Origin of the sequence: Actinocatenispora comari (assembly GCF_017312725.1) — a bacterium.
Classification (GTDB): domain Bacteria; phylum Actinomycetota; class Actinomycetes; order Mycobacteriales; family Micromonosporaceae; genus Actinocatenispora; species Actinocatenispora comari.
In genome coordinates, this window is sequence record NZ_BOPO01000151.1 from 1 (window position 1) to 55761 (window position 55761).

The window sequence follows — 55761 nt, forward strand, 5'->3', positions numbered from 1 at the left end:
CCCTGGTGGATCTCGGTATCGCCGGCCGGGTCGCGCTGGTCTCCGGCGCGACCAGCGGGCTCGGCCTGGCCGTCGCGACCGCACTGGCCGCCGAGGGCGCCCGGGTCGCGATCTGCGGCCGGAACGAGCAGCGCCTCGCCGCCGCCGCCGACCAGGTGGCCGCGGCCCACCCGGTCGGTGGCGACGGGTCGGTCCGGGCCGACCGGGTCGACCTGCGCGACCAGGACGCGGTACGCGGCTGGATCGACGCGGTGGCAACCGATCTCGGCGAACCGGGCATCGTGGTGAGCAACGCCGGCGGCCCACCCGCCGGCCCGGTGACCGCGTTCGGCCTGGACGCCTACCGGGACGCCGTCGAGCTGTGCCTGCTCGCCCACATCGGCTTCGTGCAGGCGACGCTGCCCCGGTTGCGAGCGGCCGGCTGGGGCCGGATCCTGCTCGTCGCCTCCGAGACGATCCGGGCGCCCCGCCCGCAATACGGCCTGTCCAACACGGTGCGGCCCGGCCTCGCCGGCTACGCGAAGTCGCTGGTACCGGAGATCGGCCCGGACGGCGTCACCATCAACGTGCTCGCCCCCGGCTACCACCGCACCCCGGCGCTGACCAGCCAGTTCGCCGACCCCGACGCGGGCCTTGCCGACATCGCCGCCACCATCCCGGTCGGCCGGCTCGGCGCCCCGGCCGACTTCGCGGCCACCGCCGCCTTCCTCGCCAGCACCCACGCAGGCTTCATCACCGGCAGCACCATCCTGGTAGACGGCGGCGCCACCCCTTCCCTCTGACCCGCCACCCGCCAACGACCCTCAACCGACCACCCGAACCGGCCCGGCGTCCACCCGAACCGGCCCCGACGCTCCGAAGCGGCCAGGCGGTGTCCGGCCCGATCACCGTTCCCCGACGTTCCGAGGCGGCCAGGGGGTGTCCGGCCCGATCACCGTTCCCCGACGTTCCGAGGCGTGCCAGGCGGTGTCAGGATCTCGTCTCTGGTCTCCCGGCGGGGGATGGTCAAGGGGGCGAAGGCCCCCTTGACGGGGAGGGGTGTGGGGAGGGGCGAAGCCCCCTCCCCACGTTCCCCCACAAGGGGTTGAAGAGCGAACAGAGGTGGCCTTCACACCACCACCCCGCAAGCACGACGTCACAGCAGAGCGGACAACTCCGCACACGTCTCACCCGGAACCGTCTTCAGCCGAGCCACCGCATCCACCAACGGCACCAGCTCGATCTGGGTACCGCGCAGCGCGGACATCGTCCCGTACTTCCCGTTGCGGATCGCCTCCACGGCCCGCCCGCCGAGCCGCGACGCCAGCACCCGGTCGTACGCGGTGGGCGTGCCGCCGCGCTGCAGGTGTCCGAGCACGGTGGTGGTGACCTCGCGGTCGAGCCGGCGGCCGATCTCGGCCTGCAGCTGCCGCGCGATGCCGGCGAACCGGCGGTGCCCGAACTGGTCGATGTACCCCTCGTCGAACGGCATGGTGCCCGGCGCCGGCGTGGCGCCCTCGGCGGCGACCACGACGGCGAAGTTGTCGCCGTCGTCGAACCGGCGGCGCAGCCCCGCGCACACCTGCTCGATGTCGAACGGCGTCTCCGGCGTGAGTACCTGGTGGGCGCCGGCGGCGAGCGCCGAGTGCAGCGCGATCCAGCCGGTGTGCCGGCCCATCACCTCGACCACCATGACCCGCTGGTGCGACTCGGCGGTGGTGTGCAGCCGGTCGATGGCGTCGGTGGCGATCTCCACCGCGGTGTCGAAGCCGAACGTGACGTCGGTGCAGTCGATGTCGTTGTCGATCGTCTTCGGTACCCCGACGACCGGGATGTCGTGCGACGACAGCCAGTGCGCGGCCTGCAGGGTGCCCTCGCCGCCGACCGGGATCAGCGCGTCGATGCCGTTCGACGCGAGTACGGAGCGGATCGTGTCGATGCTGGCCCGCAGCGTGTCCGGGTTGACCCGGGACGAGCCGAGGATGGTGCCGCCGCGGGCGAGGATGCCGCGTACCCGTGCGGGGTCGAGTTCGACCCGGTGGTCCTCCAGCACGCCGCGCCAGCCGTCCCGGAAGCCGGTGACCTGCCAGCCGTGGTCGCGCACCGCGCGCAGCACCACCGCACGGATCACCGCGTTGAGGCCGGGGCAGTCGCCACCGCCGGTCAAGATACCGATACGCACCTGGTCGTCCCTTCGTCCGTCGCGGCTGCCGGCGGTCACCGACAGATGCCAGGACGGCACGGCGCTGTACCGGTCTCGTTCGCGAACCAGGGTAAGGGCTGGCCAGCCGGTGCTCGCAGTGTGCCTGCACACGTCCCACGGCCCGTCGGACGAACGCCGAGCGGGTCCGGCGCCGACCGGACGAACCGCGCGCCGGCCGGCGTCGGCGCTCAAGATCTTCCGGTACGCACCGGCTCGGCCCGGTCCGCCGGCACCGGCCGCGGCGCGTCGTCGGTACGGCGGAGCACGGTGACCGCGAGCGCGAGTGCGGCCAGTACGAGCCCGCCGGCGACCACGAACGCCACCCGGTACCCGGCGGTCTGCGCCACCGCCGCACCAACGCCGGTGGCGGTCAGGTGCCGGGTGTGCGCCGCCGCGACCGTGGACAGTACGGCGAGGCCGAGCGCGCCGGCGACCTGCTGCACGGTGTTGAACAACCCGGACACCACGCCCGAATCGCTCGGATCGGCGCCGGACATGGCCAGCCCGGTCAGGGCCGGCATCGCGGTGGCGAACCCGGCGCCGAGCACGACCAGCGCCGGCAGCAGCGCCGGGTACCCGTCGTGGCTGGGCAGCCGGGTGAGGATCGCGAAGCCGACCGCGATGGTGACCAGGCCGGCGGCAAGCACCCGGACCGGGCCGAACCGGGCGACGAGGCGGGCCGAGACGCCCAGCGAGACCACCGCGATCGTCAGCGAGGTGGGCAGCAGCGCGAGCCCGGTGTGCAGCGGGTCGTAGCCGAGCACCTCGCGCAGGTAGAGCGCGATCAGGAACTGGAACCCGAACATCCCGGCGATCGCCAGCAGCAGCGTCGCGTTGCCGCCGGCGACGGACCGTACCGCGAAGATCCGCAGCGGCAGCAGCGGCGTCGCCGCCCGGGCCTGCCGCAGCACGAACCCGGCGAGCAGCGCCCCGGCGGCGACGCCGGTAGCCAGCGTGTACGCCCAGGGCTGGTCGGTGGACCGGACGATGGTGTACACGCCGAGCATCAGCCCGGCGGTCACCAGCGCCGCGCCGGCCGCGTCGGCGCCGGCCCGCATTCCGAGGCCGCGTTCGGCCGGCAGCACCCGGGCGGCGAGGGCCGCGGCGGCCAGCCCGATCGGCACGTTGACCAGGAAGATCCAGTGCCAGCCGACGGTCTGGGTGAGCACGCCGCCGGCGATGATGCCGATCGACGCGCCGCCGGAGCCGACGAACGTGAACGCGCCGATCGCGCGGGCCCGCTCCCGCGGCTGCTCGTACAGCGTGACCAGCATGCCGAGCACCACCGCCGAGGCGAGCGCGCCACCGGCGCCCTGCACGAACCGGGCGGCGATCAGCATCGCCTGGTCCACCGCGGCGGCGCACAGCGCGGACGCGGCGACGAACGCGACCAGCCCGGTCACGAAGACCCGCTTGCGGCCGATCAGGTCGCCGAGCCGGCCGGCCAGTGGCAGCAGCCCGCCGAACCCGATCAGGTACGCGTTCATCACCCAGGCGAGGTTGCCCGGGGCGAAGCCGAGCGCGTCCCGGATCGTGGGCAGTGCGACGTTCACGATGGTGCCGTCCAGGATGACCATCAGCTGCCCGGCGCACAGCACCACGAGCGCGAGCAGCCGGCCGCGGGATACGGATGGGGACGTGGACATCGGCTTGCCTCCCAATGGTGCACGACTTGTTACAGAGGCCATCGTGTGTGACCATCGGGTCGTGCGGAAGGAGGCACATCCATGTCACGGAGTACCAGCGATGTACCAGGCCAGGTCGTGGACTGTCCGACCTGCACGGTGCGTGAGGTACTAGACAGGGTCGGCGGCAAGTGGAGCATCGGCGTGCTGGTCGAGGCGGTCCGCGGGCCGGTGCGGTTCACCGAGCTGGAGCGCACCATCACCGGCATCAGCCGCCGGATGCTCACCCTGACGCTGCGCAACCTGGAGCGCGACGGGCTGCTCACCCGCACCGTGCACCCCACCGTGCCGCCGAAGGTCGAGTACGCGGCGACGCCGATGGCGCTGGAGCTGCACGACGCGCTGTTCACCCTGACCAGCTGGGCCGAGCGGCACCGGGACGACATCGCCACCGCCCGCAGCGCGTACGACGCCAGCCACTGAGCCGGTCGCCCGGCCCGCGCGCCGAAACGGCGCGGACCGGACGGCGCGGGCGAACCGTCCGGCGGCGGATGGGACGGTGTGGGGCAGCGGCGGCCGATCCGTCCGGCGGCGGGCGGGGCGGTGTGGGTCAGCGGCGGGCGAACCGTTCGGCGGCGGGCGGGACGGCGCCGGTCAGCGGCGGGCGAACAGGGCCGTGTGGTCGGCGGCCCACTGCCGGAACGTCCGGGCGGGGCGGCCGAGGACCGTCGCGACGTCGTCGGTGACCGGGTGCGGCGTGTGGTCGTAGCGGGCGTACCGGGCCATCAGCGCGGTGACGAACTCGGCCGGCAGGCCGCGGGCCACCATCGCGGCGTGCGCGTCCTCCGGTGACAGCGCGGCGTACTCCAGCGGGCGGTCGAGCACCTCGCCGAGCTGGTCCAGCGTCTCCTTGAGCGACAACGACTCCGGCCCGGTGAGTACCAGCCGGCGGTGGGACAGGTCGGGGTCGACGAGCGCCCGGACCGCCACCTCGGCGAGGTCGCGGTCGTCCAGGTGGGCCTCCTGGAACGTCGGGTACCCGTACCGCACCACGTCGCCGACCTGCAGCTGCGGCCCCCAGGCCAGCCGGGTGTTGTCGGCGAACGTGCAGGCCCGCAGGCTCACCCAGGGCACGCCGCTGCCGACCGCGGCGGCCTCGGCCTCCCGGTTCCGGTCGCCCTGGAACCGGGACGGCTGGTACGCGGGGTCGTCGTCGACGTTGATCGCCGACAGGGCGACGATCCGCCGCGCCCCGGCCTCGACCGCGCGGGCAACCTCCGCCGCCGCGGCGTCCCGCACCGCGCGCCCGTTGACGAACAGCGCCGTCGCCCCCTGGTACGCGGCCGGGCCGGGTGCGGCGACCTCGACGCCGGGCGGCATCGTCGCGTTCCGGTCGCGCGTCACCGCACGCACCGGGTTTCCTTGTGCGGCAAGGGCTTCGACCACCTGCCGGCCGATCAGCCCGGTCGCCCCGGTCACCACGATCATGTCAACCTCCGGCTTTCGCATGTGATACGAGAACCATAGCATCTACTTTGGTACTCGTAATATATGAGTCTCGTAGTTCACGGTCGATCGCCACCGGGCGGGCGGGTCCGTACAATCCCTGGGCCGGAGGAACACGGATGTCGAGGGGCGGATGAGCACAGCAGCAGCGGGCGGCGGTCGGCGCCGGCTCGCCGGCACCATCAGGACCCGGCTGCGCGCGCTGAGCAGCCAGCTCGGCATGCTCAGCCAGGCCGTCGGTGGCCGGCTCGAGCTGCGGGCCGTCGACCTGGAATGCCTGGACCTCATCGACCGGTACGCGCCGCTGACCCCGACGGCGCTCGCCCGGCACGCCGGGGTACACCCCGCGACGCTGACCGGCATCCTCAACCGGCTGGAGAGTGCCGGGTGGATCACCCGGGACCGCGACCCGGTCGACCGCCGCGCCGTCGTGCTGACCCCGGTACGCGAGCGCAACGCCGAGATCCTCCGGCTGTACGGGCCGATGAACCGGTCGCTCGACCAGATCCTCGCCCGGTACACGCCGGAGCAGCTGGAACTGCTGGCCGACTTCCTCGACCGCGCCACCCGGGCCGCCACCGACGCCGCCGACACCGTCGCCGAGAAGGGGTAGCCGGTACCGTCCCCCGGTCGGCGGTGGGGCGGGTCGCGGCACGGCCGCCTATCATCCGGTGGTGCCAGTACCGGTGATCTTCGACCTGTTCAACACGCTGCTGCACGGCGCCGACGAGGGCCGGGACCAGGTCGTGCGGGAGATGGCCACGGTGCTCGGGGTCGCGCCGGGCGCGCTGGTCGAGGCGTACCACGACAGCTGGCGGGACCGGCAGGTGCGGTGGAGCCTGACCGAGGCGGTGCGCGTCCTTGCTCGCGGGCTCGGCGCCGACCCGACCGACGCGCAGGTCACGGCCGCCGCCGAACTGCGCCGGTCGTTCGCCGGCCGGGTGCTGAACGCCGTCCCCGCGCCGACCCTGGCCGTGCTCGACCGGCTCCGGGCCGACGGCCGGCAGCTCGCGCTGATCAGCAACGCCACCGCCGAGACGGCCGAGGCCTGGCCGGACAGCCCGCTGGCCGAACGGTTCGACACCGCCGTGTTCTCCTGCGCGGTCCGGCTGGTCAAGCCGGACCCGGCGATCTACCGGCTCGCCGCCGAACGGCTCGGGACGGATCCGGCCGACTGCGTCTTCGTCGGCGACGGCGCGGACGGCGAACTGGCCGGCGCCGCCGGCGTCGGCATGACCGTGCTGCGCACCACCCAGTACGCCGACAGCGACCCGGCCTGGCCCGGCCCGGCGCTGGCGCACCTCGGCGAGCTACCCGACCTGCTGCGCGACGAGCGGTCGCTCGCCGGCGACCGCTGAACCACCCGTCACCGGCGGAGCGGAGTGCGGCGGGCCCAGGTCGCCCAGCGCCAGAGCCACTCCAGCGGGCCCTGCCGGTACCGGCGCAGCCACAGCGTGCCGAACACCCACTGCGCGGCGAGAATCGGGCCGGCGATCGCCAGTACCGTCCCGGACGACCAGTTCTCCGGGCGGCCGCCCAGCAGCGGCGCGACCAGCCGGACCAGCACGGTGGCGGTCAGGTAGTTGGTCAGCGCCAGCCGGCCCAGCGGGGTGAACAGCACCCGCAGCGCCGGTGCCAGCGGTGTGCCGAGCAACGCCAGCAGGCCGCAGCAGTAGGCGCCGGCGGTGAGCAGCCCGGCGAGCGCGAAGGCGCGCGGCCCGCCGTTCGTCAGCTGCACGTACAGCACCGGTGCGGTGGCCACCGCGAACGCGGGCAGCAGCAGCCACGGCGCGAGCCGGGCCCGGTCCAGCCGGTCCACCACGCCGTACCGGGTGAGCGCCGCACCGACCAGGAACAGCCCCGGGATCAGCGAGAAGAACCCGGTACCGACGACCAGCCCGGCGGCGAGCACCGGCACCGCCAGCGCCGCCGTCAGCCAGCGCGGCGCGAACGACAGCGGCAGCAGTACGGCCAGCCCGACGACCGCGTAGACGGCGAGGATGTCGCCCTGCCAGAGCAGCAGGTGGTGCGCCAGCCCGACGGCGAGCAGCACCAGCAGCCGGCGCAGCAGTACGACCCGGGGCCGGGCGACGCGCTGCCCGGCCGAGCGCAGCAGCAGCGCGAACCCGATCCCGAACAGCAGCGAGAAGATCGGGAAGAACCGCTGGTCGAACAGCAGGCCGGGCCACTGCGCCGAGGTACCGGTGTCGTCCAGCACCCGCGCGCCGGCGTTGGCGATCGGCTGCACGTTGACGACGAGGATCCCGCATAGGGCGAACCCGCGCAGCACGTCGAGCGCCGAGATCCGGCCCGGCGGCGCGGCCGGCGCGGTCGCCGTGCGTTCGGGTACGGAGCGTGATTCGGTAGCCATGCCGGCCATCGTCGGCGGGGAACCCCGCGAGCCACATCGGTCCGAAGCACGGCCGGCGCGGGCGCGCGTCGTACTTCTGACCGGTTCGGCCGGCCGGCCGGCTGCGTACCGTGATCGGCGTGGCGGAACGGACGGGGGCCGGTGCACTGCGGTGGGCGGGCCGGGTCGCGCTGGCCGGGCTGCTCGCCGCCGGGCTCGGCGTGCAGGCGGTGGCGATCGGCACCAGCTGGGGCGGCGGGTACTGGATCTTCGACGTCGCGGTCGGCGCGGTGGCCGGCGCGGCCGCGGTGTGCCGGCACCGCAACCGTACGGTCACCGCCGCGGTCGGGCTCGCCGTGGCGGCGCTGGCGGTACCGGTGGCGCTGGTGGCCGGGCTGCCCCGGGAGCCGAGCCCGACGTTGGCGCTGGCGCTCGCGGTCCTGGTCGCCGCCGCGGTACGGGCGCTGCCGCCGCGCCGCGCGACCGCCGTGGCGGCGTGCGGACTCGTCCTGGCCGCGGGCAGCTGGTCGGCCGCGCTGCTCGTCGCCCCGGGTGGTACGAACCTGGTCCTGCTGGACGCCGTCGGGGTCCTCGCCGCGGTCGCCGGCGGGCTGCTGCTGCGGCTGCTCGACCTGCGCCGCCGTGCCGCCGCCGAACAGGTACGCCGGGACGAGCGGCTGGCGCTGGCCCGCGAGCTGCACGACGTGGTCGCGCACCACGTCACCGGCATCGTCCTGCAGACCCAGGCGGCCCGCCTGCTGACCGGCCGCCCCGGGCCCGATCTGTCCAGCAGCGCCCGGCCCGGTCTGGCCAGCGGCGCCGGGTCCGGTCCGGCCAGCGGCGCTGGGCCCGGTCTTGCCAGCGGCGCCGGGGCCGGTCTGGGCGGCGGCGCCGGTACCGGTCTTGCCAGCGGCGCTGGGCCCGGGCCGGCCGGCGGAGACGGGACCGGGCTGAACAGTGCGGACGGCGTCGGGCTGGCCAGCGGCGACGGGGCGCGGCTGGACGAGGCGCTGGCCCGGATCGAGAGCGCCGGCGCCGACGCGCTCGCCGCGATGCGCCGGGTGCTCGGCCTGCTGCGCGACGGTACGGGGGAGACCGACCCGATGCCGGTCGGCGCGGCGCAACTGCGCGAGCTGGCGGACCGGTTCGCCGCGCACGGACCGCCGGTGCGGCTGGTACTGCCGGACCCCGAACCGGCCTGGCCGGTGGAGGTGGCCAGCACCGTGTACCGGCTGGTACAGGAGGCGTTGACGAACGTGGCGCGGCACGCGGCGCAGCCCACCGAGGTGGTGGCGACGGTGACCGACGCCGGGCCGTACCTGACGGTCACGGTGACCGACGATGGCGCCGCGGTGCGGGCCCGGCGCCGGCCCGGCGGGTACGGGCTGCTCGGCATGCGGGAGCGGATCGAGGCGCTGGGCGGCACCCTGCAGGCGGGCCCGCGGCCGGACGCCGGCTGGTCGGTCGTCGCCACCCTGCCGGTACCGGTGGGTGAGTCGCGGTGAGCATCCGGGTGCTGCTGGCCGACGACCAGGCGCTGGTGCGCGGCGGGCTGCGGCTGATCCTGGACGCGCAGCCGGACATCGCCGTCGTCGCGGAGGCGGCCGACGGCGTCGAGGCGATCGAGGCGGCCCGCCGGCTGCGCCCGGACGTGTGCCTGGTCGACGTGCGGATGCCGCGGCTGGACGGCATCGAGGTGACCCGCGCGCTGGCCGGCCCCGGGGTGCCGGAGCCGCTGAAGGTGGTGGTGGTGACCACGTTCGACCTGGACGAGTACGTGTACGGAGCGCTGCGCGGCGGCGCGGTCGGCTTCGTGCTCAAGGACGCCGGCCCGGTGCTGCTCGCCGAGGCGGTACGGGCGGCGCACCGCGGGGACGCGCTGGTGTCACCGTCGATCACGCTGCGGCTGCTGCAACGGCTCGCGCCGGCGACGCGTGGCACCGATCGGCCCGGCCGGCCGCTGTCCGACCGGGAGCTCGAGGTGGTCCGCGCGATCGCCCGGGGCCGGACGAACCGGGAGGTGGCGGCGGAGCTGTTCATCTCGCTGAGCACGGTGAAGAGCCACGTGTCCGGCATCCAGACCAAGCTCGGGCTGCGCAACCGGGTGGAGATCGCCGCGTGGGCCTGGGAGCACGGCCACGTCGACCCGTCCTGATCCGGCCGGGAGACACCGGCCGCGACCCGTGCCGATCCGGGACCGAGCCGGGACGTACCCCCGGCCCGGCCCCGGATCTCCCCGGTCAGCCGCAGTGCGACCAGCCGCTGGTCCAGGTCAGCAGGGCGTACGTGTCGCCGCTGACGTGGTAGGTCGCGTCGCCGCCCCACTTGATGCAGGTGCCCGCCGCCGACCGGCGGACCGGGCCGGCGTAGGAGTTGTAGTACGACTCGTCGGAGGTCTGGGTGGAGCCCTCCGGCTGCACCCACGCGCCGGTGATCGTGCCGAAGCTGGTGAGCTGGTACTTCTCGGTCACCACGCAGTCGGTGGATCCGTTGTAGGACAGGTAGATCACCGCGACGGTGCTGCCGTTGTGCGACAGCGTGTGCGAGTCGATGTTGTGGTAGTTGTCGCCGCACAACGCGCTGGCCGAGACGGCGAGCGCCGGAGACGGAGCCACCAGGGCGCCGAGGCCGACCGCTGCCACCGCCGCCGCGCCGCCGACGGCGAGCTTGCGGAGCGTCTTGTTCATGATTACCCCTCACTGTGTTCCGGTGTCGTCCGTTGAATGATTCGACACGGTGTATCGATTGGTTTCGATCCGCTCGTGTCGTCAGCACCACAGTGACTGGTTTCTCGCACAGATCACGGCGTGTCGATCCTTGGCGGGTCGGCTGACCGGTCGGAACGCCGCGAGGTCGTACCCCACGGCCGGTTGCGGGTGTTGAAAAGTGGGGCAGGATGTGCGGAGACGTTCGATCAAGGAGTGTGCATGGCTGTACGGACGACGCGAGTCGGCGATGACCGGGCTGGCGGAAACAGTGTCGGCATCGACCACGACGACGAGGCGCGGGTGTGGCTGCTGCGCACCCCCGGCACCGCCTACGCGGTGGCCTGCCCGCCCGAGGTCACGGTGCACCGCCAGCAGCTGCCCGACGTGCTGCTGCACGTGTACTGGGGTGCCCCGGTGACGCTCGCCGACGCGGTACAGATCGCCGCGGTGCAGCGGTCCCGGTGGAGCCGGCGCGGGTTCGAGTCGCCGCTGGACGGCGCCGAGGAGTACCCGGTGGCCGGCGGACTGCGGTTCGCCCGCCCGGCGCTCGCCGCCCGGTTCGCCGGCGACGTCCGGTCGGTGGAGTGGCGGCTGACCGGCAGCAGCGCCACCCACGACGCCGGGGTGCACGAGCTGACGCTGGAGTTCACCGACGCGTACTTCCCGCTCACCGTCGCGGTGCACTACCGGATCCAGGCCGGTACCGACGTGATCGAACGGTGGGTGACCGCGACCAACACCGGCAGCGCGGTGATCGAGCTGGACCGGATCGACTCGGCCGCCTGGACGCTGCCCGAGTGGGACTCCTACCGGCTGTCGCACCTGATCGGGCGGTGGAGCGCGGAAACGCAGCTGCGCCGGCAGGAGCTGACCGAGGGCACGTTCACCATCGGCAGCCGGCGCGGCATCACCAGCCACCACGCGAACCCGTGGTTCGCGCTGGACGACGGTACCGCCACCGAGCAGACCGGGTCCGTCTACAGTGGAGCGTTGGCCTGGTCCGGCTCGTGGGAGTTCGCCGCGCAGCGGCTCGGCCAGGGCGGCATGCAGGTGCTGGGTGGCCTGGGGCACACCGACTTCGGCCCGTACCGGCTCGCGGCCGGCGAGTCGCTGGACACCCCGACGTTCGCCGGACTGTACACATCGGACGGTTTCGGTGCGGCCAGCCGCGGCTGGCACGACTACACCATGCGGCACGTGCTGGCGAACGCGGACGCCAACCGACCGGTGCTGTACAACTCCTGGGAGGCAACGGGTTTCGACGTCAACGAGCAGAACCAGCTGGCACTGGCGGCGAAGGCGGCCCGGATCGGCTGCGAGCTGTTCGTGATGGACGACGGCTGGTTCGGCGCGCGCACCAGCGCCGAGGCCGGCCTCGGCGACTGGCGGGTCAACCCGGACCGGTTCCCGAACGGGCTGACGCCGCTGATCGACGAGGTGCGCCGGCTCGGCATGGACTTCGGCATCTGGGTCGAGCCGGAGATGGTCAACCCCGACTCCGACCTCTACCGCGAGCACCCGGACTGGGTCTACCACTTCCCCGAGCGAACCCGGCACCAGATGCGCAACCAGCTGGTGCTCAACCTGGCCCGGCCGGACGTCGCCGAGTGGATGTTCACCCAGCTGGACACCCTGTTGTCGGACAACGACATCCGGTTCGTCAAGTGGGACATGAACCGGGTCTTCACCGAGCCCGGCTGGCCGTCCAACGCGGACAATCCGGCCCGGCTGTGGACCGACCACGTGCACAACCTCTACCGCGTGTTCGACCGGCTGCGTGCCGCGCACCCGGACGTGGCGTTCGAGTCCTGCTCCGGTGGCGGCGGCCGGATCGACCTGGGCATCCTCGCCCGTACCGACCAGGTGTGGACCTCCGACAACACCGACGGGCCGGACCGGCTGATCATCCAGCACGGGTACAGCCAGCTCTACCCGGCCCGCGCGATGTCGTGCTGGGTGACCGACGTGCCGAACTTCCTCGACCCGCGCACCGTGCCGCTGCGGTACCGGTTCCACGTCGCGATGGCCGGCGTGCTCGGCGTCGGCGGCGACCTGTCCGAGTGGTCCGACGCCGAGCTGGACGAGGCGGCGGAGCTGATCACGCAGTACAAGAAGGTTCGCTCGATCGTCCAACATGGACGGTTGTACCGGCTGCGGCCGCCGTCCGACGGGCTGTCCGCGGTGCAGTACGTGACCGCCGACCGGGCGCAGGCGGTGGTGCTGGCGTTCCTCGGCGCGCAGCGGTTCGGCCAGCGGCCACCGGTGCTGCGGCTGGCCGGCCTGGACCCGGCGGCGCGGTACCGGGCCAACGGCTTCGACGTCGAGTTCACCGGGGCGGCGCTGCACACCTACGGGCTGCCGGTGCGGCTGCAGGGCGACTACGACTCCGTGCTGGTGCACCTGACCCGGATCGACGACTGACCGGCGGCCGTCGAGCTTGACCTGGACCGCGGTCCAGCATCCAGACTTCCTTCTCGGGCCTGGCAGTCGTCCTGCCCGGCCGTTCGTGGCGGCGCCGCGTCACCGGCGCGGCGCCGCCCGCGCATCACGACAGCGAGAGGGAACACGTGATGAAGTACCGCACCATCGGGACGGCCCCGGCCACTCGCCGCGAGGTCAGTGTGCTCAGCCTCGGCGCGATGCTGATGGGCACCCAGACCGACGAAGAGACCTCGTTCGCGATCCTCGACCGGTACGTCGAGGCCGGCGGCACGTTCATCGACACCTCGGACAACTACGCGTTCTGGATCAACGGCACGCAGGGCGGCGAGAGCGAGGCGCTGCTCGGCCGGTGGCGGCGCAGCCGCGGCATCGGCAGCGAGATCGTCATCGCCACCAAGCTCGGCGCCCGGCCGCTGGCCGCCGGCACGCACTACCTGGAGAACGGGGAAGGGCTGTCCGCGCGGGTGATCCGGGAGTCGTCCGCCGCCAGCGCCGAACGCCTCGGCGTCGACCGGATCGACCTGCTGTACGCGCACATCGAGGACCGGGCGACCCCGATCGAGGAGACCGTCGAGGGCTTCGGGGAGCTCGTGAAGAACGGCTCCGTCGGCCTGCTCGGCGCCAGCAACCACTGGTCCTGGCGGGTGGAACGGGCCCGGAACCTGGCCGCCGGCCGCGGGCTGGCCGGCTACGAGGTGCTCCAGTACCGGCACAGTTACCTGCGCCCGCGCACCGACCCACCGCACCAGCTGTCTTCGCACGGCCAGATCGGTACGGCCGGGGCGGACCTGCTCGCCTACGCCGACGAGAACCCGGAACTGGCGCTGGTGGCGTACACGCCGCTGCTGTCCGGCGGCTACACCCGCACCGACAAGCCGTTCGCGGCCGAGTTCGACCATCCCGGCACGCCGCGCCGGCTGGAGGTGCTGCGGCAGGTCGCGGCCGAGACCGGCGGCACCGTCAACCAGGTGGTACTGGCCTGGTTGATCGGCGGCCAGCCGGCGGTGATTCCGCTGGTCGGCGCGTCGTCGGTGGCCCAGCTCGACGAGAGCCTCGCCGCCGTCGATCTCGAACTCACCGACGACCAGCGCGCCCGCCTCGACACCGCGGCCTGACGGCTGGCGGTGTTCCGGCCGCGCGACCCGTCGCTGCCACGACGGGTCGCGCGGCCCGCGGCTCGGCCTCAGCCCAGGTTGGTACGGGCCTGGGCGAGGTGGGCGGCGATGCCGTGCGCGCCGGCGGCGGCGCACAGCCGGTCGCCCTCGTCGAGCAGGGCCGTCGCGTCCGCGCGCCGGCCCTCGGCGTGCGCGAGGTACGCCAGCCCGACCAGGTTGGCCGCCACCCCGGCGTCGAAGTGCAGCTCGCGGCGCAGCCGCGTGGACCGCTCCAGCAGCTCGCGCGCCTCGGTCAGGTTCCCCTCCTGGTGCGCGGCGATGCCGAGGTGACGCAGCAGGTACGACAGGGTCAGCCGGTCGCCGGCGGCCTCGGCGAGCTCGGTGCCGCGCTCGAACAGCGGTACCGCGGTCGCGTCGTCGCCGCGCACCACCTGGTGCACGCAGCCGATCCAGAACAGCGCCTCGGCCTCGCCGCGCGTGTCACCCGACGCCTGGTAGCCGGCGAGCGCCCGCTCGAACAGCGGCAGTTCCCGCGGGTCCTCGCCCGGGTCGGTGTCCCGCCGGGCCAGGTACCGCGCGTGCAGCAGCCGGCCGCGGGTCAGTGCCGCGTCCGCGTCGAGCGCGTCGAGTCCGCGCTCGGCGGCCCCCAGCCCGCCGGCGTCCCCCGCGAACACCGCCCGCTGGTACGCGTCGTCCGCCGCCGTCAACCGCTCGTCCGTCCCCATCGCCCCATCCTGCCCTCCCCGGGTCCACGACGCGCCGCCGCACCTCGCTGCCGACGGCGACTCGGCGGATCGTGGTCAGGCGCCGGGGGTGATGAAGCCCGACTCGTACGCGAAGATCACGGCCTGGGTGCGATCGCGGGCGGCGAGCTTGGCGAGCACGTTGCCGACGTGCGTCTTGACCGTCTCGACGCCGAGGTAGAGCTCGGTGGCGATCTCGGCGTTGGACAGCCCGCGCGCCATCAGCCGCAGTACCTCGCCCTCCCGCCCGGTCAGCTTCGCGGCGGCCAGCCGGTCGCCGCCGTCGGTGTGTGCCGACCGCCCCGCGAGGCTACGGATCGCGGCCGGGAACAGCAGCGAGTCGCCGCGCGCGACGGTGCGTACCGCCTGCACGATCTCGTCCGGCCGGGCCCGCTTGAGCAGGAAGCCGGCCGCGCCGGCACGCAGCGCCTCGTACACGTAGTCGTCGTTCTCGAACGTGGTGACGACCAGGATGCGGGGCGGGTCGTCGAACCGGTCGACCAGCGACCGGGTGGCCTGGATGCCGTCCACGTCGGGCATCCGGACGTCCATCAGCACCACGTCCGGACGCGTCGAGCGGACCAGCGGCAGCACCTCGGCGCCGTCGGACGCCTCGCCGACCACGGTCAGGTCCGGTTCGGCGCCGAGCACCGCGGCCAGCCCGGCCCGTACCAGCGCCTCGTCGTCGGCGAGCAGGATCCGCACCGTCATGCCGTTCTCCCGGGGTTCGTCACGAAGAGGTCTTTTCCACATCGGGTGGCCGTCCCGGGGTGCGCCCCAGCGGCAGCCGCACCGCGACCCGCCAGTTGCCGTCGGTCGGCGCCGCGGTCATCGTGCCGGACAGCAACGCGACCCGCTCGGCGATGCCGGCGAGGCCGCGACCGCCGGTCGGCCGGGTCGGAGCGTCCATCGTGGACAGCTCGTTGGTCAGCTCCAGCTCCAGCGCGTCCTCGGTCAGCCGCAGCCGCAGGTCCACCGGTACCCGGCCGGCGTGCCGCAGCGCGTTCGTCAGGCACTCCTGCACGATCCGGTACGCCTCGCGCGACACCACCGCCGGCACCCCGGTGATGCGGTCCGGCACGCTCGCCCGTACCGGCAGGCCGGTCGCCTCGGATGCGGACAGCAGCGCGGGCAGGTCGTCCAGGGTGCGCTGCGGCGCGCGCGACGCGGACTCCTCGCCCGACCCGCGCGGCGCGGACTCCTCACGCAGCAGCCCGAGCACGTGGTCCAGGTCGGCGAGCGCGGCCCGGCCGGTCTCCTCGATCGCGGCCAGCGCCTTCCGGGCGAACGCCGGGTCGGAGTCGAGTACCCGCCCGGCCGCGCCGGCCTGCAGCGTGGTCACGGTGAGCGCGTGCCCGACCGAGTCGTGCAGCTCCCGGGCCAGCCGGTTGCGCTCGGCCAGCCGGGCCGCGCTCGCCTCGACCTCGGCCAGCCGCTCCGCCGGGGACGGCCCGAGCAGCGGCGCCGCGATCCGCGCCATCGCCGCGCCCACCCCGGCCACGAGGTAGCCGAACACCAGCACCGTCGGGATCACCAGCAACAGCAGCCAGGCGGCGGGCGCGCCGGTCGGCAGCCCGGGTACCAGCGGGCGAGCGGTGAACGGCGCGGCCGCCAGGGTGATCACCCAGGACGCCGCGGCGAGCAGCGCGGCGCCGATGATCGCGCCGGCGACCAGGTGCAGCAGGAACCAGAGCGCGGCGCGCCAGCGGGCGTCGAAGTCATGCGGCGCGGGCAGCGGCTCCGGCAGCGCCACGTGCAGCAGGTTGCGGGCCGCGGCTCCCTCGACCACCCGTACCGCCGGGAGCAGTCCGAGCAGTGCCGGCGGCGCCACGGTGACGGCCAGGAACACCAGCGCGGCGAGCGGCAGCGGCAGCCGGGCCGCCGAGACGGCGCCGAGCACCGCCGCGTCCAGCGACGCGAACGCGACCGCCAGCCCGCTGCCGAGCAGCAGGAACACCAGCCGCTGCCGCGTGCTGTGCGCGGTCAGCGGCCGTACCACCGGTGACCGGGTCGCTCGCATGCCGCCATTGTGCCGGTACCGGCCGGGCGGCCACCCCGCTACGACGCGGGACCCGCCTCCCCCGCGCGGGGGAGCCCGCCGCCCGCGGGCGTGCCCGGGGCGGACGCTGATCCAGGGTTCGCCGCCGGATCCGCGGCCCGGCGGCGCACTGCGCGCCGGCGCGGCATGCTGGGGGAATGACGACAATCGCGGTACTGGGTACCGGAATCATGGGGCTGCCGATCGCGGCCAACCTGCTCGACGCGGGGTTCTCGGTCCGCGCCTGGAACCGGACGCCGGACCGGGCCCGACCGCTCGCCGACCGCGGCGCCGTCGTCGCCGCGACCCCGACCGAGGCGGTCCTCGGCGCCGGGATCGTCCTGACGATGCTGTCCGACGGGCCCGCGGTGCGGGAGGTGATGGTCGGGCTCGACGCGGAGTCGGGCGCCGACCGGCTGTGGATCCAGGCCAGCACCGTCGGCACCGCGTACGCGGACGAGTTCGCCGGCCTGGCCGCGGCGCAGGGCCTGACGTACGTGGACTCGCCGGTGCTCGGTACCCGGCAGCCCGCCGAGCAGGGCGCGCTGGTCGTCCTGGCGTCCGGTCCGGACCGGGCGCGCGAGCGGTGCGCGCCGGTGTTCGACGCGATCGGGTCACGCACCCTGTGGGTGGGTCCGGCCGGCGCCGGCAGCCGGCTCAAGCTGGTGATCAACTCGTGGCTGGAGACGCTGACCGTCGGCACCGCCGAATCGTTGTCGCTGGCCGCCGCGCTCGGGCTGGATCCGCACCTGTTCCTGGACACCATCCGCGGCGGCGGTCTGGACGCCGGGTACGTGCAGGGCAAGGGCGCGGCGATGCTGGCCGGCGAGTTCCCGCCGAGCTTCCCGCTGTCGCTCGCGGTCAAGGACGCCCGGCTGGTCGGCGAGGCGGCCGCGGCGGCCGGGCAGTCCGCGCCGCTCGCCGCCGCGGTACGCGCCCGGTACGAGCAGGCGCTCGCCGACGGCCACGGCGCCGCCGACATGGCCGCCGTCTACCGCGTGTACCAGGACTGATCGCGGCGGGCCGCGCCCGGTCGAGGTCAGTCGTTGATCAGGTAGCGGGGGCCGGGGCCGTCGGTGGCGAGCACGTCGTGCGGGTTGCTCAGCTCGCACTTCTTCAGCGACAGGCAGCCGCAGCCGATGCAGCTGGCGAGCCGGTCCCGCAGCCGCTCCATCAGCTGGATCTGGTCGTCCAGCCGGCTGCGCCAGGCGCGGGACAGTCGCGCCCAGTCGCCGCGGGTCGGGGTACGGTTCTCCGGCAGCAGCGCGAGCGCGTCGCGGATCTCGTCCAGGCTCAGGCCGACCCGCTGGGCGATCCGGATGAACGCGACCCGGCGCAGCTCGCTGCGGGAGAACCGGCGCTGGTTGCCGCCGCTGCGGTCGGACTGCAGCAGGCCGAGCTTGTCGTAGTAGCGCAGCGCGGAGGCGGCGACGCCGCTGCGGGCGGCCAGTTCGCCGATGGTGAGGGTCTCGGGTAGCTCGCTCATGGTGCCAGTCTTCACATCCGGGTTGACTTAAACCTGACTTCAGGTTGCAGGCTACCGGCATGACGACCGCAACGGAAGACCTTCTCGGGTACGAGGACCTGCCGGCGCTGTTGACCCGGATGACCGGTGACGAGAAGCACGAACCGAGCGCGACCTCCACCCTGGACGTGCTGTGGGTGCTCTACGACCGGGTACTGCGGGTCGATCCGGACAGCGTGCACGATCCGGCCCGGGACCGGTTCCTGCTGTCCAAGGGGCACGGGCCCGCCGCGTACTACGCGGTCCTGGCGGCGAAGGGGTTCTTCCCGCGCCACTACCTGGACGACTTCGGTTCGTACGACTCACCGCTCGGTTACCACCCGGACCGCACCCGGCTGCCCGGCGTGGAGATCTCGTCCGGCTCGCTCGGCCACGGCCTGCCGCTGGGCGTCGGCGTGGCGCTCGGCCTGCGCGCCCAGGGGTTCACCGACGCGCGTACCTACGTGCTGGTCGGCGACGCCGAACTCGACGAGGGCAGCAACCACGAGGCCATCGCGTACGCCGGGGCGACCGGCCTGGACGCGCTGACCGTCGTGGTGGTGGACAACCGGTCCGCGACGCACGGCTGGCCCGGCGGCATCGGTGCCCGGTTCGCCGCGCACGGCTGGTCGACCGCCACCGTGGACGGCCGCAACCATCGCGCGCTGGAGTCCGCCCTGACCACCCCGCTGCCCGGCCGCCCACACGTCGTGGTCGCCACCGTCGAGGACAAGCACTGAACCGCCGAACACCGAGAGGACAGTCCACAATGGACATGCGAGAGACGTTCGTGGCCGGGACGACGGCGATCCTGGACGACGACCCGCGTACCGCGCTGGTGCTCGCGGACATCTCGGCGGCGGCGTTCGAGCCGGCGCGCGAGCGGCACCCGGACCGGGTGCTCAACGTGGGCATCCGCGAGTCGCTGCTGGTCGGCGTCGCCGGTGGGCTGGCGCAGACGGGGCTTCGGCCGATCGCGCACACCTACGCGCCGTTCCTGGTCGAGCGCGCGTTCGAACAGATCAAGCTCGACTTCGGCAACCAGGACGGCAACGGCGTGCTGGTCAGCGTCGGCGCCTCGTACGACAACGCGCAGGCCGGCCGCAGCCACCACGCGCCCGGTGACGTCGCGCTGATCGACACGCTGCCCGGCTGGGAGATCCGGGTGCCGGGCCATCCGGACGAGGTGGGCCCGCTGTTGCGGCACGCGGTCGGCGGCGACGGCTCGGTCTACCTGCGGCTGTCCACCCGCAGCAACGACACCGCGCATGCCGGTACCGACGGCCGGCTGGTACCGCTGCGCACCGGTCACCGCGCCGTGGTGGTGGCGGTCGGGCCGATGCTGTCCGCGGTGCTCGCCGCCACCGTCGGCCTGGACGTGACGGTCGCGTACACGAACACGGTCCGGCCGTTCGACGGCGCCGGGCTGCGCGAGCTTGCCGGTGCCGTGGGCGACACGGTGATCCTGGTCGAGCCGTACCTGGCGGGCACCTCGGCCCGGGTGGTCGACGACGCGCTGCTGGACCGTCCACACCGGACGCTCAGCCTCGGGGTGCGCCGGGTCGACCTGCACCGGTTCGGCACGCCCGCCGACCACGACGTCGCGCACGGCCTCACCCCGGACGCTCTCCGGCACGCCATCGCCGGCTTCCTGCTGCCCGGCTGACGCGATCGGGCCACGGCCCGCCGGACGCGCCGTCGTGGCGGGGCGAGCGGGTGGGCCGGGCCCGCGACCGACCCGACCCACCGTCCACTGTGGACTGATGGGTTGGCCGCCGCCGGGAATCCGGCCGCGGCGACCACCGTCCACTACGGTCGGGCGGGTGGCCGCCGGCGGGCGAGGAACCCGGCCGCGAGGGCGACGCCGAGCAGCACGATCGTGACGTTCACCCCGATCGCGACCCGGACCCCGTGCAGCACCGCGGATCCGCCGGCCGCGCCGGCCATCGCCGCGGTGGCGACCGCGGACAGCACCGGCGTACCCATCGTGATGCCGACCTGCTGCGCCATGGTGGCGAGGCCGGACGCGAGGCCCTGCTCGGTGGCGGGCAGCCCGGAGGTGGCGGTGATCATGAAGCCGACGATGACGACCATGTTGCCGATCCCACCGACGAACGTGGCCGGCAGCACCAGCGCGAGCCAGCCCGGATGCGCGCCGATCGCCAGCAGCGCACCGGTACCGGCCGCCTGGACCAGGCCGCCGAGCACGAGCGCGACCGTCGGCGAGGTGCGGGCGATCAGCCGGGGCGCCGCGACCCCGCCCAGCACCGTACCGATGCCGAGCACGCCGAAGGACAACCCGGCGCCGAGTGCGGAGAAGCCGAGCGTCTTCTGCAGGTACAGGGTGAGCAGGTAGACGAGCGAGGTCTCGGTGACGAAGGCGATCAGCCCGGCCACGTTGCCCCAGGCCACGGTGCGCCGGGTCAGGATGCGTACCGGCACCAGCGGTTCCGCCGTCCGCCGTTCGACCCGGTAGAAGACGACGAGCAGGGCGGCCCCGACGAGCAGCGGGACCAGCGCGGTCGGCCGGGTGAAGCCGTGCTCGCCGGCCTGGGTGAGCCCGTACACGATGCCGAGCAGGCCGATCGTGATGCTCAGCGCACCGGGCAGGTCGAGCCGGGGCCGTACCGACGGCCGCGACTCGGTGATGACGGCCGGCGCGACGAGCAGTACCGCCACCGCGACGGGCACGTTGAGCAGGAACGACCAGCGCCAGGACAGCAGGTCGGTCAGGACGCCGCCGAGGATGGCGCCGGTGGTGAAGCCGGCGGACATCAGCGCACCGTTGAGGCCCAGTGCCTTCTGCCGCATCGGCCCGTCCGGGAACGACGTGGTCAGCAGCGCCAGTCCGGCCGGGGTGACGGCGGCGGTGGCGAGGCCCTGCGCGACCCGGGCGACGAGCAGTATGGCCGGCGTGGTGGCGAACCCGCCGAGCAGCGACGCGGCGGTGAGCACCGCGAGCCCGGCGAGGAAGATCCGTCTGCGGCCGATCAGGTCGCCGACCCGGCCGAGCAGCAGCGTGAACCCGGCCGCGGACAGCGCGAACGTGGTCGCGATCCACTGCAGGTCGGCGAGCCGGAAGCGGAGGCCGGCGCCGATGGCGGGCAGCGCGACGTTGAGGATCGAGAAGTCGACCGCGAGCATGAACTGGGCGACGAGCAGGACGACCAGGGTGATCCGGAGCCGACCGGTCACCCGGTTCGCCGGCGCGACCGTGGTGCGAAGGGTGGGTGTGGACATGACGGTCCTTCCTTGACCGGCGGCGAACCCAGGTTCAAATGAAACTGTGGTTCCATTAGTGCGCCCACGGTAGCATCGGATCTCGATCTAATGAAACAGGAGTCCCGTTATGACCCGTGGCACATCCACCCCCGGGACGGTTCGGCCCGGCGGTCGCACCGCCCGCGTCCGCGATGCGGTACTCGCGGCGGCCGGTGACGCGCTGGCCGAGTCCGGGTTCGGGGCGCTGGATCTGGCCGACGTGGCGCGCCGCGCGGGCTGCGGCAAGACCACCGTCTACCGCCGCTGGGGTACCACCTCGGCACTCGCGGCGGATCTGCTGCGGGACATGGCCGACCAGTCGGTACCCCGGTCCGACCACGGCAGCCTCGCCGCGGATCTGCGGGCCAACGCCCGGCTGGTGGTCTCGACGCTCACCGACGCCCGGCAGGGCGCGCTGTTCACCGCGCTGATCGCCGCGGCGGCCGGCAACGCGGCGGCCGCGGAGGCGCTGCACGGCTTCTACCGGCGCCGCATCGACGAGTGGGCCGGCTGCGTCGTGGCCGCGATCGACCGCGGCGAGGTGCCGGCCGGTACCGATCCGCACGAGGTGATCGCGGCGGTCTCGGCACCGCTGTACTACCGGCTGCTGAACACCGGGCAGCCGCTGTCGGAGGCCGTCGCCGACCGGGCCGCCGCCGCGGTGACCGCCGCGGCGATCGCCGGCGCGTACCGCACCGACGGCGAGCGGGGATGACCGGCGGGGTGGGGGTCAGTCGACGAGTTCGCGGAGGATGCGGCCGAGCTTGCCGTTGCCGAGCAGCCCGCCGTCCCGGCTGAGCGGTGCGCTGCGCACCTTCAGCTCGCCGAACGTCACGTTGCAGTGCAGCCGGATCGTCGGCGTGCCCTGCCGGCGCGGTACCGCGGCGAGGTTCGTGGTGCGCGAGCCGAACAGCGAGCGCCCGTAGACCTCCACCTCGACCCCCTCCGGCACGGTGATCTTCACCTCGCCGCAGAACGTGCGTACCTCGATGTCGACGACGCCGTCGCGCACCACCTCGGTGTCCATCGTCGCCTCGCGCAGGTCGAGCTTGGTCGACCCGAACAGCGCCCGGACCCGGGTGTGCCGGGAGACCCGCCACCGCCCGTACTGCTTGTGCTCGCCGAAGACGGCGGAGATGACGGTGACCGGCTGGCTGGTGCCGACCGGCGGCGCGGTGGCCAGCCCGGCGGTGACCTCGGCCAGCTCCTCGCTGGTGTCGGCGGCCCAGGCGGCGCCGGCGCGGACGCCGAACTCCTCCAGGGTGAGCCGGCCCTCGCCGCAGGCGATCTGCAGCAGTTCGACCGCCGCCTCGCGGTCGGCGTCGGTCAGCGGTGGCGGCGGTACCGGCCGCAGGGGTTCGGGCTGCATGACGGCAGCGTACCAACTCAAGACGTCATGGTGAAGTCATAAAGACGTCTGTTCTTGCCCGGATGGCGCCGGTCAGGCGACGCGGATCGTGACCGGATGCTGGCCGAGCCGGAACGCGGCGGCGACCCGTCGCAGTTGCCCGACGTCCGCCCCGCCGGCCACCTGCAGCGCACCGGACACCGGCGCGGACACCTCCGGCGCGGACAGCACCGCACCGGCCATCACGATCGCCAGCTGCCGCCCGGTGTACCGGCTGGTCGCGTCGCTGATCGCCTGCTGCCCGGCGGCGCTGAACCGTACCGTCACCGACCAGCCGGCGTCCGAATCGGTACCGGTGTGCACGTCGGTCACCTCGCGGCCGGACAGCACCGGCGGGCCCAGCCGGTACCGCTGGCCGGACCGGTCGCAGGCGGGCGGGTCGCCGGGGGTGCAGCCGGGCGACGGGCTGGTCACGTCGAGCACCGGTCGCACCGACAGCTCGGTCCGCACCGGCATCAGCGCCCGCAGCCGGGGCAGCGCCGCGGCCCGCGCCGGCGGTACCGCGACGATGATCCGGTCACCGTGCACCTCGTACCGGGTGCCGGTACCGGCGAGCAGGGCCAGCAACTTGCCGGCGTCCACCCGGGTCGAGTCGTCGCCGCTGACCGTGAACGCGGCGGTGTGCCAGCTCGCCGGCCAGGCCCGGTCGTCGTCCCGGGACGCGTGGTAGAGCAGGTAGCCGGACAGCCCGGCCCCGCCCACGACCAGCAACAGGCACACCACCAGCGCCACCACCAGGCCGAGGTGGTGGCGCGGCGGGGCAGGCTCGGTCCAGGGCGGCTCGGTCACCTCAGCCGTCCGGCTCCGGCACGGTGATCCTGGCCGGCGCCGGTACGCCGAACAGCAGGCCGACGACGTCGGAGACGGTGTGCGTGCCGTACGCGATGGTCGAGTGCGGCTGCACCTGGAACATGATCGCGACCGCGTACCGCTCGTCCGGGCCGGCGAAGCCGACTGAGTTGAGCACCCAGTGCTTGCCGTACGAGTCGGTCTCGAACGACCAGCCGTTCTTGTCGCCCGGCTGCTGGTCGTGGCCGGCGGCCCAGACGCCCCACTGCTGGTTCGACGCCACCCCGCGCATCGCGGACACCAGGTACGCCCGGTCGTCCGGCGCGGTCTTCGTCAGCACGTAGGTCATCAGGTGCGACAGGTCCTCGGTGGTGCACTTGACGAAGCCCCAGTAGGTGCCGTCGGTGAACCCGGGCACGAAGTGCAGCCCGGACATGCCGAACACGTCCCGGAAGCGGGCCAGCTGGGCGTCTCCGCCGTACCGTTGCCAGAGCCGGTCCGACGCGTTCTCGTCGGAGAAGTTCAGCATGTTCGCCAGGTCGGTACGGTCCGCGTCGCTCAACGTGACCTCGCCGGCCCGCTGCCGCCGCAGGATGTCGGTGGCCATCGCCAGCTTGATCGTCGACGCCGTCCAGCCCGGATGCGTCACCGGACCGTGCTGCCAGCTCTTGCCGGTCGTGCGGTCGGTGATCTGCACGCTCAGGTACGCGTTCGTCGCCGCGTGCTGGTCCATGTACTTCCTGGCCGCCGCGTACCGCTGCTGCCGCACGCAGTCCGCGTCGCACTGCTTGCTCGGCTTCGGCGACGGCGACCTGCTGGTACGGCCCGGGGCCGGGGCGGCGCCGCCGGCGTGACCACCGGCACGCTTCGGCTCGGTACCGCTGCCGTGCCGCCACCAGGCCACCCCGCCACCGGCGGCGAGCAGCACCAGGACGACCCCGGCGGACGCCAGGACCAGGCGCCGGCGACCCGAGCGCCGGTACCGGTGACTCCCACCTCGCTGCCCACCCATGACGCTCGGACGCTACCGCATCCGGCCCTGCCGGCCGCCCCGCTGCCGGGGCGCCCGCGTGACCAGCCACCGCGCTGCCCGGCCCGCTCCGGTACCGGTGGCGCCGGGTCGGACGCGCGTTGCGTGGACAGGGCAGAATCCCTGCAAGCCCCCACACGAGGAGGTGGTCGGGCGTGAGCGCACCGGCCCCGTACCCGTCTCCGGCGATGCCGCCGGCCACGAACCCGCCCGTACCGGTGCGACCCACCCGGAGCGGGCCGCCCGGCTGGGTCGGGCTGCTGCTCGCCCTGCCGATGGCGCTCGGCTGGTTGTACTGGCTGGTCATCCCGACGCTGCAGACGGTGATCCAGGCGTTCACCGGCAAGGCGCCCGGTATCGCCAGCAAGTCGTTCCCCGGCAGCGCCGCCGCGCACGGGGGCGAGTTCGCCGACCCGCTCGGCACCATCGGGAACACCCTGATCCAGGCGGCACTGCCCACCCTGGTGATGCTGATCGTGGTGCCGCTGCTGTCCTTCGCCGCCGCCGAGGCGCCGACGGTACTGCGTCGGGTCGTGCGCGCGCTGCTCGCCGTGCTGGCCGCCGGCTTCGCCCCCGCCGTGGTCGTCGTCGCCTGGCGGCACCTGAGCTACCCGCCGGACGGCTTCGCGCACGGGATGGTGCAGTCGCAGCCGAAGCTGGCCGTCCTGGTCACCCTGGCGACGATCGGCCTGATCGCCGGGATCGGGGTCAGCGTGCTGCTCGCCGCGCTGCGCCGGCGCGCCACCGACCGGCCCGGCCGTACCCTCGGCGGCGCCGTGGTGACCTGGGCCGTCCTGGTGCTCGGCACCTTCGCGATCGGGTTGCAGGCGATCAGCTTCACGCTGATGCTCGCGCCCGGGCGCGACACCACCACGCTCGGCACCCGCGCGTTCCAGGACGCGTTCATGCTGCTGCGGTTCGGCCAGGCCGCCGCCGACAGCACGATCCTGTTCATCCCGGTCGCGGTGCTCGGCCTGGCCGCCGGGCTGATCGTGATCCTGGCCCGGCCCCGGCTCGAACTCGACCGGTCCGGCCCGTCCGCCGGCCCGCTGCCCCGGCCCAGCTCGACCCGCGCCGTGGTGCTCGGCGTGCTCGCGCTCGCCGGCGCCGTCGCGCTGCTCGCGGCCGAGGCGTACCCGCGGCTCGGGCTGCTCACCGAGCAACGCACCGCCCCGGGCCCCGACTCGATCAGCGGCACGCTCACCGATGCGCTGCTGCCGGCGCTGCTCGCCACGGTCGTCCAACTGCTCCTCGCGTACCCGGCGGGGATCGGGATCGGTGCGTTCCGGCCGCTCGGGCGGCACAGCCACTGGCTGCTGCTGCCGTTCATGCCCTGGCTGTTCGTCACGGCCACGCCGCTGCTGACCGTGTCGGTGGAGTCGGTGCTGGCGAACGGGCACATGAACTCGTTCCTCGGCGCGATCCCGCCGATCCTGGTCAGCGTGCCGGCGCTGCTGGTGTTCACGCTGTTCGGCGCCGGCCACGGGTACCGCTGGCGCGCCGCCCAGGCTGCCCACCGGCCGGCGGCCTTCCTGCGTACGGTGCTGGTGCCGTCGCTGCCGCTGCTCGGTGTGGTGGCCATGGCCACCTGGCTGTACCAGGCGCACGACTTCCTCTGGCGCTACTCGGTCGTCAACGACATGAAGCACGCCGCCGCCGACGTGGCGCTGCTGCGGCAGCTGGGCATGTACACCGGCGGCTGGCCGAGTCCGGGGCTGCTGTTCGCGGCCGCGCCGCTGGCGATCCCGGCGCTGCTGGTGTTCGCCGTCGCCCAGATCTGGTACCTGGACCGGCTCGCGCTGCGCCTCGGCGATCCGGGCCCGGAGCCGGGCGCCGTCGCCGCGGCCGGCCCGTACGGCGGTCCGGTCGGACCCGCCTTCGGTGGCCCCGGCTTCGACGGCGCGGACCAGGCCGGTCCACGGCTCGGCGGGCTGCCGCCGGCCGCCTTCCCGCCGGGCGCCGCGCCCGGCACCCCGGGGGCGGGCCCCGGCGTGCCACCCGGTACGCCGCCCGGGCCGGGGGCGCTGCCGGCCGGGTCGCCGATGCCGCCCTCCGGTCCCGGGCTGCCTCCGGCCGGGTCGCCGATGCCGCCTTCCGGGCCGGGTACGCCGTCGGGTGGTCCGGGGATGCCGCCGGCCGGGTCGCCGATGCCGCCGGGCGGTCCGGGCGGGCAGCCCGGTGCGGGGACTGTGTTCCCGGGACAGCCCGGCCCGAGCCTCGGCGGTGCCCCGCCGGTCGGCCCGGCACGTCCCGGCGGCCGCACGGCGCCGGACGGCGCGGCACCGTCCGCCGGCGCCGCGCCGACCGGTCCGGCCGTACCGCCGGGAACGTCGACGCCCGGCGGTCGCACGGCGCCGGACGGTGCGGCGGGAGTGTCGCCGTGGGAACGGGGAGCGGGCGACGACATACGGTGAGCGACGGGGCGACTTCGGTGCGAAACGTGTGTTTCGGGGCGGCCGTGCTTCCGGTACCGTTTCACCCTCCCCTCGACCGCCGACGAAGAGTGAGGCGTCGTGCCCACGCCCCGTCCTGCCCGAATCCTCGGCGCCATCCTGCTGATCCCCGCGGGCGTCCTGCTCGTCGTCGGGTTGCTGGTGCCGTTCCTCCGACTGCTCGCCGTTGCGGCGGTCACCACGTCGGCCGCCGGCGACTCCCGGTTCACCGGCTTCGCCGCGTTCCGTGACCTGCCCGGCCGGTACTGGCACAGCTACCTCGGCGCGATCGCGCTGATCGGGCTGCCGCTGCTGGTGTGCCTGCTGGTCGCGCCGGCGATGGCGTACGTGCTGCGTCGCGCGGTCACCCCGGCCCGGCTCACCGCCCGGACGATCGCCGCGGTCCTGCTGGCCGCCTGCGCGCCGCTGGTGATCACCGTCGGCTGGCCCGGCCTGCGGCACCGGGTGTTCGCCGGCCCGCCCGCGCTCGACCTGGCCGTACTGGCCGGCACGCTGGTCGCGGTGGCGCTCGGGGTGGCGCTGCTCGCGACGCTCACCGCCGGCACCGGCCGGTCTCTCGGCGCGGTCGTCGGGGTGCTGGTACTCGGCACCCTCTCGCTCGGCTGGCAGCTGATCACCGTGCCCGGCCAGATCGGCTCGTCGGTCACCGGCGGCTCCGGCGGCCTGTGGACCCCGGCGTACGCGGCGCGGTTCGCGCTGGCCGCCGGCGACGAGCAGTACGGGTCCCGTCGCGCCGCGATGGCCGTCGTACTGCTCGTCGTGGTCGGGGCCTGCGGCCTGGCGGCCTGGCTCGGTGGCCTGCTGCTGCGCCCGCGACTGGTGCTGGCCGCGCGCCGGCCCGAGCCGCTGCCGGCGCCGTCGCACCGCCGCGACGCGGTGCAACTGGCCGCCGGTGCCGCGCTCGCGGTGCTGGTGGTCGGGGCCCTGGCGGCGGTGCTGATCCCGATCCCGTCCGCGGCCGGCCGGCCCGACTCGTTCCTCCCGCTGCTCGGTACCGCGCTGGCCCGGCCGGCGCTCGTCTCGTTGGGCGCCGTCGTGATCGCCGCCGCGGCTGGGGTCGCGATCGGTGCGCTGCGGCCGGCCGGTCAGCACAGCTGGTGGCTGCTGCTGCCGTTCGCGCCGGGCCTGTTCGTCACCATGGGGCCGCTGGAGGCGCTGGACCGGCAGTTCGATCCGGTGTCGGCCGGCCTGATCTGCGTACCGGCGGTGTTCGGGTTCGCGCTGCTGTCCGCCGGTCACCGGGACCGCTGGCTGCGCCGGCGCGAGGAAGGCGACCGGTTCGCCTGGCGGGCCCTGCTCGCCCCCGCCGTGCCGTTCGCGGTACTGGCCTGGCTGGCGGCGCTGCTGGTCGAGACGGTCGACCCGGCGGGCGCCGGCCCGATGCTGGACCGCCTAGGCGTGGCCAGCTCCACCGCGGTGCTGCTCGCCGCGCCGGTCGCGCTGCTCGCCGCGGTCCTGCTGATCGTCCTGCAACTCGGCTACCTGGACCGGCTGACGCTGGTCGTGGCGGCCGACGCCACCGACCCGACCGGTACCGCCCCGGACGTGTCGGCCGCGCTCGCCGGCGCTGGTTCGACCACCGCCCGTCCGATCACCGGTGCAGCGGAGCCCCTTGCGCCGCAAGGAAACGACGGTGACGCTGCGGCCACCGCGGACGAGCCGGGGCGGCGGCGCGGTGGCCCGCGCCGATCGACGCGCACGGCCGAGCCGACCTCGCGGGGCGCGGACCGCACCGGGAACGGTCGGAGCGAGACGGGCGCCGCTGAGCCGCCCGCCGCCGACGACCGTGCCGCCGGGTCGTCGGCAGCCGGTCGTGCCGCCGGGCCGGCGACGGCGAGCCGCGCCGCCGAGTCGGTGGCCGACGACGAGATGAGCGAGTGGATCGGCTCGCTGCGCGGCACGGACGCGAAGCACGCGCAGCCGGCGCCGGCCGCGGCCGACGACGTACCGGCGAAGCGCGCCGCGACGCCGCGCCAGCGCCGCACCGCCAAGGCCGCCGGTACCGCCAAGGCCGCCGCGGCAGCGCAGACCGCCGCCGCGAACCCGCCCGAGACCGGGCATCCTTCCCGGGCTGGGGCACCGTCCGAGGCCGGGGGCCCGACGGGGCAGCCGTCCGGGGACGGGCAGCCGTCCGGGACCGCGGAGACGGCTGGTGCCGCGGGGGCGGCGGGCGACGCGGGTACCGGCGCGGTCGAGACGGCCGGCCGGACCGACGCCACGAAGGACGCCGACTCCGAGACCCGGGACGGTACGACCGGGCCCGGTCGTACCGCGAAGCGTGCCGGCAAGCGGCGCGCCACGAAGAAGCCGCCGGCACCGCGAGCCGCCGAGAAGTCCGTTGTGGACAGTGCGGGCACCGACGACGCCTGACCGGCGACCGCGCGCCGCTGGACCGGCGTACCGCCGGCCGGAACGGCGATCACCGGGTCGTCGGCGCGGGCGGGACTCGTCAGGCTCGGGTTTCGGTGCGGGTGGCGGGCCGGTTGCTGCCGGGACGGGCCAGGCTGGTGAGCGCGGCCAGCACCCGGGGCCAGGCCGGCGCGGCGGGATCGACGACGGTGAAGTGGTCGGCGCCGTCCAGCTCGATCAGCCGCAGCCCGTGCCGGCCGGCGTAGTCGCGGGTCAGCACGATCGGCACCCGGCCGTCGCTCGGCCCGTGCAGCAGCACCGTCGGTACCTCCGGGGCGGGCAGCGCGGCCGGATCGGCCGCGGCGTACCGGTCCGGATGCTCGCCCGGCCCGCCGCCCATCAGCGCGCCGGCGGCGCCCAGGTCGAGCCCGCGCCGGTACGTCTCGGCCAGGTCGCAGACCGGCGCCAGCCCGAGCACCCCGCGTACCGGCGGGGCGGTGTCCCGGCGGCCCGGCGCGCCGGCCGGCAACCGGTGCCGCAGCGCGCCCCACAACGCCAGGTGACCGCCGGCCGAGTGCCCCGCGTACACGGCCGGGCCCGGCTCGACGCGGCCCGGCGCGGCGGCGTCGAGCAGCGCCGGCGCGGCGTCCAGCGCCGCGGCGACGTCGGTGAACGTGGCCGGCCAGCCGCCGCCGTCGCCGGTCCGCCGGTACTCCGGGCAGGCCACCGCGTACCCGCGCCCGGCAAGCTCGGCGGCGAGCGACGCCAGGTAGCCGCGGTCCACGTCGTGCCGCCAGTACCCGCCGTGCAGGACGATCACCAGCTGCCCGGCACCGCGCGCCGGCAGCCAGCCGTCGATCACCTGGTCGGGCAGCTCCCCGTACCGCAGCGTCACGTCCGGCTGCGGGGCGGGACGTGACAGTATGTCCCGTTGTTCGGCCATCGCCGCCCTCCCGGTTCCGTACCGCCGGGTAGGTCATATCACGTCGTGGCGGTGCGGGCCGGGTTCGCGGGCGGCGCGGGTCGTGCGTCAGGATGGACACATGACCGAGACACCGCGCGAGCAGCAGCAGCCCGACGAGCCGGAGTCCCGCACCGTGCTGGTGGTGGGTCCGGACGGTCGGCCGGTCGGCGCCGTCGACGTCGACCCGGCCGAGGCGGACGCGGCGAAGGACCCGGCCAGCCAGATCGAGCAGCCGGCCAAGGTGATGCGGATCGGCAGCATGATCAAGCAGCTGCTGGAGGAGGTCCGGGCCGCGCCGCTGGACGAGGCCGGCCGGCAGCGGCTCAAGGAGATCCACGCCCGCTCGATCGTCGAGCTGGAGGAGGGGCTGGCGCCCGAGCTGCGGGAGGAGCTCGACCGGCTGTCGCTGCCGTTCAACGACGACGCGACGCCGACCGAGCCGGAGCTGCGGATCGCGCAGGCACAGCTGGTGGGCTGGTTGGAGGGGCTGTTCCACGGCATCCAGGCGGCGCTGATGGCGCAGCAGATGGCGGCCAGGATGCAGCTCGACCAGATCCGCGGTGGCCAGCGGCCGGCGCTGCCCGCCGGCCAGGCCGGCATGATGATGCCCGGCGTCCCCGGTGGCGGCGATCACCCCGAGCCGCCGAACCGTACCGGCCAGTACCTCTGACGACGCCGGTTGATCGAGGGACGCGCGTCCCTCGATCGGCTGGGCGGTGGGGTCAGTCGATCGGGGCGGGCTCGAACAGGCGGTCCAGGTAGTCGGCGAGGCCATCCTCGTCGTTGCTCGCGGTGACGGCGTCGGCGGCGGCGCGTACCGCCGGCTCCGCGTTGGCCATCGCCACGCTGTGCCCGACGAAACCGAACATCGGCAGGTCGTTCGGCATGTCACCGAACGCGACGATGTCCTCCGGCGCCACCCCGTACCGCCGGGCGACCCAGGCGAGGCCGGTCGCCTTCGTGACGCCGGCGGCGGAGATCTCGATCAGGCAGTCGTGCGAGGAGCGGGTCACCTCGGCGACGCCGTGCAGGCTCGCCGCCATCTGCTCCGCGACCGCGTCGGGCACGCCGTCCAGCCGGGCCAGCAACTTGATCGCCGGCGTCGCGACCAGCTCGGCGAGCTCGCCGGGCCGTACCTTCGCGGAGACCTCCCCGACGGGGTAGTGCCGCTCGTGCCGCAGCCCGTCGTCGGTCTCCGCGGCGAACGCGATGGTCGGGTAGCTGTCCCGGAGCCGGGCGACGACGTCGGCGAGCAGCTCCGGCGCGAGCGGCCGGTGCTCGACGATCCGGTCGGCGGCGGCGTCGTAGATCACCGCACCGTTGGAGCAGACGGTCGGCGCGGTCGGGATCCCGGTCTGCGCCACCACCTCGGCGAGCCAGCGGATCGGCCGCCCGGTCACCATCACGAACGGCACGCCGCGCTCGCGCAGCCGGGCCAGCGCGGCAAGGGTGCGCGCCCCCACGGTCCGGTCGGTACGCAGCAGGGTGCCGTCGAGGTCGCTCGCGACCAGTGCGGGAGGAGTCATCCCCTCCATCTTGCCGGCCGGTGCGGCCGGCCGCCGCTCGCTGTGGCCACGGCCATAGCCGCCCGTCGATACCTCGGTGCGGCGCCGGAGATGTCAGTTGTAGTACTGGGGGTCACAGCCGACCGACTTCATCACCTTGTCCGGCACCTGCTGGCCGTTCGTCCAGTCCGGCTGCCCGCCACCCGGCCCGGGCTCGCAGATGCTGGTACCGAGCACGAGCTGGATCCACTTGCCGTTCTTGTACTGGAGCACCGCCACCGCCGGATCGAGCGCCTGACCGCCGCTCTGCCCGAACAGGTGCACGCCGGCGAACCCGCCGGCGCAGACGATGTCACCGTGCACCGCGAAGCTCGATCCGTCTGTCGTGCCGCCCCCGCCGTTGGTGTCCGGCGACACCGACTTCTGCACCTGCTCGTTGCTCGGGCACGGATCCGACGGGTTGGGGCTCGGCGTCGGGCTGGGCGTGGTCGCGCCGCCGGCGGCCCGGTTGGGGTCGGCGCTGGGGCTGTGGCTCGGGTCGGCGCCGGCGCCGAACTTCTCCCACGGCTGCAGGATCACCGCCGTCGCCGCGGCGGCGAGCAGGAACGCCCCGGCGGCCACCAACGGCAGCCAGCGTCGCCGCCGCTCCGGTACCGGTGGCGCCGGTTCCGGTTGCGGCACCGTGATGCCCGGGTCGAGGCGGTCCATCGCCCGGGCGACCCGCGGCGACAGTGCCGGTGCCGCCGGGGAGTGCAGCGCGCCCTCGGCGACCGCCGTCTCCGGCTGCTCCAGTACGGTCGGGGCCACGCTCAGCGCGCGGTGCAGCGCCTGCCCGACGAGCGGGATCCGGCTGGAGCCGCCGACCAGGAACACCCCGGCGAGCTCGCCCGCCGGCGTACCGGAGCGGCCGATCGTCGCGGCGGTCTCGGCGACCGCGGCCTGCACCAGCGGCGCCGCCAGCGCCTCGAACTCGGCCCGGGTCAGGTGCGTCGCCGTGGGCAGCCCGGGTACGTGCACCCCGGCCTGGCTGGCCCGGGACAGGATCTCCTTCGCGGCCCGGACGTCCTGCCAGATCAGCGCCCGGTCGCGCAGGTCGGTGGGGGAGCGCGGGGTGGACAGCCGGGCCCACAGCTCGGGTGCCTGCCGCTGGATCGGCCCGGCCAGCTGCCCGATGATCGCCGCGTCGATGTCGATCCCGCCGACCGTGTCCAGCCCGCCGGTGGCGGCGACGACCAGCTGCCCGCCGGCCCGCCGGACCACCGCGACGTCCAGCGTGCCGCCGCCGAAGTCGAACACCGCGAGCCCCTGCCCGGCGGGCAGCCGGCTGCCGAGCACGGTGGTGAAGTAGCACGCGGCCGCGATCGGCTCGGCGACCAGCCCGGACACCGTCAGGCCGGCGCGCCGGGCCGCCTCGGCGAGCACGCCCCGGCGCGCCGGGCCCCACGCCACCGGATGCGTCAGTACGGCCGGGGGCAGCGCACCGGCGACCCGCCGCGCCTCGTCCGCCACCCGCCGCAGTACCGCAGCGACCAGGTCGACCACCGCCACCGTGCGGTCGCCGAGCAGTACCGTGCCGTCGTCGATCCGCCGCTTCGGGTACGGCTCGAACCGGGCCGGGTCGTCCCGAGACAGGTGCGCGGCGTCCCGGCCGACGAGCAGGGTGCCGTCGGCCGCCGCGAACACCGCCGACGGCAGCAGCGGCGAGCCGTCGAACAGCAGGGTCCTGGCCTGTCCCTTCGCGTCCCGCAGCAGCGCCACCGTGTTGGAACTGCCGAAGTCGACGGACAGCGCGAGCGGCTCGGGCACGGCCGGTGCCTCCGGGGGATCAGGCGACGGGGTTGGACAGCGTACCGACGCCGTCCACGGTGATGTCCACGACGTCGCCCGGCCGCAACGTGAACGACAGGTCCGGAACGATGCAGGTACCGGTGAGCAGCACCGCGCCCTGCGGGAAGTCCAGCTCGGTGTACAGCCAGCCGGCGAGCTCGTCCAGGCCGCGGTGCAACTGCTTGGTGTTGGCGTCGCCGGCGAACACCTCGGCGCCGTCGCGCCGGATGGTCAGGTGGATGCCGAGGTCACCGGCGTCGGGCAGGGCGGTGACCGGCACGATGCCGGGGCCGAGCGCGCAGGAGCCGCGCCAGATCTTCGCCTGCGGCAGGTACAGCGGGTTCTGCCCCTCGATGCCGCGGGAGGTCAGGTCGTTGCCGACGGTGTACCCGGCGACCGCGCCGGCGTGGTCCAGCACCAGCGCCAGCTCCGGCTCGGGTACGTCGTTGCCGGAGTCGGCCCGCACCCGGACCGGCTGGTCCGGCCCGACCACCCGCCAGGCCGGTGCCTTGAAGAACAGCTCGGGTCGGTCCGCCTCGTACACCAGCTCGTACACGTCGGCCTGACCGGACTCCTCGACCCGGGCCTGCCGGGACCGCTGGTAGGTGACGCCGGCCGCCCACACCTCGGTACGGCCGTCGACCGGCGGCAGGTAGGCGAGCTGGTCGGCCGGGTGGGTCGGGCCGGACGGGTCGGTGACCGCGGCGGCGAAGCCGTCGGCGCCGCGGGCGAGCAGGTCGGCGATCGTCACGCCGGGCAGCGCGGTGACCGTGTCCCCGTCCCGTACGCCGACCTCCGGCTGGCCGGACTGCGGGTTGCTGAACCGTACGACCTGCATCTGGTGCTCCCTCCGCGGCGCCCGACGGTACGCGGGGTGCGTGCCGCCCGCCGTCATGGTCGCGGCGCCACCCGGCACGACGCAAGCCCAGAGATCCGATGACTGGGCATCGTCGCCACCTGGAGGTCGCGGCGCCCGCCGGGCCGCCCCGGCGAACGACGGGAGACTCAGCCGTCGAGAAGGCGCTCCAGGTAGGCGGCGACGCCGTCCTCGTCGGCCGGGCCGGTCACCTCGTCCGCCATCGCCAGCACCTCGCGGTGCGCGCCGGCGACCGCGACGCCGTGCCCGGCCCACGCGAACATCGGCACGTCGTTCGGCATGTCACCGAACACCAGCACGTCGCCCGGGTCGATGCCGAGCGCGTCGGTGACGAACGCCAGGCCGGTCGCCTTGGTCGCGCCGTGCGGCGCCAGTTCGACCATGCCGCCGGACGAGGACGCCTCGCACAGCTGCGGTGGGATCACCCGCCGGCAGACCGCGAGCAGGTCGTCCAGGCTCATCGTCTCGGCCATCAGGAACGCCTTGATCAGCGGGCCGTGCAGCGTCTCGGCGCGCGGCCGCGTCTCGGTCGGCTCCGGGTACGGCCAGACGAACCCCACGTCCGTCCACAGCGGAGAGTTGACCGCGGTACCGGCCTCGACGGCCAGCTGCACCGGCCCGATCGCCGCCTCCACCAGCGCCACCGCCCGCGCGATCGACGCGCCCGGCATCGTCATCGCGTGCAGCAGCACCGGCACCGGGCCGCTGGTGTCGTAGATGTGCGCACCCTGCGCGAGGACCAGGTAGTCGGCGGGCCCGAGGTCGCGCATGGTCAGCTCGATCAGCCGGGGCCCCCGGCCGGTCGCACCGACCAGCACCACGCCGTTGGCGCGCAGCCGCGCGAGCACCTCGTGCGACCGGTCGCTGACCGTACCGTCGGAGCGCACCAGGGTGCCGTCCATGTCGGTGGCTACCAGCTTCGGCAGTGAACTGCGCACGCACACCTCTCACCGTGGCCCGGGCCGTCCCCGCCCCGGGCGATCAACGATAGATCGACCGCAGGTGCGCGATCGACGAATGGGGCGGGACTCGGCGATCCGGGCGAATCAGGGGCGCACCGGGGTCAGCACGTCGCGACCGAGGTACGGCTGGAGCGCCTTCGGCACCCGCACCGAACCGTCCGGTTGCTGGTGGTTCTCCAGGATCGCGACCAGCCACCGGGTCGTCGCCAGGGTGCCGTTCAGCGTCGCCGCGACCTGCGGCTTGCCGTCCTCGCCGCGGTACCGGACGCCGAGCCGGCGGGCCTGGAACGTGGTGCAGTTCGATGTCGACGTCAGCTCGCGGTAGCGCTGCTGGCTCGGCACCCAGCCCTCGATGTCGTACTTGCGGGCCGCGCTGCTGCCCAGGTCACCCGCCGCGGTGTCGATCACCCGGTACGGCACCTCGATCTTGCCGAGCATCTCCTCCTGCCAGGCCAGCAGCCGCAGGTGCTCGTCGGAGGCCTGCTCGGGCCGGCAGTACGAGAACATCTCGATCTTGTCGAACTGGTGCACCCGGATGATGCCGCGGGTGTCCTTGCCGTAGCTGCCGGCCTCCCGCCGGTAGCAGGACGACCAGCCCGCGTACCGCTGCGGCTCGGCCAGGTCCAGGATCTCGTTGCTGTGGTACGCCGCGAGCGGCACCTCGCTGGTGCCCACCAGGTAGAGGTCGTCGGCCTCCAGCCGGTAGACCTCGGTGGCGTGCGAGCCGAGGAAACCGGTGCCCTCCATCGTCCCCGGCTTCACCAGCGACGGCGTGATCATCGGCGTCAGCCCGTACTCGACCGCCTGCGCCAGCGCGCACTGGAACAGCGCCAGCTGCAGCAGCGCGCCGACCCCGCGCAGGAAGTAGAAGCGGGCGCCGGACACCTTCGCGCCGCGCTCCATGTCGATCGCGCCGAGCAGCTCACCCAGCTCCAGGTGGTCGCGCACGCTCGGCAGGTCGGGCTTCTCGCCGACCTCTCGGAGCGTGACGAAGTCGTCCTCGCCGCCGGCCGGCACCCCGTCGGCGACGATGTTGGGCACCGCGAGGTGCGCGGCGCGCAGCGCGTCGGCGGTCTCGGTGACCGTCAGGTCGGCCGCTTTGACCGCGGTCGCGAGTTCCTTGGTGCGCGCCAGCAACTGCTGCTTCTCGTCGCCCTGCGCCCGCGCGACCTGCTTGCCCAGGCCCTTCTGCTCGGCCCGCAGCTTCTCGAACCGGACCAGCGCGGCGCGGTGCTGCTCGTCGGCGCCCAGCAGCGCGTCGACGGACGACTCGGACTCGCCCCGAGCGCGCTGGCTCGCTCGCACCACGTCCGGATCGTCACGCAACAGTCGCAGGTCAATCACGCCGCGAGCCTACCTGGCGTGCCCCGCCACCTTCGAGCCGATATACGCCGCCGACCGTGCTCCCGGCGCCGTCCCGGTGGTCTGCGCCCGCAGGCTCCGGCGAGTGCAGCGCGACGCCGGCCCGGGACAGCACGGCGCCCGTCCGGGACAGCACGGCGACGAACGCGGCCACCAGCGCCACCGGCAGTCCCGGTCGCCGGCCGGGACTGGCACCCGCGCGACGGCCAGGCCCGGCCGCCAGCAGGCGGTGACGATCGGTGATGTTGCGGCCGGTGCGGTCGATCGGCGGTTGGCGGGGGGTTTGCGCGCTAGCGTCGGGGTGTCCGAGAAGACGCAGGGAGGTCATGGCATGCCGGTACGGAAGGCTTCTGCCGAGTGGCGGGGCGGATTGCAGGACGGCGCGGGTCGCGTCGCGCTGGGCAGCGGCGCCTACGAGGGCGACTACTCGTACAAGTCGCGGTTCGGCGACGGCTCCGGCGGGACGAACCCGGAGGAGCTGATCGGCGCCGCGCATGCCGCGTGCTTCTCGATGGCGCTGTCGAACCTGCTCGCCACCGACAACCACCCGCCGACCGCGGTGCAGACCACCGCCGAAGTGACCATCCGCCCGGAGGACGGCCAGCCGACGATCACCTCGATCGCGCTGCACACCGTCGGCACGGTGCCGGGGCTGACCGCCGAGCAGTTCGCCGAGTACGCGGAGAAGGCCAAGGCCGGCTGCCCGGTCTCCCGCGCCCTCGCCGGTACCACGATCACGCTCGACACCCAGTTCAGCGCCTGACCTGTCACGGCTCGGCGCGGCCCGACCCCACTGTGGTCGGGCCGCGTGCCCGGCACCGGGTCGGCAGGCGGTCGGCGGTCGGTCCGGCAGATCCGCCGGCGCTGCCGCCGGCCGCAGCGGGCGCGACGAGCCGAGGTCAGGGCGCGGTCGACGCCCGCGGCCGGTGCGCACGGCGGTCGTCCCGGGCACCCTTCGCGGCGGCCGCACCGAGCATCAGCGGTACCAGCATGGCCCCGACGCCGATGGCGATCACGCCGACGTCGCCGGCCCGGTTGTACGCCTGCGACCGGATCGTCGCGGTCTCCGGGTGACCCGGCACGTAGTGCACGCGCACGCCGTCGCCCACGTCCTCGGTGCCGCCCTGCCAGTACTCGTACGTGCCCTCCGGCGTGCGGTAGCGGACCCGGACCCACCGGGTACCGGCGCTGTGCGGCCCGCTGTCCCGCTTCGTCGCCAGCACCGTGCCCGGCACGGTGCGTCCGCGTGCCGCGACGGCGTCTGCCTCGTGCAGCCCGTGCCGCCCGTCCTGAACGCACCAGTACCCGAACATCTCGACCAGCGCGGCCAGCGCGCCCAGCAGCACGACCTTGGCGCCGATGTTCGCCCAGCGGGCGAACCGGCGCAGTGTCGTGCCGCGGCCGACTGTCATCGACCCAGTCCAGCATGGATCGGCGGCTGCAACAAGACACCGCGGGGCGCTTCGGACCAACCGGCGCGCGACCGGGCCGTACCGGATCGGCGGAGAATCGGGTGATGGCGGTGACGATGTCGCGGGAGCGGTTCGAGGAGCTGGTCGCGGACGCGCTGGACAGCGTGCCGGAGCAGTTGCTGAAGCTGCTGAGCAACGTGGTGATCCTGGTCGAGGACGACTCGCCGGACAGCCAGCGGCTGCTCGGCCTCTACGAGGGGTACGCGTTGACCGAGCGCGGCGCCGACTACGGCGCGGTGCTGCCGGACCGGATCACCATCTTCCGCAACCCGATCCTGTCCATCTGCCACACCGAGGCCCAGGTGGCGCACGAGGTCACGGTCACCGTGGTGCACGAGATCGCCCACCACTTCGGCATCGACGACGCGCGGCTGCACCAACTCGGCTGGGCCTGAGCCGGCCGGCACGGCGCGTCGACCCGGGCCCCCCGCCGCACGGCGACCGGCCGATCCGCCGCGGACCGGGAGTCGGCGCGGCCGACGGCGGACCGGGAGTCGGCTCGGCCGACGGTGGACCGGGAGTCGGCTCGGCCGACGGCGGACCGGGAGTCGGCTCGGCCGACGGCGGGCCAGGAGCCGGCCCGGCCGTCCCCGTCCCCACCACGGCAAGACCGGCTCCTGGCGGTCGGCGGTGCCCGCCCGGCCGCGACTCCGGCCGCGACTCCGGACGCGCGACACCATTCGACCCCGGCCGGTAGGTGACGGATCGTGGCCGGTCGTCAACCCGACAATCCACGTGACAGGGCGCAGTCGCCACTACGCTTGCGGGAGGACGCAAACACACGGGGCACGGGGTGTTCGGATGGGAACGCTGCGCATCCACTTCACGACGGAGGATCTGGCGCGTACCCGACTGGCCCGGGGCGCGGACCCGATGTGGGAGATCGTGCTGAGCCGGTTCCGGCTCCGGGAGCGCAGCGTGCTGCCGTTCCGGCCCTGGTTCCGGCAGGTGCAGGCGCGCCGGCCGGGGTTGCAGAAGCACCGGCAGCAACTGCGGTTGCTGCCCGCGCTGCTGCCGACCGGCGTCTACTTTCCCGACTTCCTCACTCCGGCCGCCGGGCTCAACGGCCTCGACGCCGGGTTGGACGCGCTGCGGTCGACACCGCGCCGGCGACTGTCCGCCGAGCTCGCGCAGATGTCCCGGACCGCGACGGTGCCGTCGGCGATCCGTGGCCTGGGCGACGGCGACACCGAACTGCTCGGCGCGGTCGCCGCGGCGTTCCGGCGCTGGAACGCGGAGCTGATCGCGCCGTACCGTGCGGTGCTCGACCGGGCCGTCGCGGCCGACTTGGCGGTACGGGCGAACGCCCTGGCCACCGGCGGCTTCGAGGCGCTGCTCGCCGGGTTGTCGCCGCTGGCCCGGTGGCGGTCGCCGGTGCTGGAGGTCGACTATCCGGAGACGCGCGACCTGGTGCTGGCCGGCCGTGGCCTGACGCTGGTGCCGTCGTTCTTCTGCTTCCGCAAGATGATCTCGCTCGCGGACGCGTCGCTGTCGCCGACGCTGCTCTACCCGATCGACCGCGGCCTGCTGTGGGCGGAGATCGGCCGGCGCTCGCCCGGGTCGCTGGCGACCCTGCTCGGTGCGACCCGGGCGGAACTGCTGCGGGTCGCCGAGGCCGGCGTGACGACCAGCCAGCTCGCGATCCGGTTGGGCATCGCGCCGTCGTCGGTCAGCCGGCACGCGGCCACGCTCGCCGCCGCCGGCCTGCTGGACCGGATCCGGCACGGCGCCGCCGTCTGGCACCTGCGCACCCCGCTGGGGCAGGCGTTGCTGGACGGCGCCGCCGACCGCGCCCCGGTCAGCGCGACCAGGGTGGAGTGACCGGGGCGCCCTGCACCGTGGCGGTGACCCCGGCGGACGTGCAGACCAGCGCCACCGTCGGTTCGTCGCCGGCGTTGCCGACGGCGAACTGGACCCCCGGCGGTACCAGCAGCGCGTCGCCCGGGCCGGCGGCGACCGCGGCGCCGTCGATGTGCCCGCTCAGCACGCCCGACTGGACGACGAACACCTCCTCCCGGTCGACGCTGTGCTGCTGCGGGTCGGAGTGCGGCGGCACCGTCAGGTACCAGATGGCGAGCTCGCTGCTGCCGCGGCTCGGCACCGCCATCGGCCGGGCGCTGATGCCGTGCGCCTCGACGGTCGGTGCGTCGGCGTAGCTGAGTGCGGGCATGGGGCGACCTCCGTATAGTCAAGTTTCTTGTCCACTCGGAGGTAGTAAAGCAGCTTGACCATGGGAGCGCAAGGCAGGCTGGGGGCATGAACGAGGGTGGGAGCGGGCGAGGCATGGATGCCGAGTGCCGGTGCGCGCGGCGCGGAGCGCGGCGATGAGCAGCCGGGGCGAGCTGGCGGTGCTGCTGGCCAGCGCGTACCAGGTGACGATGGCGGGGCTGACCGAGCACCTGGCGGCGGCCGGGCACCCCGGGGTGCGGCCGGCGCACGGCTTCGTCTTCCTGTACCTGTCGAACCATCCGGCGGCCACCTCGGTCGAGCTCGGCACGTACCTCGGGGTCACCAAGCAGGCCGGCGGGCAGCTCGTCGACGAGCTGGTCCGCCGGGGGTACGTGACGCGCGAGCCGCACCCGACCGACCGGCGGGCGCGGGCGCTGCGGCTGACCGAGCGCGGCTGGGACTGCATCGAGCGGGTCGTCGCCTACTGGGACGGGGTGGAACGGCACTGGGCGACGCTGGTCGGGCCGGAGCAGCTGGACGCCACCCGGAACGCGCTCGCCGCGTACGTGGCGGACGCGCCGCACGGTGTCCGCCCGGCCTGGTGACCCCGCACTGTCCACTGTGGACAGCAAGGCGCGCCGACCCGGACCAGTCGGGTCGGCGCGCCCTCTTCCCCGTGTGGTGACGCCTGCCGGCCGGTGGGAACGATCTCCCACCGGCCGGGCGGTCGCTACTTCGTCTGCGCGGCCGCCTGGTAGAGCTGCGACGGGGCCACCGCACCGGCCAGCACCCGGCCGTCGTCGGTGATCAGCACCGAGAACAGCTTGGTCTCGACCAACCGGCCCGAACCCCAGGAACCGTGCACCTTCGGCAGCGAGTCGAGGAACTTCGTCGCCGCGGCGGACGCCTTCTTCTGCTCGGCGGTCTTGCCGGCGGGCACCGTCGTGTCGACGCCCTTGGCGACCATCACCGAGGTCCAGCCGGTACCGACGACCTGCGGCTCGTCGCCCTTCTTGCCCTGCTGGTGGTCGCGGTCCTTCGGCGCCACCTTGCTGTGGTCGGAGCTGCCCGGCTTCGCCTCGGTCACCTTCGTACCCGCCGGCGGGTTGAACCGGAACTCCGACGCGTCCGGCTTCGCGAACGACACCGAGGTGAACCCGGCCTCGAACGCCGGATTGGCCGAGCCGCGGGCGAAGATCTGCACCCGCAGCGGGATGTGCTTGTCACCGTCGATCGCGATCCGGATCTGCTCCACCCGCGAGTCGTGCTGCTTCGGCGTGATGACCAGCTCGTACGCCTTGCGGCCGGCCACCTTGGCGGTGCCGTCGGTGCCGATGTTGGTGCTCGGCGCCAGCTGGGTGAGCATCCGCGTCACGCCACCGGACAGCGAGCTCGGGCCGGTCGACGGCAGCACCGACGGGGCCGCGGACGGCCGCTTCGCCGAGTCGGCGGACAGCGTGCGGTGCGTCGCCGACTTCTTCGCGCTGTCGTAGAGCCAGACGTCCTTGCCGTTGCGGATGGCGTCGCTCTCGTCCGCTCCGGTGCCCTGCACCGAGAGCCGCACGTGCTGCGGACCGTCGTACCAGACCTTCGCGGTGTGGCTGCCGGTGACCATTGAGTTCAGGTCGGTGCCGTTCAGCTCGGGCAGCTTCGGCAGGCCCAGGTCCGACTTCTGCACGATCGTGCCGGACAGGCTGTTCACCTTGGCCTGTGCCACGTCCATCAACAGTTGCTGCGGGCTGCGCTCGGGCAGCCCGGACGACGCGTTGGCGACCAGCATCTTGCCAGCGCCCGCGGCGCCGATCACGGCGACCAGCGCGACCGCCGGAATCGCCCAGCGCACCGCCGGTCGTGCAAACACCGACATGCCTACCCCCTTCAGCGGCCCGGACGGAAACGCCTTCCGCCCCGACCCTTCGCAACCGTCTGGTCGACCGTCCCCATGTCGACCGGTTCCCAGAATGCCCCGGAGGCGCTGTGAGCAACCTGAGCGGAGCTGAGCAGCTCTCAGCCACCATGCGCAACCATGGGTGTCCCACAGGTACTCCGGGAGGCACGATGCGGCTGCTGGTGGTCGAGGACGAGGTACGGCTCGCCGCCGCACTCGCGCGCGGGCTGTCCGCGGAGGGGTTCACCGTCGACGTGCAGCACGACGGCCCCGGCGGGCTCGACGCCGCCCGGCACGGCGACTACGACGCGGTGATCCTGGACATCATGCTGCCCGGCCTCAACGGGTACAAGATCATTCAGACCCTGCGGGCCGAGCAGAACTGGGTGCCGGTGCTGATGCTGTCGGCCAAGGACGGGGAGTACGACCAGTCCGACGGCCTGGACGCCGGCGCCGACGACTACCTCACCAAGCCCTTCTCGTACGTGGTGCTGCTGGCCCGGATCCGCGCGCTGCTGCGCCGGGGGGTACGGGCACGGCCGGCGGTGCTGTCCGCCGGCGACCTGACGCTGGACCCGGCGACGAAGGAGGTTTCCCGTGGCGGCCGGTCGATCGAGCTGACCCCGCGCGAGTTCGCGCTGCTGGAGTACCTGCTCCGGCGCGGCGAGGCGGTGGTGTCCAAGATCGAGCTGCTGGACCACGTCTGGGACGCGCCGGAGGACACCGACCCGAACGTCGTCGAGGTGTACGTCGGCTACCTGCGCCGCAAGATCGACACCCCGTTCGACCGGTCGTCGCTGCGCACCGTCCGGGGCGCCGGCTACCGTCTGGTGGCCGACCAGTGACCGGTGGGCCGACCGGAGCGCCCGTGCCGGGTCTGCCGACCCGACCGCGCGTGCCGGGCGTACCGGCCCGAGCGCGCGTGCCGGGTGTGCCGGCCCGAGCGCGCGTACCGGCTGGACCGTGCGGGCCGAGCGGGCTCGGCGTGCGGAGCCGGTCGGGTCGCCGGGGCGGGACGGGCCGGCCGGCGTGGCACGGGCGGACGATGAACGGCGGAGGCGAGCGATGCGCTGGTGGTCCCGGCTCGGCCTGCGTGGCCGGCTGACCCTGATCGCGGTCGCGGGCCTCGCGATCGGGCTCACCCTGGGTGGTGCGCTGCTGGTCTTCGCGCTGCAGGCGACGCTGTCCCGGGCGCTGGACAACAGCGCGCTCGACAGCGGCCGCGAGGTCGCCGCGCTGGTCCGGGCGGGCAAGCTGCCGGACCCGATCCCGGCCGGCGAGCGGGTCGCCACCATCCAGGTGGTCGACCGGGCCGACCGCATCGTCGCCACCTCCGCCGGCGCCGACCGGCTGGTACCGGTGCTGCACGCGGACGAGGTGCGGGCCGCGCGCGGCGGCGAGCGGTTCGACGTACCGGGGGACCGGGCCGGCCTGGCCACCCCGCTGCGGGTGGTGGCGGTACCGGCGGGCAACGACACCGTGCTGGTCGCGGTGTCGCGCAGCGAGCTGACGCAGAGCGTCGGGCTGGTCCGCAACGTGCTGCTGGTGGCGTTCCCGGCGCTGGTGGCGGTGCTGGGGCTGGTGGCGTGGCGGGCCGTCGGCTGGACGCTGCGCCCGGTGGAGGCGCTGCGTCGCGGCGCCGAGGAGATCGCCAACGCGGGTTCGCCGGCGAGCCGGCTGCCGGCGCCGGCCACCGGTGACGAGGTGGCCCGCCTCGCCACCACCCTGAACGGGATGCTGTCCCGGCTGGCCGCGAGCCAGCAGCGGCAGCGCGCGTTCGTCGCGGACGCCGCGCACGAGCTGCGCAGTCCGGTCGCGAGCATCCGTACCCAGCTGGAGGTGGCGCAGCGGCTCGGCGACCGCGCCGACTGGCCGGACGTGGCCGGCGACCTGCTGGTCGACACCGAACGGCTGTCCCGGTTGACCGAGGATCTGCTGCTGCTGGCCCGGTCCGCGGACTCGGACGAGGCGGCCGCCCGGATGGCCCGGCGGGCCGAACGGGTCGACCTCGCCGAGCTGGTCACCGACGTCGTCGACCGGTACGAGGCGGCCCGCGTCCCGGTCACCGCCCGGATCGACGTGCCCGCGGAGGTGCACGGTGATCCGGCCGCGCTGGCCCGGGTGGTCGGCAACCTGCTCGACAACGCGGTACGACACGCCGAGACCGAGGTGGTCGCCTCGGTGTCGGTGGTGCGCGACGAGGCGGTGGTGGTGGTCACCGACGACGGCCCCGGCATCCCGCCGGCCGACCGGGACCGGGTGTTCGACCGGTTCACCCGGCTCGACGACGGGCGGGCCCGGGACGAGGGCGGTTCCGGTCTCGGCCTGGCCATCGTCGCCGAGCTGGTCGCCGCGCACCACGGTGTCGTGGCGCTGACCGCCGCGCACCACCGGGACCGCAACGTCGGCGGGCCCGGCGGTCCGGGCGTCCGCGCCGAGGTCCGCCTCCCGCTCCTCCCCGACACCGCCTGACGGCCCGACACCGCCTGACTGCCCCGAGACCGCCTAACGGCCCCGAGACCGCCTGACGGCGCCCGCGCCCGCCGACACCGACGGACCGGACCGATCCCCGGACGCTGCTCGGCCCGGCGGGTTCAGCGCCGGACGAACTCGGCGCGCCAGCGGCGGACCGGCGGGTCCTCGCTGGTGTCCGCGAGGTCCTCGACCAGCACCGGCCGCAGGCCGTCGACCGCGAAGGCGTCGATCTCGGTACGCGTCAGCGGCCACGGCATCCGGCCGGCCGGATCGTCGTCGTCCCGGGCCCGCGCGATCACCAGCAGCCGGCCGCCCGGCCGCAGCAGCTCGGCGAACCGGGCGATCGCCCGCCGGCGGGCCGCACCCTGCAGTGTCTGCACCGTGTACGCCTCGAAGACCAGGTCGAACGTGCCGAGCAGGTCGGCCGGTGGGTCGAGCAGGTCCGCCACCCGGTAGTCGACCGGCGAGCCCGCGAACCGCTCCCGGGCCGCCCGCACGGCGCTCGGTGCCACGTCGAACGCGACCGTGTCGTACCCGAGGGCGGCGAGGTGTTCCGCGTCGTCGCCGAGCCCGCAGCCGACCACCAGCGCCCGGCCCTGGTGTCCGGTGCGCGTCCTGGACCAGTCGACCAGCAGCGGGTTGGGTTCCCGGTCGGCCCACGGCACGACCGCGGTGCCGGACTCGGCCGCCGCGTACAGCCGCTCGAACCAGCCGGTGTCGTCGCCGACCGCGACCGCCTCGGCCGCCAGCTTCCGCGCGTACCCGCGCTGCCCGTCGTCCGCCACCGGCGCGTGCTGGCCGTCGTTCGTCGCCGGCGCGTGCCCGGGCTGCGTGTCGTTCGTCGGGGGCGTGTACCCGCGCGTGTCGTCGGTCATGGGCGTCCCTCTCGTTGGTCCCGGCCGTCGCCTGCCCAGGACACCACCCGCAGTCGGCCGGCGTCCGCCACTGTCCTGTCGTCGGTCGCTCGGTGGATCGTTTCCGTACCGTGGCCGGCGCCTTCCGCGGTCGGCGCCACGACGCCGCCCGGTGTCGCGGGCGTGAGGCCGGCGGTGCCGGTGTCCGGGGCGAGCAGGACCGCGCGGCCGGCGTTCGGCAGCTCCGGTACGTGCCGGGACAGCCCGGTGGCGAGCCGCGGCACGCCGACCACGAACAGCGTGCCGTGCCCGACCAGTACCGCGGTGCCGCCGGCGGGCAGCTCGGCGAGCACGTCGGACAGCACCGTACGCAGCCGGCGAACCAGGTCGGTGCCGTCCTCGCCACCGGGCAGCCGCGGCGTCAGGTCGTCCCGCCAGCGCGCGAACGTCGTCGCCACCAGCGCCGCGTCCGCCGGATCGGTACTGCCGTGCAACGTCCCGATCAGCGCCTCGTGCCCGGCCGGATGCACCCGTACCGGCGTCCCGTACCGGGCGGCGAGCGGCTCGGCGGTCTGCACCGCCCGGGCCATCGGCGACGACCACACCACGTCCGGCGGGTACTCCGCCGGCCAGTCCGCGGCCAGCCGCGCCACCTGCCGCTCGCCCAGCGGCGACAGCGGTACGCCGGGGATCGCGCAGGTCAGCGAGTGGTCCACGTTCGCCGTGCTCTGCCCGTGCCGCACCAGCACGACCCGCCGCGTCACCGCACCCCGCCTCGTCGCACGGCGTCGGCTCGCCCCGAAGACGCTTCCCGCCCGGACCGCGCCACGATCAACCCGTGGGCGGGTCGGCGTCGCCGGCGCGGACCCGGGCCAGCCAGGACTGCGCCTCGGTGAAGTCGGCGTCGGACATACCGGCAGGCGGGGGTACCGGCGGCTCGGCGCCGGCCCGCGGGTAGGAGCCGAAGTACCGCACGTCGCGGCAGATCCGGCGCAGCCCGGCCAGCGCCTCGCCCATCCGCGCGTCGGCGACGTGCCCGGTGCAGTCGAGCAGGAAGCAGTACCGGCCGAGCGCCTCACCGGTCGGCCGGGACTCGATCCGGCTCAGGTTCACCCCGCGCACCGCCAGCTCGGTCAGCACCGCGAGCAGCGCGCCGACTCGGTCGTGCGCGATGAACACCGCGATCGTGGTGACGTCGTTGCCGGTCGGCGGGGGTGCCGGCGCGGGCCGGGAGAGCAGTACGAACCGGGTCATCGCGTCGGCGTGGTCGGCGACGCCCTCGGCGAGCACGGTGAGCCCGTGCCGGCGCGCGGCGAGCGGCGTGGACAGCGCCCCGTCGTACTCGCCCTCGGCGCACCGGATCGCCGCGGTGGCGTTGGACAGCACGTCGGTGACGGTCGCGGCCGGTACCGTGTCGCGCAGCCAGTGCCGGCACTGCGCCGAGGCCTGCGGGTGCGCCGCGACGGTACGCACGGCGTCCGTCCCGCGGCCGTCCCGGGTGGCGAACACGAACCGGATCGGCAGGACCACCTCGCGCCGGATCTGCAGCGGGCCACCGGCGACCAGGTCGTCGACGGTCACCGGCACCGATCCGCCGACCGAGTTCTCCAGCGGTACCAGGGCCGCGTCGGCGTCGCCGGTGCGCACCGCGTCGAGCGCCTCGGGCACGGTCCGGGCCGGCAGCAGGGCGGCGTCCGCGGCCTCCGGTAGGGTCCGCAGCGCCTCCTCGCTGAAGGTCCCCTCCGGCCCGAGATAGCTGTACCGCGCGGTCGACATGCGGCGAGCCTATGTCGCTGCGGGTGGCCGCCCGCGCGCGGTCCGGGGCGGGATGATCGTGGCCGGCGCGCGGGCCGAGAGGTGACGAAGGCCGCCAGCGCGGCAAACCAGGCCACCACCGCATGGCCAGTTTGTCGACTACAGTTCGTGATAGAATTCGCCATAAAGGCGTGACTACGACCACAAATCCCGCCACGCTGAGTCACCTCGCGTAACCGGGTCTTCTCAGTAAGTGCGGCAATACCTATCGTGGACAGATCCGCTCAGGTACGGAGCGGATCAATTGCGGAGGTTTGTTGTGCGCACTGACGGCTCACAGGCACCCTCGGACCTGATCCAAAGTGTGTCTCGTGCACTGCGGATTCTGGAGACCGTGGGGCGTTCCCAGCGTGGACTGACGGTCAAGCAGATCGCGCGGCGGTGCGAACTCGGCCTGTCCACCACCTACCACCTCGTGCGCACCCTGACGTACGAGGGTTATCTGATCCGGTGCAACGACGGCACCTACCTGCCCGGCCTGGAAGTGGCGGACAGGTTTCGGGAGCTGAGCGCGGCCGTCCGGCCGCCGACCGACACCGCCGTCGGGCTGCGCCGGGCCGCCGGGGCCACCGGGTTCAGTCACTACCTGGCCCGGTTCGTCGACGGCAAGGTGGCCATCACCGGCGTCGCCGAGGGGCCGCGCTCGCCGCACCTGGAGGACCTGATCGTCGGGTTCGACGACGCGGCGCACGCGACCGCGATCGGCAAGGCGCTGCTCGCGACTCTGGACGTGACGCATCGGCGGCGCTACCTGTCGGTGGTCGGCATGCGGCCGTACACCAGGTCCACGGTGGTGGACCGGCAGCAGCTGGAGCACGACCTCGCCGGGCTGCGGCGCCGCGGCACGTTCGTCGAGCGCGGTCAGTACCGCGACAACGTGGCCTGCGCGGCCACCGTGATCAGCACCGGGTCGCCCGAGTCGCCGCACATGGTGCTCGGTTGCACGATGTCGCTGGAGGAGTTCCAGCGCAACGAGCCGACGGTGTTGAACCAGCTCGCCACCGTGTCGCGCAGCATCGCCGCCGCCGTGGCCAACAACCCGAGCCCGCCGCCGCTGCCGCTCTGACCCAACGCCTCCGTCGCCGGCTCGCCACTGCGGCAGGCCGGCCCTCGTCGTGTCCGGATCCAGCCCGGATCGTGTCCGGATCCGGGCTGGTCTGGATCGTGTCGGGATCCGGGCCGGTCTGGATCGTGTCGGGATCCGGGCCGGTCTGGAGCGTGTCGGGATCCGGGCTGTCTGGGAATCGCGATCTGCACCGTCGCACTCCCGGTCCGTCGCCACGCGGTGACGCCGCCGTAACTTTCGGTTCATCGGCTCCGCAGGACACCGACGTCACGGGGAGGTGGACCGGTGAACGCGACCAACACGGCACCGGCCGGTGTGGGAGTGGCCGAGCGCGGCAGGCACAGCGCCACGGCGACGGTCGAGGGTGAGGCGCCACCAGGCGGTACCGAGGCGGTGGCGGACGCGCCCACCGACCCGGCGGTACCCGACGGCGTGGTCGACGCGCTGCTCTGGCGAGACGCGCAGTACGTGCTGAACCGGCACCGGCCGGACGGATCGTGCTGCGGCTACTGCGGCGAGCCGAGCCCGTGCACCGCGACCCGGCTGGCCACCAGGGCGGCCAGCGCGGCGCGTACCCCGGCCCGGCCGGCGGGGCACGGCGCGCAGTGGCGGGTCGTCGCCGGCGTCACGATCACCCCGCCGAACGGGCACTGATCTCGTATCCGGCTCGGCGCCTGAGGTTGGCGCCGGGCAGGCGGCTCCGCTCGGTTCCGCGCCGAGCGTCCGACCAGGAAGCCGTCCGGCTTCCGCCCCCCGCGGATCGGCGGACCACCGGGGACGTCGTTCCCTGGCCGTACCGCGGGACGGGACGCACCGCGATGCACCGCACGGCCCGGCGGTGCGCGAGGCGGTGGTCCCCGACGATGGGCGGGGCGCGCTCGACGTTCCCCCGCGATCCGGGTGCGACCCGCCCATCGATAACCGCCGTGCTGCCGGTACTGGCGGCGCTGGCGCGCTGCTGGATGGGCTTCGGCGATGAACCCGCTGTGACCGCCTTGCTCCTTAAGGTTCCCATAATGTCGGAGTTATTAGCTTTCGGGATGAGATATATGCACCCTTCGCGCTGAATACTGTTCGCATTCCTCCGCACGACCCCTACCGCAAGGAGGACAGGAATGCGAACCAAGCCCCTCGCCGGTGCCGCTGTCGCTGTTGGCGGCGCACTGGCCCTGGCGTTCACTGCCGCACCGGCCAACGCGCAGACCGCGACGACCGACGGCTCGAACGTCACGCACAGCTGTGCCCGACCCACGAAGGCGGGTGAGATGGCCTGCCTGGCGCTGGTGCGTACCGACGTCAAGCAGCCCCGGTCGATCGGCCGGCACGCCGACCCGTCCGGACTCGGCCCGGCCGACCTGCAGTCGGCCTACAACCTGGCCGCCGACGGCGGCGCGGGTCAGACCGTGGCCATCGTCGACGCGTACGACGACCCGAACGCCGAGGCCGACCTGAACGCGTACCGGGCGCAGTACGGCCTGGGTGACGCCGACTTCCAGAAGGTCAACCAGGACGGTCAGGCCAGCCCGCTGCCGACCGCGGACTCCGGCTGGGCCACCGAGATCTCGCTCGACCTGGACATGGTGTCCGCGGTCGCGCCGAAGGCCAAGATCCTGCTGGTCGAGGCGAACAGCGCGAGCATGGACGACCTCGGTGCCTCGGTGAACACCGCCGTGAAGCTGGGCGCCAACGCGGTGTCCAACAGCTACGGCGGCGGCGAGGACTCGACCGAGCAGCAGGCCGACGACCAGTACTTCAACCACCCGGGCGTGGCGATCACGGTGTCCTCCGGCGACTCGGGCTACGGCACCGAGTACCCGGCGGCGTCGCAGTACGTCACCGCGGTCGGCGGTACCTCGCTGACCAAGGACTCCTCGTCCCGCGGCTGGTCGGAGAGCGCCTGGGACGGTGCCGGCTCCGGTGAGTCGCAGTACGTCAGCAAGCCGTCCTGGGAGACCGACGCGACCGGTACCAGCAAGCGCGCGGTCGCGGACGTGTCCGCGGTCGCCGACCCGAACACCGGTCTCGCCGTGTACGACACGTACCAGCAGAGCGGCTGGATGGTCGTCGGCGGCACCAGCGCCTCGTCGCCGATCATCGCCGGCGTGTACGCCGACGCCGGTTCGCCCGGGGACAACCCGGCGAGCGACCCGTGGTCGAACAGCGACAGCCTGAACGACGTCACCACCGGGAGCAACGGCAGCTGCGACGTGCAGCAGCTGTGCAACGCCGGTGACGGCTGGGACGGCCCGACCGGCCTGGGCACCCCGAACGGCACCGACGCGTTCAAGGGCTGATCCGACCGGGCTCTACCCCCCATCGAGGCATGGCCATCAGCATCAGCTGGTGGCCATGCCTCCTTCGCCCGAACCACCCGGCCGGGTTACCGAGTGGTACGGGGTGCAAATCAGGTCATAACATGTGGTGCATGGCTGAGCTGGAATTACGGCACCTGCGTCTGGTCTGCGCCATCGCGGAGGAGCCCAGCCTGACCCGGGCGGCCGCCCGGCTCGGTGTCTCGCAACCGTCCCTGTCTGCCACCCTGCAGCGCATCGAGCGCCGGCTCGGCGGCCGGCTGTTCGAGCGCGAGCGCACCGGGATGCGCGTCACCGAACTCGGCGCGTACCTGGTCTCCTCGGCCCGGGTGGTGCTCGCCGACATGGAGAGCCTGCTCGCCGGCGCCGACGCGCGTACCCGGGCGCCGGCCGGCGCGCTGCGCATCGGCGCCTGCCCCGGCGCGATCGGCCCCAACCTGGCCCGCGGCATCACCGAGATCCTGCCGACCGACGACGTGACGCTGGAGGTCGCCGGGATCGGCCAGCTGGCGCAGGATCTGGAGTCACGCCGGCTCGACTTCGCCGTACTGGACGAGTGCGCCGGCGTGCCGCTGCCCACCAGCGACCGGCTGGACACCCGGCTGCTCGTCGCCGAGCCGGTCTTCGTCGCCCTCTCCGAGGGGCACCCGCTGGCCGAGCGGTCGACCGTCGAACTCGCCGACCTGGCGCCGGAGGACTGGGCGATCGCCCCGATGCGCGACGGCAACGACCAGGTCGTACTGTCCCGCGCGTGCGCGGTCGCCGGGTTCAGCCCGCGGATCCGGCACGAGGTGAACGAGCCCGCCACCTGCCGGGAACTGGTCGCCGCCGGCGGCGCGGTCGCGCTGGCCCAGCCGACCTCGCGGGACGGTTCTGGCATCGCCGTCCGGCCGCTCGCCGGCGACCCGATCATCCTGGAACGCTGGCTGGTCTGGCATCCGGCCGGCCCGCACGCCCGGCACGCCGCCGACGTGTACCGGTGCGCCGCCCGGGCGTACCTGTCCCAGCTGGACCGCAACCCCGACTACCGGCGCTGGTGGGACCGGCATCCGGAGGCACACCGCCAGCTGTCCGCCGCGATCGGCGAACCCGCCGTCCAGGTCGGCGCCTGACCGACCCGGGCCGGTCGCCTGCCCGAACCCGGTGCGGTCGGCGCGGGACCGGTCCGGCGCCGGGCGGGTCGACGCCGGACCGGATCCGGGGGATCGGCGCCCGACCGGGTCCGGGTGGCGCGGGCGGGTCGGCGCCCGACCGGTCCGGGCGTCCTGGCCGGGTCGACGCCGGACCGGATCCGCGCGGCGCGGCCGATCCGCACCGGGCCCGGGTCGTACGGTGGGCGGATGACGAGCTGGAATCCGGACCAGTACCTGCGGTTCGCCGACGAGCGTGCCCGCCCGTTCGGCGACCTGCTCGACCGGGTGCCGGTGCGCGAACCGGCCGACGTGGTCGACCTCGGCTGCGGCCCCGGCACCATGACCGCGACGCTGACCCGGCGGTACCCGGCGGCGCGGGTGCTCGGCATCGACTCGTCCGCGGAGATGATCGCCGCGGCCCACCCGCTCGGTACCGAGCGGCTCCGGTTCCGGCGCGAGGACATCGCGCAGTGGCAGCCGGAGCCGGTCGACCTGATCGTCAGCAACGCGGCGCTGCAGTGGGTGCCGCGGCACACCGAACTGTTCGGCCGCTGGCTCGCCGCGGTGCGGCCGGGCGGTGCGCTGGCGTTCCAGGTACCCGCCGGTGGCGGCGGCGCGGTGCGGCAGACGATCCGTACCGTGGTCGAGCGGCCGATGTGGCGGGACCGGCTCGCGGCGGTGGCCGAGCGACCCGGGCCGCGCACCGCGAGCCCGGTGCGGCACCCCGAGTCGTACCTGGACGAGCTGGCCCGGATGGGCTGCACCGTGGACGCCTGGGAGACCACGTACTACCACGTGCTGCACGGCGAGGATCCGGTGCTGGAGTGGTTCCGCGGCACCGGGCTGCGGCCGTACCTCGACGCGCTGGCCGACGATCCGGCGGCCCGGTCGGCGTTCGAGCACGAGGTCGCGGTGGCGCTGCGGGACGCGTTCCCGCCGCAGGACTACGGCACCGTGCTGCCGTTCCCGCGCATCTTCGTCGTCGCCCAGCGCCAGCCCTGACCCGTCCGGCGCGGCGTCGACCTGGCCGCGCGGCGAGCGGTTCAGGTGGAGTGTGGCGGGCGGAGCAGCTCGGTGGCCGGCGGCAGCGTCGGCGGCTGGCGGCGGTGCCGGGGAGCGGCGGTCGACTTCGCCGCGAGCGGGCTGTACGGCGTCGCGCCGGTGCCGGCGAGCGCCCACCGGTTGCGCCCGGTGCGGACCAGCCGCTCGTCGGCGGACAGCTTCTGTACGGCGGTGCGCACGCTGCCGGCCGATCCGGCGGCGGCGAGCAGCTCGCCGGTGGTCAGCGGCGTCGCTGCCGCGTGCAGCGCGTCGATCGCGCGGTCCACGAAGGACCCCCGTACCCGTTCGTCACCCACTGTCGGCCTGTCGCCTCTCTGTCGTCTGCTGCAAACGGTACTGGCGAGACCGGCCGGACACTGGCAAGATCGATGAACATCATCGGGTACCAGCGGATACGTCACGACTTCCGGTCGGACGGGGCGGGGCGGGCGGATGGTCTGATCGTGAATGCTGCAATACTAAGCGTAGTTGCGCTCGTTTGCCGCATCCGCACCGGAACGTCGGTACCCGCCTCGACGCACCCCGTCGGCACGGGTCCGGATGGTGCGCTGGCAGAATCGGGTGCAGCGCTCTTGATCTCCCGGGCTACGGAGTAGGGACCGTGTTACGCGAACTCGCAAGCGATCTCCCCGGATTCCGAGCTGCCCGATTTGCCCCAGGTCTCAACGTTGCGGTACTCGACTCGACCACCACCGCCGAGCCCACCGAACCGGGACCCCGGCACGTCGCGCCGGAAACCGTGCAGGACATCATCCCGGCTCGACGCGGCCGGGCCAGTGTCGTCGGGTACACCCCGCTCGGCGAGCAGTGGGCCCGCGACCGAGCCGCGGCCGCCGCCTCGACCGAGGCGGACACCGGCCGGCGCGGCATCGGCCGCAGCCGGTTCGCCGCCGCGCTCGACTTCTCCCTCGGCGGCAGCGGCACCGTGCGCGCCACCGCGGCCCGGCAGGAACTCGCCGAGTCGTCCAGCACGGTGCGGTTCACCGGCGCCGGCGAGACGGTCACCGCGACCCGCTCCGGCGCCAACCCGGGCGAGCTGTCGGTGCACTCCAGCGGTACCGACGCCCAGCCGTGGACGCTGCCGCTCGCCGATTGGCAGCAGTGGCTCGGCCAGACGCTGTTCGGGCTGACCGGCGCCGACGACGAACCGTCGTACCGGTCGCTGATGGCGTACTACCTGCGCGACGCCGACCACGGCGGGCTCAACGACCCGATCCGGCACCACGCGAAGCAGCCGGCGGTCGAGTCGCTGCCGCCGCTGGCGCACCTGTTCGGGCTGGACCCAGCGCTGGTCGAGGCGGCGAAGACGCTGCAGGCCTCGCGCCGGCACCTGCGTTCCAGCCAGCGCGGCGACACCGACCTGCCGAACGGGCAGCGGCTGTCCGACGCGACCGCGAGCCGTGACCTCGCCAACCTGACCGCCGAGCTCGCCACCCTGGAACTGGAACGCGCCGAGGCCGCCGCCGACGCCAGCTGGCGGTCCACCCGCGCGGTCGCCGGCGGGCTGGCCACCGACCCGGTCGCGGCCACCGCCGCGCTGGACGCGAAGCTCGCCGCGCTGCGGGCCCGCCGCGCCGCGGTCGCCCGGTACGCGGACGCGCACGCCGAGCTGCAGCGGCAGGCGCTGGAACTGCGCGAGAGCGTCCGGTCCGACCTGCGCGGCCGGCACGACCGGCTGACCGCGGCCAGCAACCTGTTCACCCGGTACGCGTACGAGATGTTCGGGCCGTCGAGGCCGGCCGCGCTGACCGTCGCGGCCCGCGACCACGGGTACGCGTTCTATCCGGTGCTCGGCGGCGAGCCCGGTGCCGGGGTCGGCGCGATGACGCTGTTCTGCTTCGACCTGGCGATGGCCGTCACCGCGCACCGGGCCGGCACCGGCCCCGACTTCCTGCTGCACGACCGCGCGCTGTACGCGGACCTGCCGGTCGCCGATGCGGCCGCGGCGCTGGACCTCGCCGCCCGGGTCTGCGCGGTCGAGGACATGCAGTATCTGGTGGTGCTGGACCAGCCGAAACTGGCCGAAGTCGGCCGCTACGACCCGGCCCTGTCGTACCACGAGTGCACCGTGCTGACCGCCATCTGACGCACCGCCGTAGGGTGGGCGACGTGGATCGGGACGAGGCACGGCGCCTGCTCGCCGCGGTGGCGAACGGGGCCACCGGAGTGGACGAGGCGATGCGGCGCCTGGAGAGCGGCGTGTTGGGCGACGGCGGCGGCTACGCCGATCTGGGATTCGCCCGGATCGACACGCATCGCGCGCTGCGCACCGGTGACCCCGAGGTGGTGTACGCGGCGGGCAAGACGACCGAGCAGGTCGCCGCGATCGTCAAGCACCTCACCTCGGCCAACCCGAACCGCCCGATCCTGGTCACCCGGGCCGACGACGCGGCCCGCGCCGCGGTACGGGCGGCCTGCCCCGACGGGCACCTGCTCGAGGACGCCACCGGTCGGTGCGTCGCGCTCGGTCCGCTGCCCGAGATCCCGCGCGGCCGCGTCGCCGTGGTCTGCGCCG

Annotated in this window: 55 protein-coding genes (1 of these 55 only partly in view); 28 read left to right on the plus strand and 27 right to left on the minus strand. The window is 74.3% G+C overall.

The features are described 5' to 3' along the window. Nucleotides 1–782: SDR family oxidoreductase (locus tag NUM_RS36370; protein ID WP_225919077.1), on the plus strand; the 782-nt coding region annotated here is incomplete at its 5' end. Between the two features lie 353 nt (nt 783–1135). On the opposite strand, the gene NUM_RS36375 is transcribed toward NUM_RS36370, so the two are convergent. Further along, nucleotides 1136–2161 carry a 6-phosphofructokinase gene (locus NUM_RS36375; RefSeq protein WP_207129487.1) on the minus strand — a complete coding sequence of 342 codons (1026 nt, stop codon included), beginning with the start codon at nt 2159–2161 and terminating at the stop codon, nt 1136–1138. 209 nt (nt 2162–2370) lie between these two features. Next, entirely contained in the window at nt 2371–3828 is a 1458-nt protein-coding gene (locus tag NUM_RS36380; protein WP_207129488.1) for an MFS transporter, read from the minus strand. 81 nt (nt 3829–3909) lie between these two features. Between NUM_RS36380 and NUM_RS36385 the strand changes: the two genes are divergently transcribed. Beyond that, nucleotides 3910–4290, plus strand: a complete 381-nt coding sequence (locus tag NUM_RS36385) for a winged helix-turn-helix transcriptional regulator (RefSeq protein ID WP_207129489.1) — start codon at nt 3910–3912, stop codon at nt 4288–4290. Between the two features lie 171 nt (nt 4291–4461). On the opposite strand, the gene NUM_RS36390 is transcribed toward NUM_RS36385, so the two are convergent. Continuing rightward, nucleotides 4462–5295: an NAD(P)H-binding protein gene (locus NUM_RS36390; RefSeq protein WP_207129490.1), complete on the minus strand. Its 834-nt coding sequence runs from the start codon at nt 5293–5295 to the stop codon at nt 4462–4464. A gap of 151 nt (nt 5296–5446) precedes the next feature. Here NUM_RS36390 and NUM_RS36395 point away from each other — a divergent pair, with 151 nt between their 5' ends. Together NUM_RS36395 and NUM_RS36400 are read left to right on the plus strand one after the other, a co-directional pair. Further along, nucleotides 5447–5926, plus strand: coding sequence for a MarR family transcriptional regulator (locus tag NUM_RS36395; protein ID WP_207129491.1), 480 nt, complete (start codon nt 5447–5449; stop codon nt 5924–5926). Nucleotides 5927–5987: 61 nt separating this feature from the next. After that, on the plus strand, nt 5988–6671 hold the full coding sequence (locus NUM_RS36400; protein ID WP_207129492.1) for an HAD family hydrolase: 684 nt from the start codon (nt 5988–5990) through the stop codon (nt 6669–6671). An 8-nt stretch (nt 6672–6679) separates the two neighbouring features. Here the strand turns inward: NUM_RS36400 and NUM_RS36405 are convergent, their stop codons facing one another. Next, nucleotides 6680–7684 (minus strand): DUF418 domain-containing protein, encoded by a 1005-nt coding sequence (locus NUM_RS36405; RefSeq protein WP_207129493.1) that lies wholly within the window; start codon nt 7682–7684, stop codon nt 6680–6682. A 119-nt stretch (nt 7685–7803) separates the two neighbouring features. On the opposite strand from NUM_RS36405, the gene NUM_RS36410 reads away from it, so the two are divergent. Both NUM_RS36410 and NUM_RS36415 read left to right on the plus strand, forming a co-directional pair. After that, entirely contained in the window at nt 7804–9168 is a 1365-nt protein-coding gene (locus NUM_RS36410; protein ID WP_225919079.1) for a sensor histidine kinase, read from the plus strand. Beyond that, nucleotides 9165–9818 carry a response regulator gene (locus NUM_RS36415; RefSeq protein ID WP_207129494.1) on the plus strand — a complete coding sequence of 218 codons (654 nt, stop codon included), beginning with the start codon at nt 9165–9167 and terminating at the stop codon, nt 9816–9818. Before NUM_RS36410 ends, NUM_RS36415 begins: the two co-directional genes overlap by 4 nt. Before the next feature lie 85 nt (nt 9819–9903). On the opposite strand, the gene NUM_RS36420 is transcribed toward NUM_RS36415, so the two are convergent. After that, nucleotides 9904–10350 carry a hypothetical protein gene (locus NUM_RS36420; protein WP_051802013.1) on the minus strand — a complete coding sequence of 149 codons (447 nt, stop codon included), beginning with the start codon at nt 10348–10350 and terminating at the stop codon, nt 9904–9906. Nucleotides 10351–10590: 240 nt separating this feature from the next. Here NUM_RS36420 and NUM_RS36425 point away from each other — a divergent pair, with 240 nt between their 5' ends. Beyond that, entirely contained in the window at nt 10591–12792 is a 2202-nt protein-coding gene (locus tag NUM_RS36425) for an alpha-galactosidase (protein ID WP_207129495.1), read from the plus strand. Nucleotides 12793–12941: 149 nt separating this feature from the next. Then, nucleotides 12942–13928 carry an aldo/keto reductase gene (locus NUM_RS36430; RefSeq protein ID WP_207129496.1) on the plus strand — a complete coding sequence of 329 codons (987 nt, stop codon included), beginning with the start codon at nt 12942–12944 and terminating at the stop codon, nt 13926–13928. A 68-nt stretch (nt 13929–13996) separates the two neighbouring features. Here NUM_RS36430 and NUM_RS36435 read toward each other — a convergent pair whose 3' ends face one another. The 3 genes from NUM_RS36435 to NUM_RS36445 all read right to left on the minus strand — a co-directional run bounded on the left by NUM_RS36435 (nt 13997) and on the right by NUM_RS36445 (nt 16691). Beyond that, entirely contained in the window at nt 13997–14653 is a 657-nt protein-coding gene (locus NUM_RS36435; protein WP_207129497.1) for a tetratricopeptide repeat protein, read from the minus strand. Nucleotides 14654–14728: 75 nt separating this feature from the next. Next, nucleotides 14729–15382 carry a response regulator transcription factor gene (locus NUM_RS36440; RefSeq protein WP_207129498.1) on the minus strand — a complete coding sequence of 218 codons (654 nt, stop codon included), beginning with the start codon at nt 15380–15382 and terminating at the stop codon, nt 14729–14731. Nucleotides 15383–15401: 19 nt separating this feature from the next. Continuing rightward, a complete protein-coding gene (locus NUM_RS36445) occupies nt 15402–16691 on the minus strand; it encodes a sensor histidine kinase (protein ID WP_207129499.1) in 1290 nt (429 codons plus the stop codon). Between the two features lie 176 nt (nt 16692–16867). Between NUM_RS36445 and NUM_RS36450 the strand changes: the two genes are divergently transcribed. After that, nucleotides 16868–17722: an NAD(P)-dependent oxidoreductase gene (locus NUM_RS36450; RefSeq protein WP_207129500.1), complete on the plus strand. Its 855-nt coding sequence runs from the start codon at nt 16868–16870 to the stop codon at nt 17720–17722. A 26-nt stretch (nt 17723–17748) separates the two neighbouring features. Here NUM_RS36450 and soxR read toward each other — a convergent pair whose 3' ends face one another. Beyond that, entirely contained in the window at nt 17749–18195 is a 447-nt protein-coding gene (gene soxR / locus NUM_RS36455; RefSeq protein ID WP_207129501.1) for a redox-sensitive transcriptional activator SoxR, read from the minus strand. Nucleotides 18196–18254: 59 nt separating this feature from the next. On the opposite strand from soxR, the gene NUM_RS36460 reads away from it, so the two are divergent. Further along, nucleotides 18255–18953, plus strand: a complete 699-nt coding sequence (locus tag NUM_RS36460; protein WP_370467124.1) for a transketolase — start codon at nt 18255–18257, stop codon at nt 18951–18953. Between the two features lie 35 nt (nt 18954–18988). Continuing rightward, on the plus strand, nt 18989–19879 hold the full coding sequence (locus NUM_RS36465) for a transketolase family protein (RefSeq protein ID WP_207129604.1): 891 nt from the start codon (nt 18989–18991) through the stop codon (nt 19877–19879). 143 nt (nt 19880–20022) lie between these two features. Here the strand turns inward: NUM_RS36465 and NUM_RS36470 are convergent, their stop codons facing one another. Further along, nucleotides 20023–21453, minus strand: coding sequence for an MFS transporter (locus NUM_RS36470; protein ID WP_207129502.1), 1431 nt, complete (start codon nt 21451–21453; stop codon nt 20023–20025). A 109-nt stretch (nt 21454–21562) separates the two neighbouring features. Between NUM_RS36470 and NUM_RS36475 the strand changes: the two genes are divergently transcribed. Then, entirely contained in the window at nt 21563–22189 is a 627-nt protein-coding gene (locus NUM_RS36475; RefSeq protein WP_207129503.1) for a TetR/AcrR family transcriptional regulator, read from the plus strand. Nucleotides 22190–22204: 15 nt separating this feature from the next. On the opposite strand, the gene NUM_RS36480 is transcribed toward NUM_RS36475, so the two are convergent. The 3 genes from NUM_RS36480 to NUM_RS36490 form a co-directional block, all read right to left on the minus strand. Continuing rightward, nucleotides 22205–22843: a DUF1707 SHOCT-like domain-containing protein gene (locus NUM_RS36480; protein ID WP_207129504.1), complete on the minus strand. Its 639-nt coding sequence runs from the start codon at nt 22841–22843 to the stop codon at nt 22205–22207. A 72-nt stretch (nt 22844–22915) separates the two neighbouring features. Then, nucleotides 22916–23671 carry a SecDF P1 head subdomain-containing protein gene (locus NUM_RS36485; protein ID WP_207129505.1) on the minus strand — a complete coding sequence of 252 codons (756 nt, stop codon included), beginning with the start codon at nt 23669–23671 and terminating at the stop codon, nt 22916–22918. Nucleotide 23672: 1 nt separating this feature from the next. After that, nucleotides 23673–24683 (minus strand): serine hydrolase, encoded by a 1011-nt coding sequence (locus tag NUM_RS36490; protein WP_207129506.1) that lies wholly within the window; start codon nt 24681–24683, stop codon nt 23673–23675. Between the two features lie 173 nt (nt 24684–24856). On the opposite strand from NUM_RS36490, the gene NUM_RS36495 reads away from it, so the two are divergent. Both NUM_RS36495 and NUM_RS36500 read left to right on the plus strand, forming a co-directional pair. Further along, the gene (locus tag NUM_RS36495; protein WP_207129507.1) at nt 24857–27115 is read left to right on the plus strand and encodes a sugar ABC transporter permease; all 2259 of its coding nucleotides are present in this window, start codon (nt 24857–24859) and stop codon (nt 27113–27115) included. A gap of 99 nt (nt 27116–27214) precedes the next feature. Beyond that, nucleotides 27215–29524, plus strand: coding sequence for a hypothetical protein (locus NUM_RS36500; protein ID WP_207129508.1), 2310 nt, complete (start codon nt 27215–27217; stop codon nt 29522–29524). 79 nt (nt 29525–29603) lie between these two features. Here NUM_RS36500 and NUM_RS36505 read toward each other — a convergent pair whose 3' ends face one another. Continuing rightward, nucleotides 29604–30446: an alpha/beta hydrolase gene (locus NUM_RS36505; RefSeq protein ID WP_207129509.1), complete on the minus strand. Its 843-nt coding sequence runs from the start codon at nt 30444–30446 to the stop codon at nt 29604–29606. Between the two features lie 100 nt (nt 30447–30546). Here NUM_RS36505 and NUM_RS36510 point away from each other — a divergent pair, with 100 nt between their 5' ends. Then, nucleotides 30547–31137: a bacterial proteasome activator family protein gene (locus NUM_RS36510; RefSeq protein WP_207129510.1), complete on the plus strand. Its 591-nt coding sequence runs from the start codon at nt 30547–30549 to the stop codon at nt 31135–31137. A 52-nt stretch (nt 31138–31189) separates the two neighbouring features. On the opposite strand, the gene NUM_RS36515 is transcribed toward NUM_RS36510, so the two are convergent. The 6 genes from NUM_RS36515 to NUM_RS36540 all read right to left on the minus strand — a co-directional run bounded on the left by NUM_RS36515 (nt 31190) and on the right by NUM_RS36540 (nt 37328). Next, complete coding sequence (locus NUM_RS36515) at nt 31190–31993, minus strand: Cof-type HAD-IIB family hydrolase (RefSeq protein ID WP_308440611.1); 804 nt, start codon at nt 31991–31993, stop codon at nt 31190–31192. A 93-nt stretch (nt 31994–32086) separates the two neighbouring features. Then, nucleotides 32087–33778 (minus strand): Hsp70 family protein, encoded by a 1692-nt coding sequence (locus NUM_RS36520; RefSeq protein WP_207129512.1) that lies wholly within the window; start codon nt 33776–33778, stop codon nt 32087–32089. Between the two features lie 19 nt (nt 33779–33797). Next, a complete protein-coding gene (locus NUM_RS36525; RefSeq protein WP_207129513.1) occupies nt 33798–34637 on the minus strand; it encodes a fumarylacetoacetate hydrolase family protein in 840 nt (279 codons plus the stop codon). Between the two features lie 167 nt (nt 34638–34804). After that, nucleotides 34805–35578 (minus strand): HAD family hydrolase, encoded by a 774-nt coding sequence (locus NUM_RS36530; RefSeq protein ID WP_207129605.1) that lies wholly within the window; start codon nt 35576–35578, stop codon nt 34805–34807. A 144-nt stretch (nt 35579–35722) separates the two neighbouring features. After that, nucleotides 35723–36982, minus strand: coding sequence for a serine--tRNA ligase (gene serS / locus NUM_RS36535; protein WP_207129514.1), 1260 nt, complete (start codon nt 36980–36982; stop codon nt 35723–35725). Further along, complete coding sequence (locus NUM_RS36540) at nt 36975–37328, minus strand: hypothetical protein (RefSeq protein ID WP_207129515.1); 354 nt, start codon at nt 37326–37328, stop codon at nt 36975–36977. The genes serS and NUM_RS36540 overlap by 8 nt, the downstream gene beginning before the upstream one ends. Before the next feature lie 3 nt (nt 37329–37331). Between NUM_RS36540 and NUM_RS36545 the strand changes: the two genes are divergently transcribed. Beyond that, nucleotides 37332–37763 (plus strand): OsmC family protein, encoded by a 432-nt coding sequence (locus tag NUM_RS36545; protein WP_207129516.1) that lies wholly within the window; start codon nt 37332–37334, stop codon nt 37761–37763. A gap of 136 nt (nt 37764–37899) precedes the next feature. Here the strand turns inward: NUM_RS36545 and NUM_RS36550 are convergent, their stop codons facing one another. Continuing rightward, nucleotides 37900–38412, minus strand: a complete 513-nt coding sequence (locus tag NUM_RS36550; protein ID WP_207129517.1) for a DUF3592 domain-containing protein — start codon at nt 38410–38412, stop codon at nt 37900–37902. Nucleotides 38413–38522: 110 nt separating this feature from the next. On the opposite strand from NUM_RS36550, the gene NUM_RS36555 reads away from it, so the two are divergent. Together NUM_RS36555 and NUM_RS36560 are read left to right on the plus strand one after the other, a co-directional pair. Beyond that, nucleotides 38523–38867, plus strand: coding sequence for a metallopeptidase family protein (locus NUM_RS36555; RefSeq protein ID WP_207129606.1), 345 nt, complete (start codon nt 38523–38525; stop codon nt 38865–38867). Nucleotides 38868–39273: 406 nt separating this feature from the next. After that, nucleotides 39274–40293, plus strand: coding sequence for a helix-turn-helix domain-containing protein (locus NUM_RS36560; RefSeq protein ID WP_207129518.1), 1020 nt, complete (start codon nt 39274–39276; stop codon nt 40291–40293). Here NUM_RS36560 and NUM_RS36565 read toward each other — a convergent pair. Continuing rightward, entirely contained in the window at nt 40271–40642 is a 372-nt protein-coding gene (locus tag NUM_RS36565; RefSeq protein WP_207129519.1) for a cupin domain-containing protein, read from the minus strand. The genes NUM_RS36560 and NUM_RS36565 overlap by 23 nt on opposite strands. Nucleotides 40643–40796: 154 nt before the next feature. Between NUM_RS36565 and NUM_RS36570 the strand changes: the two genes are divergently transcribed. Continuing rightward, on the plus strand, nt 40797–41246 hold the full coding sequence (locus NUM_RS36570) for a MarR family winged helix-turn-helix transcriptional regulator (protein WP_225919080.1): 450 nt from the start codon (nt 40797–40799) through the stop codon (nt 41244–41246). Between the two features lie 125 nt (nt 41247–41371). Here NUM_RS36570 and NUM_RS36575 read toward each other — a convergent pair whose 3' ends face one another. Beyond that, nucleotides 41372–42508 carry a LolA family protein gene (locus NUM_RS36575; RefSeq protein ID WP_207129520.1) on the minus strand — a complete coding sequence of 379 codons (1137 nt, stop codon included), beginning with the start codon at nt 42506–42508 and terminating at the stop codon, nt 41372–41374. A 191-nt stretch (nt 42509–42699) separates the two neighbouring features. On the opposite strand from NUM_RS36575, the gene NUM_RS36580 reads away from it, so the two are divergent. Further along, the gene (locus tag NUM_RS36580) at nt 42700–43374 is read left to right on the plus strand and encodes a response regulator transcription factor (RefSeq protein WP_207129521.1); all 675 of its coding nucleotides are present in this window, start codon (nt 42700–42702) and stop codon (nt 43372–43374) included. A gap of 220 nt (nt 43375–43594) precedes the next feature. Further along, nucleotides 43595–45001, plus strand: a complete 1407-nt coding sequence (locus NUM_RS36585) for a sensor histidine kinase (protein WP_207129522.1) — start codon at nt 43595–43597, stop codon at nt 44999–45001. A 122-nt stretch (nt 45002–45123) separates the two neighbouring features. Here NUM_RS36585 and NUM_RS36590 read toward each other — a convergent pair whose 3' ends face one another. The 3 genes from NUM_RS36590 to pheA form a co-directional block, all read right to left on the minus strand. Continuing rightward, the gene (locus NUM_RS36590; protein ID WP_207129523.1) at nt 45124–45879 is read right to left on the minus strand and encodes a class I SAM-dependent methyltransferase; all 756 of its coding nucleotides are present in this window, start codon (nt 45877–45879) and stop codon (nt 45124–45126) included. Further along, nucleotides 45876–46622 (minus strand): histidine phosphatase family protein, encoded by a 747-nt coding sequence (locus NUM_RS36595; RefSeq protein WP_207129524.1) that lies wholly within the window; start codon nt 46620–46622, stop codon nt 45876–45878. The genes NUM_RS36590 and NUM_RS36595 overlap by 4 nt, the downstream gene beginning before the upstream one ends. A gap of 67 nt (nt 46623–46689) precedes the next feature. Further along, nucleotides 46690–47634, minus strand: a complete 945-nt coding sequence (gene pheA, locus NUM_RS36600) for a prephenate dehydratase (protein WP_207129525.1) — start codon at nt 47632–47634, stop codon at nt 46690–46692. Between the two features lie 298 nt (nt 47635–47932). On the opposite strand from pheA, the gene NUM_RS36605 reads away from it, so the two are divergent. The 5 genes from NUM_RS36605 to NUM_RS36625 all read left to right on the plus strand — a co-directional run bounded on the left by NUM_RS36605 (nt 47933) and on the right by NUM_RS36625 (nt 53186). Further along, entirely contained in the window at nt 47933–48739 is an 807-nt protein-coding gene (locus tag NUM_RS36605) for an IclR family transcriptional regulator (protein WP_207129526.1), read from the plus strand. Between the two features lie 285 nt (nt 48740–49024). After that, nucleotides 49025–49393, plus strand: coding sequence for a hypothetical protein (locus tag NUM_RS36610; RefSeq protein ID WP_207129527.1), 369 nt, complete (start codon nt 49025–49027; stop codon nt 49391–49393). Nucleotides 49394–49854: 461 nt separating this feature from the next. Beyond that, nucleotides 49855–51033 carry a S53 family peptidase gene (locus NUM_RS36615; protein WP_207129528.1) on the plus strand — a complete coding sequence of 393 codons (1179 nt, stop codon included), beginning with the start codon at nt 49855–49857 and terminating at the stop codon, nt 51031–51033. Nucleotides 51034–51164: 131 nt separating this feature from the next. Further along, on the plus strand, nt 51165–52163 hold the full coding sequence (locus NUM_RS36620; RefSeq protein ID WP_207129529.1) for a LysR family transcriptional regulator: 999 nt from the start codon (nt 51165–51167) through the stop codon (nt 52161–52163). A 228-nt stretch (nt 52164–52391) separates the two neighbouring features. After that, complete coding sequence (locus tag NUM_RS36625) at nt 52392–53186, plus strand: methyltransferase domain-containing protein (RefSeq protein ID WP_207129530.1); 795 nt, start codon at nt 52392–52394, stop codon at nt 53184–53186. A gap of 41 nt (nt 53187–53227) precedes the next feature. Here the strand turns inward: NUM_RS36625 and NUM_RS36630 are convergent, their stop codons facing one another. Next, the gene (locus tag NUM_RS36630; protein WP_207129531.1) at nt 53228–53512 is read right to left on the minus strand and encodes a hypothetical protein; all 285 of its coding nucleotides are present in this window, start codon (nt 53510–53512) and stop codon (nt 53228–53230) included. A gap of 473 nt (nt 53513–53985) precedes the next feature. Here NUM_RS36630 and NUM_RS36635 point away from each other — a divergent pair, with 473 nt between their 5' ends. Together NUM_RS36635 and larB are read left to right on the plus strand one after the other, a co-directional pair. Continuing rightward, nucleotides 53986–55332 carry a DUF2326 domain-containing protein gene (locus NUM_RS36635; protein WP_207129532.1) on the plus strand — a complete coding sequence of 449 codons (1347 nt, stop codon included), beginning with the start codon at nt 53986–53988 and terminating at the stop codon, nt 55330–55332. Between the two features lie 23 nt (nt 55333–55355). After that, nucleotides 55356–55761: the 5' portion of a nickel pincer cofactor biosynthesis protein LarB gene (gene larB / locus NUM_RS36640; RefSeq protein ID WP_225919081.1), read on the plus strand. 422 nt of this gene lie beyond the right edge of the window; the window shows 406 of its 828 coding nt (coding positions 1–406); its start codon is at nt 55356–55358; its stop codon lies beyond the right edge, outside the window.

Bases quoted from the DNA above. Each gene is read 5' to 3' on its own strand.
- NUM_RS36425 (WP_207129495.1), top strand. From the start codon at position 10,591: ATGGCTGTACGGACGACGCGAGTCGGCGATGACCGGGCTGGCGGAAAC.
- NUM_RS36490 (WP_207129506.1), bottom strand. From the start codon at position 24,683: ATGGGTGGGCAGCGAGGTGGGAGTCACCGGTACCGGCGCTCGGGTCGC.
- NUM_RS36465 (WP_207129604.1), top strand. From the start codon at position 18,989: ATGCGAGAGACGTTCGTGGCCGGGACGACGGCGATCCTGGACGACGAC.
- NUM_RS36510 (WP_207129510.1), top strand. From the start codon at position 30,547: ATGACCGAGACACCGCGCGAGCAGCAGCAGCCCGACGAGCCGGAGTCC.
- NUM_RS36385 (WP_207129489.1), top strand. From the start codon at position 3,910: ATGTCACGGAGTACCAGCGATGTACCAGGCCAGGTCGTGGACTGTCCG.
- NUM_RS36615 (WP_207129528.1), top strand. From the start codon at position 49,855: ATGCGAACCAAGCCCCTCGCCGGTGCCGCTGTCGCTGTTGGCGGCGCA.
- NUM_RS36460 (WP_370467124.1), top strand. From the start codon at position 18,255: ATGACGACCGCAACGGAAGACCTTCTCGGGTACGAGGACCTGCCGGCG.
- soxR (WP_207129501.1), bottom strand. From the start codon at position 18,195: ATGAGCGAGCTACCCGAGACCCTCACCATCGGCGAACTGGCCGCCCGC.
- NUM_RS36570 (WP_225919080.1), top strand. From the start codon at position 40,797: ATGAGCAGCCGGGGCGAGCTGGCGGTGCTGCTGGCCAGCGCGTACCAG.
- NUM_RS36525 (WP_207129513.1), bottom strand. From the start codon at position 34,637: ATGCAGGTCGTACGGTTCAGCAACCCGCAGTCCGGCCAGCCGGAGGTC.
- NUM_RS36450 (WP_207129500.1), top strand. From the start codon at position 16,868: ATGACGACAATCGCGGTACTGGGTACCGGAATCATGGGGCTGCCGATC.
- NUM_RS36530 (WP_207129605.1), bottom strand. From the start codon at position 35,578: ATGGACGGCACCCTGGTGCGCTCCGACGGTACGGTCAGCGACCGGTCG.
- NUM_RS36575 (WP_207129520.1), bottom strand. From the start codon at position 42,508: ATGTCGGTGTTTGCACGACCGGCGGTGCGCTGGGCGATTCCGGCGGTC.
- NUM_RS36515 (WP_308440611.1), bottom strand. From the start codon at position 31,993: ATGACTCCTCCCGCACTGGTCGCGAGCGACCTCGACGGCACCCTGCTG.
- NUM_RS36445 (WP_207129499.1), bottom strand. From the start codon at position 16,691: ATGCGAGCGACCCGGTCACCGGTGGTACGGCCGCTGACCGCGCACAGC.
- NUM_RS36405 (WP_207129493.1), bottom strand. From the start codon at position 7,684: ATGGCTACCGAATCACGCTCCGTACCCGAACGCACGGCGACCGCGCCG.
- NUM_RS36505 (WP_207129509.1), bottom strand. From the start codon at position 30,446: ATGGCCGAACAACGGGACATACTGTCACGTCCCGCCCCGCAGCCGGAC.
- NUM_RS36585 (WP_207129522.1), top strand. From the start codon at position 43,595: ATGCGCTGGTGGTCCCGGCTCGGCCTGCGTGGCCGGCTGACCCTGATC.
- NUM_RS36475 (WP_207129503.1), top strand. From the start codon at position 21,563: ATGACCCGTGGCACATCCACCCCCGGGACGGTTCGGCCCGGCGGTCGC.
- NUM_RS36480 (WP_207129504.1), bottom strand. From the start codon at position 22,843: ATGCAGCCCGAACCCCTGCGGCCGGTACCGCCGCCACCGCTGACCGAC.
- NUM_RS36540 (WP_207129515.1), bottom strand. From the start codon at position 37,328: ATGACCTCCCTGCGTCTTCTCGGACACCCCGACGCTAGCGCGCAAACC.
- NUM_RS36430 (WP_207129496.1), top strand. From the start codon at position 12,942: ATGAAGTACCGCACCATCGGGACGGCCCCGGCCACTCGCCGCGAGGTC.
- NUM_RS36435 (WP_207129497.1), bottom strand. From the start codon at position 14,653: ATGGGGACGGACGAGCGGTTGACGGCGGCGGACGACGCGTACCAGCGG.
- NUM_RS36440 (WP_207129498.1), bottom strand. From the start codon at position 15,382: ATGACGGTGCGGATCCTGCTCGCCGACGACGAGGCGCTGGTACGGGCC.
- NUM_RS36390 (WP_207129490.1), bottom strand. From the start codon at position 5,295: ATGATCGTGGTGACCGGGGCGACCGGGCTGATCGGCCGGCAGGTGGTC.
- NUM_RS36470 (WP_207129502.1), bottom strand. From the start codon at position 21,453: ATGTCCACACCCACCCTTCGCACCACGGTCGCGCCGGCGAACCGGGTG.
- NUM_RS36395 (WP_207129491.1), top strand. From the start codon at position 5,447: ATGAGCACAGCAGCAGCGGGCGGCGGTCGGCGCCGGCTCGCCGGCACC.
- NUM_RS36620 (WP_207129529.1), top strand. From the start codon at position 51,165: ATGGCTGAGCTGGAATTACGGCACCTGCGTCTGGTCTGCGCCATCGCG.
- NUM_RS36560 (WP_207129518.1), top strand. From the start codon at position 39,274: ATGGGAACGCTGCGCATCCACTTCACGACGGAGGATCTGGCGCGTACC.
- NUM_RS36625 (WP_207129530.1), top strand. From the start codon at position 52,392: ATGACGAGCTGGAATCCGGACCAGTACCTGCGGTTCGCCGACGAGCGT.
- NUM_RS36380 (WP_207129488.1), bottom strand. From the start codon at position 3,828: ATGTCCACGTCCCCATCCGTATCCCGCGGCCGGCTGCTCGCGCTCGTG.
- NUM_RS36550 (WP_207129517.1), bottom strand. From the start codon at position 38,412: ATGACAGTCGGCCGCGGCACGACACTGCGCCGGTTCGCCCGCTGGGCG.
- NUM_RS36545 (WP_207129516.1), top strand. From the start codon at position 37,332: ATGCCGGTACGGAAGGCTTCTGCCGAGTGGCGGGGCGGATTGCAGGAC.
- pheA (WP_207129525.1), bottom strand. From the start codon at position 47,634: ATGTCGACCGCGCGGTACAGCTATCTCGGGCCGGAGGGGACCTTCAGC.
- NUM_RS36420 (WP_051802013.1), bottom strand. From the start codon at position 10,350: ATGAACAAGACGCTCCGCAAGCTCGCCGTCGGCGGCGCGGCGGCGGTG.
- NUM_RS36580 (WP_207129521.1), top strand. From the start codon at position 42,700: ATGCGGCTGCTGGTGGTCGAGGACGAGGTACGGCTCGCCGCCGCACTC.
- NUM_RS36590 (WP_207129523.1), bottom strand. From the start codon at position 45,879: ATGACCGACGACACGCGCGGGTACACGCCCCCGACGAACGACACGCAG.
- NUM_RS36565 (WP_207129519.1), bottom strand. From the start codon at position 40,642: ATGCCCGCACTCAGCTACGCCGACGCACCGACCGTCGAGGCGCACGGC.